General features: G+C 73.2%; 43 protein-coding genes and 1 riboswitch. Of the genes, 13 read left to right on the top strand and 30 right to left on the bottom strand.

Going from position 1 to position 57,671, the window contains the following annotated elements; all coding sequences use genetic code 11:
- Positions 1–204 precede the first annotated feature (204 nt).
- From IEY69_RS15145 to cydB, 4 genes are read left to right on the top strand one after another with little or no spacing between them, the layout of a single operon-like run.
- Complete coding sequence (locus IEY69_RS15145) at positions 205–1,854, top strand: ABC transporter ATP-binding protein/permease (RefSeq protein ID WP_229784011.1); 1,650 nt, start codon at positions 205–207, stop codon at positions 1,852–1,854.
- Positions 1,851–3,485, top strand: coding sequence for an amino acid ABC transporter ATP-binding/permease protein (locus IEY69_RS15140; RefSeq protein WP_229784009.1), 1,635 nt, complete (start codon positions 1,851–1,853; stop codon positions 3,483–3,485). The genes IEY69_RS15145 and IEY69_RS15140 overlap by 4 nt, the downstream gene beginning before the upstream one ends.
- On the top strand, positions 3,482–4,897 hold the full coding sequence (locus IEY69_RS15135) for a cytochrome ubiquinol oxidase subunit I (RefSeq protein ID WP_189073979.1): 1,416 nt from the start codon (positions 3,482–3,484) through the stop codon (positions 4,895–4,897). Before IEY69_RS15140 ends, IEY69_RS15135 begins: the two co-directional genes overlap by 4 nt.
- A complete protein-coding gene (gene cydB / locus IEY69_RS15130; RefSeq protein WP_189073978.1) occupies positions 4,894–5,928 on the top strand; it encodes a cytochrome d ubiquinol oxidase subunit II in 1,035 nt (344 codons plus the stop codon). Before IEY69_RS15135 ends, cydB begins: the two co-directional genes overlap by 4 nt.
- Positions 5,929–6,116: 188 nt before the next feature.
- On the opposite strand, the gene IEY69_RS15125 is transcribed toward cydB, so the two are convergent.
- The 18 genes from IEY69_RS15125 to IEY69_RS15040 all read right to left on the bottom strand — a co-directional run bounded on the left by IEY69_RS15125 (position 6,117) and on the right by IEY69_RS15040 (position 31,483).
- Entirely contained in the window at positions 6,117–6,680 is a 564-nt protein-coding gene (locus IEY69_RS15125; protein WP_189073977.1) for a class I SAM-dependent methyltransferase, read from the bottom strand.
- A 46-nt stretch (positions 6,681–6,726) separates the two neighbouring features.
- Entirely contained in the window at positions 6,727–7,095 is a 369-nt protein-coding gene (locus IEY69_RS15120; protein WP_189073976.1) for a rhodanese-like domain-containing protein, read from the bottom strand.
- 76 nt (positions 7,096–7,171) lie between these two features.
- Positions 7,172–7,678, bottom strand: coding sequence for a bifunctional adenosylcobinamide kinase/adenosylcobinamide-phosphate guanylyltransferase (gene cobU, locus IEY69_RS15115; RefSeq protein ID WP_189073975.1), 507 nt, complete (start codon positions 7,676–7,678; stop codon positions 7,172–7,174).
- On the bottom strand, positions 7,675–9,084 hold the full coding sequence (locus tag IEY69_RS15110; protein ID WP_229784007.1) for a cobyric acid synthase: 1,410 nt from the start codon (positions 9,082–9,084) through the stop codon (positions 7,675–7,677). The genes cobU and IEY69_RS15110 overlap by 4 nt, the downstream gene beginning before the upstream one ends.
- Positions 9,077–10,087: a pyridoxal phosphate-dependent aminotransferase gene (locus IEY69_RS15105; RefSeq protein ID WP_189073974.1), complete on the bottom strand. Its 1,011-nt coding sequence runs from the start codon at positions 10,085–10,087 to the stop codon at positions 9,077–9,079. The genes IEY69_RS15110 and IEY69_RS15105 overlap by 8 nt, the downstream gene beginning before the upstream one ends.
- Positions 10,084–10,986 carry a CobD/CbiB family cobalamin biosynthesis protein gene (locus IEY69_RS15100; RefSeq protein ID WP_189073973.1) on the bottom strand — a complete coding sequence of 301 codons (903 nt, stop codon included), beginning with the start codon at positions 10,984–10,986 and terminating at the stop codon, positions 10,084–10,086. Before IEY69_RS15100 ends, IEY69_RS15105 begins: the two co-directional genes overlap by 4 nt.
- Positions 10,983–12,353, bottom strand: coding sequence for a cobyrinic acid a,c-diamide synthase CobB (locus IEY69_RS15095; RefSeq protein ID WP_189073972.1), 1,371 nt, complete (start codon positions 12,351–12,353; stop codon positions 10,983–10,985). The genes IEY69_RS15100 and IEY69_RS15095 overlap by 4 nt, the downstream gene beginning before the upstream one ends.
- Before the next feature lie 54 nt (positions 12,354–12,407).
- On the bottom strand, positions 12,408–13,616 hold the full coding sequence (locus IEY69_RS15090) for an MFS transporter (RefSeq protein WP_189073971.1): 1,209 nt from the start codon (positions 13,614–13,616) through the stop codon (positions 12,408–12,410).
- Complete coding sequence (locus IEY69_RS15085) at positions 13,613–14,815, bottom strand: ATP-grasp domain-containing protein (RefSeq protein WP_189073970.1); 1,203 nt, start codon at positions 14,813–14,815, stop codon at positions 13,613–13,615. The genes IEY69_RS15090 and IEY69_RS15085 overlap by 4 nt, the downstream gene beginning before the upstream one ends.
- Before the next feature lie 206 nt (positions 14,816–15,021).
- Complete coding sequence (locus IEY69_RS15080) at positions 15,022–16,866, bottom strand: VWA domain-containing protein (RefSeq protein ID WP_229784006.1); 1,845 nt, start codon at positions 16,864–16,866, stop codon at positions 15,022–15,024.
- A complete protein-coding gene (locus IEY69_RS15075; protein ID WP_229784005.1) occupies positions 16,863–17,690 on the bottom strand; it encodes a class I SAM-dependent methyltransferase in 828 nt (275 codons plus the stop codon). The genes IEY69_RS15080 and IEY69_RS15075 overlap by 4 nt, the downstream gene beginning before the upstream one ends.
- Positions 17,687–22,024 (bottom strand): cobaltochelatase subunit CobN, encoded by a 4,338-nt coding sequence (cobN, locus tag IEY69_RS15070; protein ID WP_189073969.1) that lies wholly within the window; start codon positions 22,022–22,024, stop codon positions 17,687–17,689. Before cobN ends, IEY69_RS15075 begins: the two co-directional genes overlap by 4 nt.
- Positions 22,021–22,746 (bottom strand): HoxN/HupN/NixA family nickel/cobalt transporter, encoded by a 726-nt coding sequence (locus tag IEY69_RS15065; RefSeq protein ID WP_189073968.1) that lies wholly within the window; start codon positions 22,744–22,746, stop codon positions 22,021–22,023. Before IEY69_RS15065 ends, cobN begins: the two co-directional genes overlap by 4 nt.
- Before the next feature lie 337 nt (positions 22,747–23,083).
- Positions 23,084–23,222, bottom strand: a riboswitch (cobalamin riboswitch).
- A gap of 313 nt (positions 23,223–23,535) precedes the next feature.
- The gene (locus IEY69_RS15060) at positions 23,536–26,964 is read right to left on the bottom strand and encodes an efflux RND transporter permease subunit (RefSeq protein WP_189073967.1); all 3,429 of its coding nucleotides are present in this window, start codon (positions 26,962–26,964) and stop codon (positions 23,536–23,538) included.
- Entirely contained in the window at positions 26,961–28,199 is a 1,239-nt protein-coding gene (locus IEY69_RS15055; RefSeq protein WP_229784004.1) for an efflux RND transporter periplasmic adaptor subunit, read from the bottom strand. The genes IEY69_RS15060 and IEY69_RS15055 overlap by 4 nt, the downstream gene beginning before the upstream one ends.
- Before the next feature lies 1 nt (position 28,200).
- The gene (locus IEY69_RS15050; RefSeq protein WP_189073966.1) at positions 28,201–29,244 is read right to left on the bottom strand and encodes a TolC family protein; all 1,044 of its coding nucleotides are present in this window, start codon (positions 29,242–29,244) and stop codon (positions 28,201–28,203) included.
- On the bottom strand, positions 29,241–30,710 hold the full coding sequence (locus tag IEY69_RS15045) for a TolC family protein (protein WP_189073965.1): 1,470 nt from the start codon (positions 30,708–30,710) through the stop codon (positions 29,241–29,243). Before IEY69_RS15045 ends, IEY69_RS15050 begins: the two co-directional genes overlap by 4 nt.
- 182 nt (positions 30,711–30,892) lie before the next feature.
- The gene (locus IEY69_RS15040) at positions 30,893–31,483 is read right to left on the bottom strand and encodes a TetR/AcrR family transcriptional regulator (protein ID WP_189073964.1); all 591 of its coding nucleotides are present in this window, start codon (positions 31,481–31,483) and stop codon (positions 30,893–30,895) included.
- 231 nt (positions 31,484–31,714) lie between these two features.
- On the opposite strand from IEY69_RS15040, the gene IEY69_RS15035 reads away from it, so the two are divergent.
- Positions 31,715–33,973: a putative bifunctional diguanylate cyclase/phosphodiesterase gene (locus IEY69_RS15035; protein WP_189073963.1), complete on the top strand. Its 2,259-nt coding sequence runs from the start codon at positions 31,715–31,717 to the stop codon at positions 33,971–33,973.
- 60 nt (positions 33,974–34,033) lie between these two features.
- Here IEY69_RS15035 and IEY69_RS15030 read toward each other — a convergent pair whose 3' ends face one another.
- The 9 genes from IEY69_RS15030 to aceB all read right to left on the bottom strand — a co-directional run bounded on the left by IEY69_RS15030 (position 34,034) and on the right by aceB (position 44,289).
- Positions 34,034–34,471 (bottom strand): hypothetical protein, encoded by a 438-nt coding sequence (locus tag IEY69_RS15030; RefSeq protein ID WP_189073962.1) that lies wholly within the window; start codon positions 34,469–34,471, stop codon positions 34,034–34,036.
- A gap of 69 nt (positions 34,472–34,540) precedes the next feature.
- On the bottom strand, positions 34,541–35,338 hold the full coding sequence (locus tag IEY69_RS15025; RefSeq protein WP_189073961.1) for an HD-GYP domain-containing protein: 798 nt from the start codon (positions 35,336–35,338) through the stop codon (positions 34,541–34,543).
- A 45-nt stretch (positions 35,339–35,383) separates the two neighbouring features.
- On the bottom strand, positions 35,384–37,126 hold the full coding sequence (locus IEY69_RS15020) for an NAD-dependent malic enzyme (protein ID WP_229784003.1): 1,743 nt from the start codon (positions 37,124–37,126) through the stop codon (positions 35,384–35,386).
- Entirely contained in the window at positions 37,123–37,887 is a 765-nt protein-coding gene (gene allE / locus IEY69_RS15015; protein ID WP_189073960.1) for a (S)-ureidoglycine aminohydrolase, read from the bottom strand. The genes IEY69_RS15020 and allE overlap by 4 nt, the downstream gene beginning before the upstream one ends.
- Positions 37,884–39,248 carry an allantoinase gene (locus IEY69_RS15010; RefSeq protein ID WP_189073959.1) on the bottom strand — a complete coding sequence of 455 codons (1,365 nt, stop codon included), beginning with the start codon at positions 39,246–39,248 and terminating at the stop codon, positions 37,884–37,886. The genes allE and IEY69_RS15010 overlap by 4 nt, the downstream gene beginning before the upstream one ends.
- Positions 39,248–40,483 carry an allantoate amidohydrolase gene (locus tag IEY69_RS15005; protein WP_189073958.1) on the bottom strand — a complete coding sequence of 412 codons (1,236 nt, stop codon included), beginning with the start codon at positions 40,481–40,483 and terminating at the stop codon, positions 39,248–39,250. The genes IEY69_RS15010 and IEY69_RS15005 overlap by 1 nt, the downstream gene beginning before the upstream one ends.
- Positions 40,476–41,876, bottom strand: a complete 1,401-nt coding sequence (locus IEY69_RS15000) for an aldolase/citrate lyase/malate synthase family protein (RefSeq protein WP_229784002.1) — start codon at positions 41,874–41,876, stop codon at positions 40,476–40,478. The genes IEY69_RS15005 and IEY69_RS15000 overlap by 8 nt, the downstream gene beginning before the upstream one ends.
- A gap of 29 nt (positions 41,877–41,905) precedes the next feature.
- Positions 41,906–42,724, bottom strand: coding sequence for an IclR family transcriptional regulator (locus IEY69_RS14995; RefSeq protein WP_189073956.1), 819 nt, complete (start codon positions 42,722–42,724; stop codon positions 41,906–41,908).
- 2 nt (positions 42,725–42,726) lie between these two features.
- A complete protein-coding gene (gene aceB, locus IEY69_RS14990; protein WP_189073955.1) occupies positions 42,727–44,289 on the bottom strand; it encodes a malate synthase A in 1,563 nt (520 codons plus the stop codon).
- Positions 44,290–44,464: 175 nt separating this feature from the next.
- Between aceB and IEY69_RS14985 the strand changes: the two genes are divergently transcribed.
- On the top strand, positions 44,465–45,202 hold the full coding sequence (locus IEY69_RS14985) for a hypothetical protein (RefSeq protein ID WP_189073954.1): 738 nt from the start codon (positions 44,465–44,467) through the stop codon (positions 45,200–45,202).
- Between the two features lie 42 nt (positions 45,203–45,244).
- Complete coding sequence (locus tag IEY69_RS14980) at positions 45,245–46,213, top strand: PIG-L deacetylase family protein (RefSeq protein WP_189073953.1); 969 nt, start codon at positions 45,245–45,247, stop codon at positions 46,211–46,213.
- A 24-nt stretch (positions 46,214–46,237) separates the two neighbouring features.
- On the opposite strand, the gene IEY69_RS14975 is transcribed toward IEY69_RS14980, so the two are convergent.
- The gene (locus IEY69_RS14975) at positions 46,238–46,510 is read right to left on the bottom strand and encodes a metal-sensitive transcriptional regulator (RefSeq protein ID WP_189073952.1); all 273 of its coding nucleotides are present in this window, start codon (positions 46,508–46,510) and stop codon (positions 46,238–46,240) included.
- A 106-nt stretch (positions 46,511–46,616) separates the two neighbouring features.
- On the opposite strand from IEY69_RS14975, the gene IEY69_RS14970 reads away from it, so the two are divergent.
- Genes IEY69_RS14970 through IEY69_RS14960 form a run of 3 tightly spaced genes read left to right on the top strand, consistent with a single transcriptional unit; the run spans position 46,617 to position 49,488 of the window.
- Positions 46,617–46,922, top strand: coding sequence for a GNAT family N-acetyltransferase (locus tag IEY69_RS14970; protein ID WP_229784001.1), 306 nt, complete (start codon positions 46,617–46,619; stop codon positions 46,920–46,922).
- Between the two features lie 56 nt (positions 46,923–46,978).
- On the top strand, positions 46,979–49,114 hold the full coding sequence (locus IEY69_RS14965; RefSeq protein WP_189073950.1) for a heavy metal translocating P-type ATPase: 2,136 nt from the start codon (positions 46,979–46,981) through the stop codon (positions 49,112–49,114).
- Positions 49,111–49,488 (top strand): ArsR/SmtB family transcription factor, encoded by a 378-nt coding sequence (locus IEY69_RS14960; RefSeq protein ID WP_229784000.1) that lies wholly within the window; start codon positions 49,111–49,113, stop codon positions 49,486–49,488. Before IEY69_RS14965 ends, IEY69_RS14960 begins: the two co-directional genes overlap by 4 nt.
- A 216-nt stretch (positions 49,489–49,704) precedes the next feature.
- Here IEY69_RS14960 and IEY69_RS14955 read toward each other — a convergent pair whose 3' ends face one another.
- Together IEY69_RS14955 and IEY69_RS14950 are read right to left on the bottom strand one after the other, a co-directional pair.
- The gene (locus tag IEY69_RS14955) at positions 49,705–50,928 is read right to left on the bottom strand and encodes an MFS transporter (RefSeq protein ID WP_189073949.1); all 1,224 of its coding nucleotides are present in this window, start codon (positions 50,926–50,928) and stop codon (positions 49,705–49,707) included.
- Positions 50,929–51,085: 157 nt separating this feature from the next.
- Entirely contained in the window at positions 51,086–53,185 is a 2,100-nt protein-coding gene (locus tag IEY69_RS14950) for a molybdopterin oxidoreductase family protein (protein WP_189073948.1), read from the bottom strand.
- 230 nt (positions 53,186–53,415) lie between these two features.
- Between IEY69_RS14950 and nirB the strand changes: the two genes are divergently transcribed.
- The 3 genes from nirB (at position 53,416) to IEY69_RS14935 (ending at position 57,223) form a co-directional block, all read left to right on the top strand.
- Complete coding sequence (gene nirB, locus IEY69_RS14945) at positions 53,416–55,953, top strand: nitrite reductase large subunit NirB (protein ID WP_268243873.1); 2,538 nt, start codon at positions 53,416–53,418, stop codon at positions 55,951–55,953.
- A gap of 89 nt (positions 55,954–56,042) precedes the next feature.
- The gene (nirD, locus tag IEY69_RS14940; protein WP_189073947.1) at positions 56,043–56,411 is read left to right on the top strand and encodes a nitrite reductase small subunit NirD; all 369 of its coding nucleotides are present in this window, start codon (positions 56,043–56,045) and stop codon (positions 56,409–56,411) included.
- Positions 56,390–57,223, top strand: coding sequence for a uroporphyrinogen-III synthase (locus IEY69_RS14935; protein ID WP_189073946.1), 834 nt, complete (start codon positions 56,390–56,392; stop codon positions 57,221–57,223). Before nirD ends, IEY69_RS14935 begins: the two co-directional genes overlap by 22 nt.
- The last annotated feature ends 448 nt before the right edge of the window (positions 57,224–57,671 follow it).

Here is a 57,671-nt window from a genome sequence, read left to right as displayed (position 1 = left end):
GCTGACGGCAGCACCCGCAGGGGTGGCAGAGCGGAGTCCTGGGGCGTGCGGTCGGCCCCGGAGGACCGCTGAACACCGCGGCAAGGGCGGGGCAGCGGTCCCGCCAGACCCGGGACAGGGGAGACGCCGGGCCACAGCCGACCTTGTGAAATTCAGGACGTGCGCCCCTCGCGTTCCCCCACACCCGAGGCGCAGGCTGGGCGCATGGTGTCCATCACCCCCCGGATGACCCGCCCCCGCCCGCCGGACCCGGCGCGGCGCGCCCTGAGTGCCCCGCCCGGCCTGGGGCGCCCCCTCGCCCTGAGCGCCGCGCTGAGCCTGCTGGGCGCGCTGGGGACGGCGCTGGCTTTCGTGCTGGCCGCGCGGATCATCGCCGGGGTGCTCACGCCGCCCGCCCGACTGCCGGATATCGGCGAGGTGCTGGGCGCCGCGCTCGGCCTGGGCGTGCGGGCCCTGACGGGCGCGGCGCGCGAGGCGCTGTCGGCACGTCTGGCCACCCACGCGACCGCGTGGCAGCGGGATCGCCTCACGGCGCGGCTGCTGGCCCTGGGCCCGGTGGCGCTGGCGGGACGGCGCGCGGCGGACCTCGTCACGCTGAGCAGCGACCTGGGGCCGCGCCTCGCGCCGTACTACGCGCGCTTCCTGCCGGGCCGGGCGCACGCCGCGATCTGCGCGCTGGTCGCGCTGGGCGTCACCGCGTTGCTGGACCCGGCGACCGCCGCGCTGCTCGTCGTGACCGGACCGCTGACCGTGGTGTTCCTGTACCTCGTGGGGCTCGCCACGCACGCGGCCACGCAGGCGCAGTGGACGCGGCACACCCGGCTCGCGGGGCGGCTGCTGACCCTGACGCGGCACCTGCCGACCCTGCACGCCTTCGGGGCGGTGCCCACCTACCGGGACGTGCTCGTCCGCTCGGCGGGCGCGCACCGCGAGGCGACGCTGCGGGTGCTGCGCGTGGCGTTCCTGTCGGGCTTCGTGATGGAGTTCGCCGCGACCCTCGCCACCGCGCTGGTGGCCGTGTGGATCGGCGTGCGCCTCTTCGGTGGCGAGGCGACCTTGGCCCCCACGCTGGCGGCGCTGATGCTCGTCCCGGAGTTCTTCGGGCCGCTGCGGCAGCTCGGCGCGGACCGTCACGCAGCGCTGGACGCCGAACCGCTGGCGCGCGATCTGGCGGCCCTGGACGCAGTGCCCGGCGGGCCCGACGGGACGCGGGGCGCACCGCCCGACGCCCCTGAACTGACCTTCCGGGGCGCGCGGGCCGACCTGCCGGGCGTGACCGCCACCCTGACCGGCACGGTCGCCAGCGGCGAGCACGTCGCCCTGCGCGGCCCGAGCGGCGTCGGCAAGAGCGCTCTGCTGCACGCACTGGGAAAATACGTGGCCCATACCGGGCAGGTGAGCGTGGGCGGCGTCCCGCTGGATGACCTGAACGCGGACCGCTGGGCGCGCCGGGTGGCCCTGGTGCCGCAGGCCCCACGCCTGCTGGCGGCCAGCGTGCGCGACAACCTGCGCCTCGCCGCGCCCGACGCGGACGACGGGACGCTGTGGACCGCGCTGCGCGAGGTGGGACTGGACGGCGTGATCGCCGCGCTGCCCGGCACGCTGGACGCCCCGCTGGGCGAGGGCGGCACGCGCCTGTCCGGCGGGGAGACGGCCCGGCTGGCCCTGGCCCGCGCACTGCTGTCCGGCGCGGACCTGCTGCTCCTCGACGAGGTCACCGCCCACCTGGACGGGGACACCGCGCGCGACCTGCACGCGCTGATCGGCCGGGCCGCGCGCGGGCGGACCGCGCTGCTCGTCACGCACCGCGACCCCCCACCCGGCTGGCGCACCCTGACCCTGGAGGCCCCATGACCCACCCCATGAACCGGGCCGGAGGCTGGCGGCCCTTCGTCCTCCCGGCGCTGCTGGGCGTCGCGGCCACCCTGGCGGGGGTCACGCTGGCGGGCGCGTCGGGACGCCTGATCGCCCGCGCGGCGCTGCGGCCCGAGGTGTTCCTGAGCCTGACGCTGCTCGTGACGCTGGTGCGCGGGCTGGGCGTGGGCCGCGCGGGCCTGCGCTACGCCGAACGCCTGACCGGGCACGCCGCCGCCCTGCGGGCCGGAGAGGCGGGGCGCGCGGCGCTGTTCGACCGCGTCTCGCGGTTCGGGCGGGACCTGCTAGCCCGCGAACGCAGTGGCGACCTGCTCGCCCGCAGCGGCGCGGACCTAGACGCGCGGCAGTTCGCGGCGCTGCGCGTGACCCTGCCGCTGCTGGGCTTCGCGGGCGGGGCGCTGCTGGCCGGTGGGTGGCTGCTGAGCCTGGACGCCCGGCTGGGCCTGAGCGTCCTGGGGCCGCTGCTGCTGGCGGCGGCGCTGCCCTGGCTGGCCCGCGTGCGGGCGGCGGAACTGGCCCGCGAGGAAGCGAGGGTGGCCCGTGAGCACGGCGCGGCGCTGCTGGACGCGCTGAGTGCCAGCGCGGACGGCGCGGCCCGGCTGTGGGCGCCCCGCCTGGACGCCCTGAACGGGCAGCTGCGCCGCGTGACACTGGCGCAGGGTCGCCTCCAGACCGGCCTGACGCTGGGCCGCGAGGCGCTGTTCGCCCTGTGCTTCACGCTGGTGCTCACGCGCGGCCTGACCCTGGTCGAGGTGGGCACTCTGGGCGGCGCGTGGCTGGCGGCGGTCGTGTTGCTGGCCGCCGCGAGTTTCGACGCGCTGATCCCGCTCGCGCTGGTGCCCGGCGCGCACGCGGCGGCCCGGGCGGCGCAGGAGCGGGACGAGGCGCTGGCGGCCGTGCAGCCCGCCGTGACCGACCCGGTGGCACCCTCTCCCCTGCCGCCCGGACCCCTGCCCCTGACCCTGGACGGAGTGGGGCTCACGCGCGGCGGGCGCGACCTGCTGCGCGGCGTCACCCTGCACCTCCCGCCGGGCGCGCGGGTGGCGGTCACTGGCCCCAGCGGCGCGGGCAAGAGCACCCTGCTGGGCCTGATCAGCCGCGACCTCGACCCCACCGCCGGTCGGGTGACGCTGGGCGGGACGGACCTGCGCGCCCTGGCGCTGGCGGACCTGCGCGCCCGCCTGAGCCTGCACGAGCAGGACGCGCCGCTGCTGGACGGCACCGTCGAGGAGAACCTGCGCCTGGGCGACCCGCACGCGCCCCCCGAGCGGCTGCGCGCCCTGCTGGACGACCTGGGCCTGGAAGACCTGCCGCTGGACACCTGGGTCGGCGAGGGCGGCACGCGCCTGTCCGGCGGGCAGCGCGCCCGCGTGAGTCTGGCCCGCGCGCTGCTGAAACGCTCGGACGTGCTGCTGCTGGACGAACCCACCGCGCACCTCGACCCGGACACCGAGGCCCGCGTGCTGCGCGTCCTGGGCCGCGAGTGCGCCGGGCGGACCCTGCTGCTCGTCACGCACCGGCCCGCACCGCTGATCCTGGCCGATCAGGTCTACCGGCTTCAGGACGGCCACCTCCACCCGCTGCCCGCCACCCGAAAGAAGGTCATATGAACGAGATCCTGGGCTTCTCCACGCTGGACCTGTCACGCTTCCAGTTCGCCACGACCAGCATCTTCCACTACTTCTTCGTGCCGTTCACCGTCGGCTTCGCGCTCATCATCGCCATCCTGCAGACGCTGGCGTACCGCAGCGGCGACCCGAAACTGGAGAACCTCACCCGCTTCTTCGGGCACCTCTTCTTCATCAACTTCGCGGTGGGCGTCGTGACCGGCATCGTGCAGGAATTCCAGTTCGGCATGAACTGGCAGGGCTTCTCGAACTTCGTCGGGAACATCTTCGGCATCCCGCTGGCGCTGGAAGTCCTGATGGCCTTCTTCCTGGAAAGCACCTTCCTGGGCCTGTGGTGGTTCGGCAAGGACCGCCTCCCCGCCTGGGCCAGCCTCGCGAGCATCTGGATCGTCGCCGCCGGGACGACCATCAGCGCGTTCTGGATCATCATCGCCAACGCCTGGATGCAGCACCCCGTCGGCTTCGAGATCAAGGACGGACGCGCCGTGATGACCGACGCGTGGGCGATCGTCACCAACCCCAAGGGCCTGGAGTGGTTCGCGCACATCTGGGCGGGCAGCCTGACCGTCGCGGCGTTCTTCGTGCTGGCCGTCAGCGCGTACCACCTGCGCCGCCGCGCGAACGTCGAGGCGTTCCGCGTCAGCTTCCGCGTGGCGCTGATCACCGCCCTGATCGGCTCGGGCGGCGTGATCCTCGCCGGGCACGAACAGGGCCAGAGCGCCGTGCGCGACCAGCCCATGAAGTACGCCGCGTTCAGCGCCCTGTGGGACACCCCCGAAGGCAACCAGATGCCCGAGAGCCTCGTGGCCCTGCCCAGCAACGCCGCGCGCGAGAACCGCTTCGAACTCAGCGTGCCATACGTCGGATCGTTCCTGGCGTTCAACAACTTCACCGAGAAAGCCAAAGGCATCAACGACCTGCAGAAGGAGTATGAAGCCAAGTACGGCCCCGGCAACTACACGCCGTGGGTGTGGCCGGTGTACTGGTCGTTCCGCGTGATGGTCGGCCTGGGCTTCCTGATGCTGCTCGTGACCCTCGTCTACGTGTGGCGCTGGCGGCAGGGCAAACTGGACGACCCGGGACGGCTGTACCCGCTGCTGCTGGCCATGCCGCTCGCCCCGCACCTGGCGAACTTCAGCGGGTGGATCGCCACCGAGATGGGCCGCCAGCCGTGGATCGTGCAGGGCCTCCTGCGCACCGGGGACGCCGTCAGTCAGCTCAACCCGCTGTGGGTGCTGCTGTCGCTCGCGGCGTTCTGGGTGGTGTACCTCACGCTGATCGGGCTGGACGTGTTCCTGCTGACCCGCACCGCCCGCGCCGGGATGCACGAACCGGACGTCGAGACGCCCTCGGTCCCCGCCCCTGACTACGTTCCCGAAGGAGCGCGCGCATGACCGACCTCCCCACCCTGTGGTTCATCCTGACCGCCGCCATCTTCGCGATCTACTTCTTCCTGGACGGCTTCGACTTCGGCGTGGGCGCCCTGCAGCCCTTCCTGGCCCGCAGCGAGGCCGAGCGGCGCGCCATGATCCGCACCGTCGGCCCCTTCTGGGCCGCGAACGAGGTCTGGGTGATCCTGGCCGCCGGGGTGATCTTCGCGGCGTTCCCCCACTGGTACGGCACGCTGATGACCGCCCTGTACCCCGAATTCGCGCTGATCCTGCTCGCACTGATCGGGCGCGGCGTGGCCTTCGAGTACCGCGCGGAGATCAACCACCGCCGCTGGCGGACCTTCTGGGACGTGACCAGCTTCGTCACGAACCTCCTGCCCGCCTTCCTGTGGGGCGCGATCATGGCGAACATGGTGCGCGGCCTGCCCATCGACGCCACAGGCCGCTTCGACGGCAGCCTGCTGTACTCCGTGAACACCTTCAGCGTCCTGGGGGGACTGGCCACCCTGAGCCTGTTCATCCTGCACGGCGCGACCTACCTGCTGCTGCGCCTCGACGACAACGACGTCCTGCACGGCCGCGCCCGCCGCGCCGCGCTGATCTGGGGCGCCGTCGCCTCCGCGCTGGTCCTCGCCTTCGTGTACCAGGGCTTCATCCGCACCGGCCTGTTCGGCACCTTCGGCTTCCAGGAATGGCTGTTCCCCCTGGCGGCCGCCGTGAACCTCGGCCTGATCTGGCTGGCCCTCACCCTCAAGCGCGACGCACTGGCGTTCGCCGCCACCGGTCTCACCATCGTCTTCTCCACCGCCACCATCTTCGGTAGCCTCTACCCGAACGTCCTGCCCAGCACCCTGGGCGACGCGTACAACCTCACCGTGCAGAACACCGCGTCCGAACCGTACACCCTGCGGCTCCTGACCTGGGTGGGCGCCGCGTTCCTGCCACTGATCATCGGGTACCAGGCATGGAACTTCTACGTGTTCCGCCAGCGCATCCGCGCGCACGACGAGAAGATCCCCGGCGGGCACGACTGATATGGACTCCGGTTGAAAGGTTTGCGAAAACTTTCAACCCGAGCGGATGCGACTCGCAGAGCTGCGGAGCAGAGAAGGAGCGGAGCGCCCCTCCGGACCTGGAGCTGGCAATCCGGTGAAGTTCCGGATTGTCAGCGAAACAAACGGAATCCGTATGAGTCAGGCCCCAGCCCCGGCAGGACGCGGCTTCAGTCTGGGGTCCCGCCGGGTTTCCGGGCGTCCAGAATCAGGGAGACGAAGCCCAGGTGTCCGTCGCGGTTGCGGTGGTCGAGCAGCAGCGAGCGGTACACCGGGCCGGTCGAGACGTCCCACCCGTGGTAGTGGAAGCGGCCCGTGTCGTCGCAGTACTCCAGCAGGTCCACCTCGAAGCCCGCGTTCTCGAAGACTGCGCGGAAGGTGGGGGCGTCGTACACGATCTGATGGTCGGCGGCCGGGTGGTCGGCCGGGCCGGGGCCGCCCACCTGCACGAGCTGCTGGTACGCCTCGTCGGGGAAGTTCGCGTCGGGGACGGCGCAGCGCAGCCACCCGCCGGGTTTCAGGTAGTCCAGGCACAGGCGCGCGGCTTCCCGGCTCTGCTCCGGCGTGAGGTGCTCCCAGACGTGTTCGCATAGCAGCGCGTCGGCGCGGCGGTTCCCGAAGTACCGCTCAAAGCTGGCGCGGTCGGTCAGGTCGAGCTGGTCACGCTGGGTGGGGATCCAGCCGGGCCACGTCTGGGTGCCGGCGCCGATGATGACCCTGAGGGGTTCGGACATGCGCGCAGTCTGGCATGGGACGGGGCGGGTTCAGTGCCCAGCGTGCTCAGCGTTCGACGGGGTATCCGGCTGACGTCCAGGCGTTCATGCCGCCGTCCACGTTGAACACGCGGGTGTATCCGGCCTTCACGAGTTGCGCGCTGGCCTGGGCGCTGCGGTTGCCGCTGCGGCAGATGACGTACACCGGGCGGTCCTTCGGGACCTCGTTCATGCGAGTGCCCAGGTCCGCCAGGGGCAGCAGCGCCGCGCCGGGGACGTGCCCCTCCCTGTATTCGGCGTCGGTGCGGACGTCCAGGACGTACTCGCCCTTCTCCTGAGCGGCGCGCAGGTCCTGGACGGGGATGGTGGTGTACGTGGCGGCGCGGGGCGCGCAGGCGCTCAGGGTGAGCAGGCCGATCAGCAGGGTGGGTCGCATGGGGGCACTCCTGGGGGCGAGGGGCGAGGAAACCGGTCCCCGCGAGTATACCAGCCCGGGGTATGCGCCCGCCGGGTCAGGGCAGGCGCAGGGGCCGACCGCTGACGATCAGCCACGCCTCGTCCGACGCGGCGGCGGCGCGCTGGTTCACCCAGCCCAGCAGGTCCCGGAAGCGGCGCGCCAGCGCGTTGTCCGGCACGATCCCGAAGCCCACCTCGTTCGTGACCATGACGGTCACGCCGCCCCGGTCCCGCGCGGCGCGCAGCAGGTCGTCCGCGGCGGCCAGCACGGCGTCGTCCGTCCAGTCCGCGAGCATCAGGTTGCTCACCCACAGGCTCAGGCAGTCGAGCAGCACCGTGCCCTGCACCTCTCCCACGACCGCCGGGATGTGCAGGGGTTCCTCGCGCGTCACCCACCCGGCGGGACGGTCGGCGCGGTGTCGTCCGATGCGGACGCGCATCTCGTCGTCGAAGGCCTGCGCGGTCGCCACGTACGTGACGGGGGCGCCCACCTGCGCCGCGCGGGCCTCCGCGAAGGTGCTCTTGCCGCTGCGCGCCCCGCCCGTGACGAACACCAGAGTCACAGGAGTTCCTCCAGCACGCGCGGGTCGAGGGCCGCGCCGACCCGCGCGGCGATGGCGTCCAGCCGGGCGTCCAGCGAGTCCAGGCCCGCCGGGGGGCGCAGACCCGCCCAGCCCAGGAAGCGCTCGAGGTACGCGGGGTTCTCCAGCAGGCCGTGCAGGTACGTGCCGCGCACGTTGCCCTGCCGCCACAGCCGCCCCGGCGCGAGGGTCTGCACGCCCGCCCCCGCCCCGGTCTGCCCGTGGTGGATCTCGTAGCCCTGCACGGTCAGGCCCGTCTCGGCGTCCGTGAAGGATGTGAGGGTGGTGGTCTTGTCCGGCGCGAAGGTCGTATCCAGGTCCAGGAGGCCCAGGCCCGGCACTTCCGGCGCACCCTCCACGCCGTGCGGGTCGCGGATCACCCGGCCGAGCATCTGCAGGCCCCCGCACACGCCGAGCACGGGAACGCCCGCGTGCGCGGCGCGGGTCACGGCGCCCGCCAGTCCGGTGGCGCGCAGCCACGCGAGGTCGGCGGCGGTGCTCTTGCTGCCGGGCAGGATCACCGCCCGCGCGCCCGTCAGGTCCGCCGGGGTCGCCACCCAGCGGGCCAGCGGCCCGAGGGGCGCGAACTCGTCGAGGTTCGACACGCGCGGCAGGCGCGCGATCGCCACGAAGCCGTCGTCCTGATCCCCGCCGCGCGCCGCTCCCGTTTCGGCCCACACGCCGTCCTCCTCGGGCAGCGGGATGTCCAGCATGGGCACGACGCCCACGGTCGGCACGCCGGTCTGCTCCTGCAGCCACTCGGGCGCAGGGGACAGCAGCCGCGCGTCGCCCCGGAAGCGGTTCAGGATGAAGCCGCGCAGCAGCGCGCGTTCCTCGGGCGTCAGGCAGTGCCAGGTGCCGAGCAGGTGCGCGAACGACCCGCCCCGGTCGATGTCGCTGGCGAGCAGCACCGCGGCCCGGGCCTCCAGTGCCACGCGCATGTTCACGATGTCCGAGGCGCGCAGGTTCACCTCGGCGGGACTGCCCGCGCCCTCGATGACGACCACGTCGAACTCGTCCATCAGGCTGTGCAGCGCGCCCTGCACGTGCGGCCACAGGTGCGCCTTGCGCTCCCGCCAGGGCAAATCGGTGATCTCGCGGTTGACCTGGCCCAGCAGCACGACCTGAGAGCGGGTGTCGGCTTCCGGTTTCAGCAGCACGGGGTTCATCCGCACGTCCGGCGTGACGCGCGCGGCGGCGGCCTGCACGAGCTGCGCGCGGCCCATCTCCAGGCCCGCCGGGGTGACGCCCGCGTTGTTGCTCATGTTCTGCGCCTTGAACGGCGCGACCCGCGCGCCCGCGTTCGACAGCGCGCGGCACAGCGCCGCCGTGAGGTAACTCTTGCCCGCGCTGCTCGTGCAGCCCTGCACCATGATCGCCTTACCCATGTCGTCCTCCCATCCCCAGCCGTGAGTGCAGCTCGCGCACGAGCACGCGGTTCTCGCCCGGCAGGCGCGTGCTCACGCGGATGAGGTGCGGCTCGCCGTAACTCGCGCAGTCCCGCACCCGCACGCCCGCCGCGAGCAGGTCTGCACTCAGGGCGCGGGCGTCCCCGACCCGCAGCGTCAGGAACGGTGTGCCGTGGTGCTCCACCCGGCCCAGCGGGCGCAGGTCGTCCGCGAGCGCGGCGGCGTGCGCGGCGACCCTGGGCAGCGTCTCGGCCAGGAAGCGCGCGGCGTGCGGCAGGGCCGCGAGCACCCCGGCGGTCCCGGCGGGCACGTGCCACGCGGGGGCGAGGTTGTCGAGCGCGGCGATCACGTCCGGCGCGGCCAGCGCGTACGCGGGGCGCGCGCCGACCAGCCCGTGCGCCTTGCCGGGCGAGAGCAGGCGCAGCAGCGCGGGGTGGCGCGGCGGGGCGGGCAGCGTGACGAAGGGTGCGTACGCCTCGTCCACGATCAGCAGCGCGCCGACCTCGTGGCATCGCCCCGCCAGGGTCAGCAGCGTCTCGGGTGTGGGGACGAGGCCGGTCGGGTTGTGCGGGTACCCCACGTACACGAGGCGCGTCCCGGCCGGGAGGACGTCCGGCACCGCCTGCACGGTCGTGACGGGCGCGCCGAGCAGCGCGGCGGCGCGGGCGAGTTCCCCGAAGGGCGCGTGCAGGCTCAGCAGCGAGCCCCCGTCACTCAGGCACAGCCGGGCGAGGCGGTGCAGCAGGTCGGACGCGCCCACCGCCGGGGTGACCTCGGCCGGGCTCAGGCCGTGCCACGCGGCCAGCCGCTCCCGCACCCAGGCGTAGGTCGGGTCGGGGTAGTGGGCGTGGTCGGCGTCCCGCACCGCCTGGATCAGGCGCGGGCTGGGGCCGTACGGGTTGGCGTTCACGCTGAAATCCAGCCCGGCGAAGGGCTGCGCGCCCGGGCCGCCGTGTGGCACGCGGGGGATCAGGGGAATCACGCCCGCGCCCCCGTCAGCCGCCGGGGCAGGGGGAGCAGGCAGACCAGGGCTGCCAGCAGCGCCGCGCGGTTCACCAGGGTCAGGGCGGCGCGCAGGTCGGCCGCGTCGGGGTCGCGCCCGGCGGCGTTCAGGGTGTACACGCCGCGCTTCTCCAGCCGCACACCGAGAGCCCCGGCGGCGGCACTCATGGGGTGCCCGCCGTTCGGGCTGGGGGTGCGCCGGGCGTCCGCCCGCCATTCCCGCCAGCCTCGCCCTCCGGCGGCGAGCAGCAGGCACGCGGCGCTCAGGCGGGCCGGGGCGAGGTTCAGCAGGTCGTCCGCGCGGGCCGCGACCTTGCCCGGCCACTCCAGGGCCGGGGTCCGGTAACCCCAGCTGGCATCGGCGGTGTTCGTGAAGCGGTACGCGGCGGCCCAGCCCAGGCCGCCCACCCGCGCGTGCAGCAGCGGCGCCACGACGCTGTCGCTGAGGTTCTCCGCGAGGCTGGCGATGGCCGCGCCCGCCACCTCGGAGGCCGTCAGGTCCGCGGTACCCCGGCTCACGAGGTGCCAGGACAGCAGTCGCCGCGCCTCGGGGAGGTTCCCGGCCTCCAGCGCCCCAGCGACCTCCGCGCCCGCACGCAGCAGCGCCGTGCGGGCCAGCAGCGGTTTGAGGGCCACGCCCTGCCCCCACCAGGGCAGCCGCCCGCAGGCCACGCCCAGGGCGGCACTCAGCGTCACCCCGGCGGCCCAGCCCAGGCCCCCCTCGACCAGTTGCGCGCGCGGCGTCTGTCCCCGCCACGCGGCGCGCGCGCGCCGCAGCAGGTGCCCCATCCACACGACCGGGTGCGCGGGGGCCGGCGGTTCACCCAGCGTGTCCAGCGCGAGGGCCAGCAGCAGCGCCCGGCGCGGGGCGCCCCTCAAGTGCTCACCGCGCGGCAGGCGTCCAGGAAGCGGGCGGCGAGGGTCGGGTCGGCGCCCAGGTGCAGGTGCAGGTAGCTGGCGAGGATGTTCCCGTGCGCGTAGCCTTCCTCGGTGATGGTGCCGTCGTGCGCCGTCCAGCGCCACGCGGGCCGGGTGGGCGCGTGCGTGAGGACCGAGTGGTGGAACTCGTGCCCGCGCACCGCCGCGCCCGCCGGGGCGACCAGGGTGCCCCGCAGCGCGGTCGCGTCGCGGTACCCGAGGGTCAGGCGGGGCGTCATGCGGGTGCGGTAGGGAATCACGCCGCACATGGGCACCTCGTGCCCGTCCACGTCCAGTGATTCCCCGAGGTACATCAGGCCGCCGCACTCGGCCAGGACCGCCCCGCCCGACGCGGCGAAGGCACGGATGGACTCGCGCATGGACGCGTTGCCGCTCAGGTCGTGCGCGTGGGCCTCCGGGTACCCGCCGGGCAGCAGCACGCCCCCCACGCCCGCCGGGAGGGCCGCGTCCCGCAGCGGACTGAAGCGGATCAGTTCGGCGCCCTGCGCGCGCAGTTCGTCCAGCGCGTCCGGGTACGAGAAGTGGAACGCCTCGTCGTGCGCCAGCGCCACCCGCACCGGCGTGCCCGCCTGCGCGGGGGCGGGCGCGTCCGGCAGGGCCGGGGCGTGGATGGCGTCCAGCAGGGCGTCCAGCCGCAATCCGGCGGCCGCGCGGTCGGCGGCGTCCTCGTCCCAGGCGGCCTGCTCGGCGCTCAGGAGCCCCAGGTGCCGTTCGGGCAGGTGCAGCCCGGCGTCGCGCGCCACCCAGCCCAGCACGGGCAGGCCGACCTGATCCAGGGCCGCCTCGCACAGCGCCGCGTGCCGCTCGCCGCCCACGCGGTTCAGGATCACGCCCGCCACCCGCAACTCCGGCCGGAAGTCCCGCAGGCCGCACGCGACCGCCGCGACCGTCCGCGCCGACCCGCCCGCATCCAGCACGAGCACGACCGGGGCGTCCAGCAGCAGCGCCAGGTCCGCCGTGGAATGTTCGTCGGTGGTCGGGTCGCGCCCGTCGAACAGGCCCATCACGCCCTCCAGGACGCTCACGTCCGCCTGCACTGCCGCCCGCGCGAACAGCTCACGCAGCCGCTCTCGGCCCAGCAGGAACGAGTCGAGGTTCCGCGCCTCGCGGCCCGCCGCGCGGGTCAGGTGCGTCGGGTCCAGGTAATCCGGACCCAGCTTGAACGGCTGCACGCGCAGGCCCCGGGCGCGCAGCGCGCGGCACAGCAGCGCCGCCACGGTCGTCTTGCCGCTGCCCGAGGACGCAGCGGCCAGCACCACGCGGCGCGGCCCTGCACGAACGGTGGGGGGGGGAAGCGGGATCGTCATGCGCGGCCCCACCTTATCCGACAGACGGCCCGAGGTGACGGCGGGTCAGGCGGCTCAGCCCAGCGGCGCGGGCGTGGCCTGCGGAGCGGGCGTCACGCGGCCCAGCAGCAGCGGCGCGGCGAACACCAGCGTGGCCGCGATCAGCAGGGCGGGCCGCACGCCGCACGCGCCGCCCAGCGCGCCCCCCAGCGCCGCGCCCAGCGGCAGGCTGCCCCACAGCAGCGTGCGCGACGCGGTCGCCACGCGCGCCTCCATCCCGGCCGGGGACAGCGCCTGCCGGAGCGTGTCCTGCCGGATGTTGTACGTGACCGTGCACGCGGTGCCCAGCGCCCGCCCCAGCAGGATCAGGGCCAGCGTCCACCCACCGTCGCCCAGTGGCACGAGCAGTCCGGCAACGGCCAGCGCCGTCAACGCGCGGCGCAGCAGCGTCTCGTCCGGCACGGCGGCCGTGCGGCGGCTCAGCCACGCGCCGCCCAGTCCGCCCAGACCGCTGACCGTCAGGACGACGCCCAGCACCAGCGGCTCCACGCCCACCTCGCGCAGCAGGTAGTACGACAGCAGCGTGAACGTCATGGCGCGCGACAGGTTCACGAACGCCGCCGTCAGCGCCAGCCGCCGCAGCGTGCCGTGCCCCCACACGAACCGCAGCCCGTCGGCCGCGTCGCGTAGCAGCGGACCCGTTCCGCGCGACAGCACGACCGGGGCGGGAACACGTGAGAGCCGCGCTCCCGCCCCGAGGAAACTCAGGGCCTCGGCCAGCAGCGCGGCGGCCGCGCCCAGCGATCCGATCAGCAGCCCGCTCAGGCCCGGCGCGACCGTCAGGGCCACCTGCTCGCCGGTCTGCACGGCGCGGTTCGCGTCCGCCCGGTCAGGCAGCCCCGCCAGCCAGCGCTGCAGCGCCGCGTCGTGCAGCGCCCCGAGTGCTCCCAGCGTCAGCGCGATGCCCGCGAGCACGCCCGCGCCCAGCACCCCGGCGTGTGCCAGGGCCGCCGCGAGCAGCAGCGTCCCCGCCCGCGCGGCGTGCATGAGCAGCATCACGCCGCGCGGCGCGAGCCGGTCCGCCAGCGCCCCCAGGAACAGGCCCAGCAGCAGATGCGGCAGGAAAGCCGCCGCCGTGATCAGCCCCAGCGTCAGCGGCGTGCTGCCCGGCAGGCCCGCGGCGATCACCGGCAGGCTCAGCGCGCCCAGCTGCTGCCCCGCCGCGCCCAGCGCTCCCGCCTGTCCCAGCTGCGCCGCCACCCGTGCGGGCGTGCGGGCCGTCACGACCCGCCGTCCAGCCGCGCGCGCAGCCACGCGTCCTGACCGTCCAGTTCGGCGTCCGTGCGGCCCAGCAGCAGGGCCGCCACCCGGTTGACGCCGCCCCACCGCGCGCCGTCCCAGACCATCACCGGCAGCAGACGGCCCTCCTCCCAGCCCTCGCCCACCCGGGCACACAGGTCGTCCAGGGTGCGGGCGGACGGGTGAATCACCAGCCGCGCCTGCAGGCCCAGCAGGCCCAGCTGCGGGGTCAGCAGACCCGCGAGGCTGCCGCCGGTCAGGCGCGGATTGACCTCGGCGACCAGCACCTCCGCGCCGGTGTCGAGCAGGTCCACGCCCAGCACGCCCCGGTATCCCTGCGCCGCGCACGCCTGCGCGACCTCCTGCGCGAGTTGCGCGTACCGCGCCGCGCGCGCCAGGGGCTTCAGGTCCACCCCCGCGAAGCGTGGTCCCGCGAGGCGCTGCGTGGTCAGGCCCAGCAGGCGCACCTCACCGGACGGCAGGACCGCCAGCTGCGCGCTGGGGCTCAGGTCGACGCTCAGGCGCGGCTCGAGCAGCAGCGGCGTGCCCGCCGGGTAGCGCGCCGCTGCGGCGGCCAGCGCCGCCTCGTCCGGGCAGAAGTGCACGTCCGCACCGCCCCCCGTGGGCGCGTGACTGGCCTTGAGCACCCAGCCGTGCGGCGCGTTGCGCAGCGCCCGGGCCGCCGCCCGCAGCGCTGACGGCGCGTTCCGCAGCGTGCGGCGCGGCGCGAGGCAGCCGGTCAGGGCGTCCAGCTGCCCCTTGTCCGCCAGGCGGGTCAGCAGCGCCGGGTCAAGCGCCGCCTGGGTGGGCGGCAGGTCGTCCGGATGCTGCGGGAACATCGTCACGATCGGCCCGCAGCGGCGCCAGAGGTCCCCCAGCGCGGCCCGGTACTCGCCTCGCGAGGCGTAGAGCGTCACGCGGGGCAGCTCGAACCCCGCGCGGGCGAGCAGCGCGGCGACCTGCGGGGTCCACGCGGCCGGATGCGCGGCCAGCTCCAGCCCGCCGAACAGGCCGTTCATGCCGCCCAGGCCCACGTCGGTCTCCAGGTCGCTGCGGCCGAACAGCGGATTGCCGTACGGCAGGCGGGCCGTGGCGGCCCGGCCGGGCAGCACCTGCGCGGGCGGGAACGGAAAGGACGGACTCAGGCGGGGACGGGACTCGGGCACGGAAACGGTGAGGGTCATGGGGCTCCAGGGCAGCGGAAGAGAACGGGGGAGACCGGGGGCATGTGCCGTCAGCATGCGCCGTTCCGGCTCCCTCTGCACGCCAGATTGACCGGCATCCCGCACCCCCCGGTGTCCACTGCCCGCCCTGCCGCTCCACGGTCATCCCCTCCGGAATGACGGACGCCCGCACGGCTCGGTTCGGGACTCCCGAGGCGCTCCTCCGGTCAGGCCGGTTCGAGCGTCTGACACCGCGCGCCCAGGGCCTGCGCGAGCTGCGCGGCGCGCCCCAGGCGGACGTGTCCGATTTCGGTATCCACGACCAGCGAGGGGATGCCGCGCAGCGCGGCGGCGGCGTGCAGGGCGTCCGTCCAGGGGTCCGCGCCGGGCGTCAGGGGCACGTTGCAGCGGCCGTCGGTGAGCAGCACGAGTTCCCCGCCTCGCTGCCCGCCCAGCACCTGCGCGGCCAGCGTCAGGGCGTGCGCCAGGGGCGTGCGGCCCCCGGTGGGCGCGCCCCGGACGGCCGCCTCGGCCGCGGCGCGGTCAGCGGTCCAGTCCAGTGTGAGGTCCGCGCCCGTCGCGCGGAACGTGATGAGGGCCACGCGGTCGCCCCGCCCCTGCGCGCCGAGCACGTCGAGCAGCGCGCCCTTCACGGTCCCCATGCGGCCGCTCGCGCCGACGCTGCCGCTGGCGTCCGCCACGAACAGCACCTGCCGTCCCGCCGGACCGGGCCGCACGACGCGCAGGTCCTCTGGCGTGATGCGGGTGTCGCCGCGCGTCAGGGTGGCGCGCAGCGTGGCCGGAACGTGCAGCCGCGCGGTCGGCCCGGCCGGGCCGCTGGTGGGGCCGGCGACTGCCCCGCTCAGAGGTCCCTGCCGTCCACGTGCGCGCTGCCCATGCCGGTCCCCGTGCAGCTCGAGGGGAGTGGCGCTGGCCGTCGGGCCGCTGACCGTGACCGGTCCGTCCTCCGGGGCTGGGGCCGGGTGACCACTGGTGGACCCGGGACCCTGCGGGTCGGGCGGCGCAGCGCCGTCCGGGGTCGGGTCGCCCGGGGTCGGTTCGTCCGGCGTCAGGTCATTCGGGCGCAGGTCGTCCGGTGCGGGGTGGTCCGGCGACGGGGCGTCCGTGGGCGGCGATGACGGAGGGGGGTGCGGTGCGGGAGTGGGCGGCCGGGGCGGCGGTGGGGCGGCGCTCTGCGGGTCGCGCGGACGGTGGCGCAGGACGAGCGGCGCGACGCGGTGCAGCTCCGCGCTGGTCACGTGCTCCCGGCCGTCCAGGGCGCAGCAGGCGCGCGCGGCGCGGTACAGCACGAGGTCCGCGCGCAGGCTGCGCACGCCCGCCCCGGCACTCAGGGCCGTGATCTCGTCCAGCAGGGCGTCGGGGACCTGCACGGCCGGCAGGAGGGCGCGGGCGCGGTGCAGCTGCGCGGCCAGGTCCGCCCCGGCCGGGGCCCAGCGGGCCGTGAAGGCGGCCGGGTCGGCCTCGAAGGCCATGCGGCGGCGGATGATCTCGGCCCGCTCGGTGCCCGCGTGCGGGGCGTGCACGTCCACGCACAGGCCGAAGCGGTCCAGGAACTGCGGGCGCAGCGGGCCCTCCTCGGGGTTCATGCTGCCGATCAGTGCGAAACGGGCGGGCTGCTCGGCGCTGAGCGTGTCGCGCTGCACGCGCACGACGCCCGTCGCGGCCGCGTCGAGCAGCAGGTCCACGAGGTGATCGGGCAGGAGGTTCACCTCGTCGATGTACAGCAGGCCCCCGTCCGCCTGGGCGAGCAGGCCGCTGCGCAGCCGCACCTCGCCGCGCAGGGCCGCCGGGAGGTCCAGCGTGCCGATCACGCGGTCCTCGGTGGCGCCCAGCGGGAGGTTCACGAACGGCGCGGGGCCGTCCGGACCGGGGGGCAGCAGGGCCGCGAGGCCGCGCGCGGCGGTACTCTTGGCCGCGCCGCGGTCCCCGCGGATCAGCAGGCCGCCGATGGCGGGCGCGACGGCCAGCAGCGACAGCGCCAGCAGCAGGTCCGGCTGGTGCGCCACGGCGGCCAGGGGGTACTGCGGGGGCAGGGCGCCGGGGGCGCTCACGGGCGCGCCCCCATGCGGACGTGCAGGACGTGCACGTCGAAGGTCCAGCGGTAGCGCCACCCGGCCCCGTCGTGCGTCAGGTGGGGGCGCAGCGCGGCGAGCGCCTCGGCATCGGGCAGGGGCAGCCGCGCCTGCGCGAGCAGCGCCGGGAGGTCCGGGAAGGTCAGCTCGCGCGCCTCCTGGACGCGGTGGTGGTCGGGCGGGTGGCCCAGCGCGCTCAGCGCAGCGTTCAGCTGCGACGCCCGCTGCGGGCGCGGCTGGCCGCTCAGGTGGCGGCGCAGGTTCACGTGCGGGCTGCCCACGCCGTCGTCCTCCAGGATCAGCAGGTCCCGGCCGCTCAGGCGCAACAGGCCGCTCAGCGCGGCGCGCAGGTCGGGCAGGTACGCCAGGGACCACGCGCTCAGCACCGCGTCGTGCGGCGGCAGGGTCGGGTCGCGCAGCGCGTCCTGCAGGCCCTGGCAGCGGGCGCTCAGGTGCGCGGGGGGGCCCTTGGCGCGCAGGACGGCCAGCATGTCCGGCGAGTGGTCCAGTGCCGTGACGAGCGGCACCGCCGGCGCGAGCGGCAGCGTGAGCCGCCCGGTCCCGGCCCCGACGTCCAGCAGGGACCGCGCGCCGCGCAGCCGCCCGCGCAGCCACGCCACGGTGTTCGGCAGGGCAGGCTGGCCCGCGTCGTAGTGCGCCGCCTGCCGCGCCCAGAACGCCACGTCCCGCGCCGGGTCCGCCCGGCCCGACGGCGCGGCGCGCACCTGCGCCGCCCACGCTGCGAACACGTCCGCGTGGGCGACCGGCGCGGCGGTCAGTCCGGGGATCGGCGCGCCGGTCACGAGCCCACCCGCGCGGACTCCCCGCGTTCCTCGAGCAGCCCCTCGCTCTCGACGAGCAGGTCCCGCAGGGCCTCCAGGGTGGTCGGCTCGGCGGTCCACAGGCCGCGCCCCTGGGCCTCGAGCAGCCGCCCGGCGATGGCGTGCAGCGCCCAGGGGTTGCTGGCCCGCAGGAACGCCTGATTCACCGGGTCGAGCGCGTACGCCTGCGCCACGCCCTCGTACATGAAGTCGTGCGCGACCCCGGCGGTCGCATCGAAGCCGAACAGGTAGTCCACGGTCGCCGTCTGTTCCAGCCCGCCCTTGTACCCGTGGCGGCGGATGCCGTCCAGCCACTTGGGGTTCACGACCCGCGAGCGGTACACCCGCAGCGCTTCTTCCTTCAGGTCCCGCACGCGCGCCCGCTCGGGGTTGGAGGTGTCCCCGAAGTACCCGCGCGCAGGGCCGCCCGCCAGGTGCCGCACCGACGCGAGCATCCCGCCGAAGAACTGCAGGTAGTCGTCACTGTCGAAGAGGTCGTGTTCGCGGTTGTCCTGGTTGTGCAGCACGAGCTGCGTGCCGCGCAGGCGCGCGCGGAAGTCCTCACGGGCGTCCGCGCCGTCCTCGGCGGCGGAGTAGGCGTACCCGCCCCAGTTCACGAACGCCCGCGCGAAGTCCGCCTCGTCCGTCCAGTTCCCCTCGTGGATCAGGTCCAGGATGCCCGCGCCGTACGTGCCGGGTTTGCTGCCGAACACCCGGTACGCGGCGCGCGCCTCGGCCTCCTCCTGCGGCACCTCCGCGAGGCGGCCGCGCAGCGCCTCCAGGTAGTGGCGGCGCGGGTAGTTCAGGTCCTCGGGCTCGTCCGCGTGGATGGCCAGCTGCGCGGCGCCGTCCAGCAGCGTCACGAGGTGCGGGAACGCGTCCCGGAAGAAGCCGCTGATGCGGACCGTCACGTCGATGCGCGGGCGGCCCAGCTCCGCCAGGGGAATCAGTTCGGTGCCCTCCAGGCGGCGGCTCTGCGGGTGCCACACCGGGCGAGCGCCGAGCAGGGCCAGCACCTCGGCCACGTCGTCGCCCTGGGTGCGCATGTTGCTGGTGCCCCACACGCTGATCGCCACGGACGCCGGGTACCCGCCCGTCTCCCGCCGGTGGCGGTCGAGCGCCTCGCGCGCGAGGTTCCCGCCGACCGTCCAGGCCGCCTGGGACGGCAGGGCGCGCGGGTCCACCGCGTAGAAGTTCTTCCCGGTGGGCAGGATGTGCGCCTGCCCGCGCGACGGCGCGCCGCTCGGACCGGGCGGCACGAAGCGCCCCGACAGGCCCGCGAGCAGGTTCGCGATCTCGTCCCCGGTGGCGTCCAGCGCCGGGTTCAGAACCTCGCAGGCGTACGAGAGGGTCTGCGGCAGCGTCCCGTACGAGGCGCGCGCGCCCAGCGTCCGGGCCAGCACCTCCGGAATCGCGTCCGGCGCGAACGCGCGCCCGTGCAGCTCCTGGTACAGGTGCAGGCCCAGCTCGTCGAGCAGCTCCAGCGCGTCCCCGTGCGTGAGGACCGGCCGGGCGGCCAGTGCCGCGAGGTCCGCGCCGGGCGCGGTGGCCGCCGGCGGGTCGAACCGCGCGCCGGGCCGGTCGAGCAGCGCGTCCAGGTCCAGCCCCAGCACGCCCGCCAGGCCCGCGTGCAGGCCCGGCGCGCCGGTGTTCGCCAGTCGCGTCAGGGCGCGCAGCATCTCCGCGCGGGCCTCGCCGCGCGGGACCTCGCCCAGGGTGTGCAGCCCGTCGCGGATCTGCGCGGCGCCCAGTTCGCACAGGTACCCGTCGATGTCCTCGAGCAGGTGCGCGACGTCCGCGCCGTTCATCTCGCTCAGCGTGACCGGCAGGCCGTCCTCGGTGAACGCGTCGTCCCACTCGTGCGTGTGGTCCCCGTGGTCGCGCCGCAGCATCACGCCCAGGTCCGCGCCCAGGTCCGCCTGCTGCACCAGCGCCCAGATCTGCCCCTGCAGCAGCGGCAGCTTGCCGGGGTCGAGCAGTTCCAGCTGGTAGTACTCGTCCACCAGCGCCGCGAGTTCCGCCAGCGGCCCGTACGTGTCCGCGCGGGTCAGGGGCGGCGGCAGGTGACTGATCATCGTCGCGTGCGCGCGCCGCTTGGCCTGCGTGCCCTCACCGGGATCGTTGATCACGAACGGATACAGCAGCGGCAGGTCCCCCAGCAGGCTGTCCGGGAAGCACGCCGCACTCAGGCCGACACCCTTGCCGGGCAGCCACTCCAGCGTTCCGTGCTTCCCGACGTGCACGGCGGCGTCCGCGCCGAAGCCGCCCAGCGCGACCGGTTCGCGCAGCCAGCGGTACAGCGCGTGGTAGTGGTGCGTGGGCGGCAGGTCCGGCGTGTGGTAGATCGCGTCGGGGTCCATGCCGTACCCGCGCGGGGGTTGCAGCGCCACGAACACCTTCCCGAAGGTCAGGCCCGCGAGGCACAGCTCGCCGCCATGCACGAACGCCTCGCCGGGCGGCGGCCCCCACTGCGCGCTCATGCGGCGCCGCTGAGGTTCGGGCAGGTCCGCGAACCACGACTCGTACCGCGCCGCCGGGACGCGCGCCGCCGCCCACGCGAGCTCCTGCGCGGTCATGACCGTCCGGTCGTAATTGCCGCGAGCGATCAGGGCGTGCATCAGTTCGTCAGGCGTGCCGGGCAGCGTCCCGACGTCGTACCCGTCGCCCTGCAGGGCACGCAGCACGCGCAGCAGCGACGCCGCCGAGTCCAGCCCCACGGCGTTCCCCACCTGCGACGCCTTCGCGGTGGAATTCGTGAAGATGAACGCCAGGCGCTTGTCCGCGTTCGGCCGGTGGCGCAGCCGCGCCAGGCGCACGGTCAGCCCCGCCAGGCGCGCGCTGCGTTCCGGGTCAGCCTCCAGCCGCCGGGCCTTCCCGGCTTGCTGCGTCTTGAACGCGAACGGCACGCCGATCACCCGCCCGTCGAATTCCGGCAGGGCGACGTTCATCGCGGTGTCCAGCGGGTTCAGGCCGCGCGGACTGGTCTCCCAGGGGCCGCGCGCGCCGCCCGCCGTGAGGCCCTGCACGACCGGCACGCCCAGCCGTTCGAACGCCGACGCCAGCCCCTCGTGCTCGCCGGTGTGCGTGCGGGCCTCGCCCAGCGCAAAACTCAGGGTGGTGATCACGGCGTCCACCTGACCGCGCAGCAGCGCGAACACCTGCGGGTCCCCGTCCGGCCCCGCGTCGCGCAGGCTGGTCGTGAACACCGGCAGGGCGTCCGCCCCGGCGTCGTCGAGCGCCGCGACGAGCGTGTCGATGAACGCCGTGTTGCCGCTCAGGGCGTGCGCGCGGTAGAACACCACGCCCACCGCCGGACGCTGCGGGTCGCGCCGCGCCTGCCAGTCCGCCAGGGTCGCGTCCTGCGGGAGGTCCGGGTGGTACACGCCGTGCGGGGGGGCCGCGGCGGGCGGCTGCGCGCCGAACGCCGTCAGGCGCAGCGTGTCGGACAGCGCCAGCAGCAGCTCGCGCATGTTCACCCAGCCGCTCGCGGCGAGGTACGCGAGCGCCGCGTCCAGCGCCCGCAGCGGCGCGGTACTCAGGCGCGCCAGTTCCGGGTCGGGGTCGTTCGTGCCGCTGACGAGCAGCAGGTGCTGCCCGCGCGCCCGCGCGTGCGCCAGCAGCCGCTGCCCCCCTGGCAGCGCCTCGAACCGCCCGTGCAGCCGCACCAGGACCACCTCGGCCGACCCCACGGCCCCGGCCAGCAGCGCGTCCATCTGCGCCTCGCTGCGCACGCCGCCCAGCGCCGCGCCCGTCACCGGGCCAAAGCCCCCGGGCAGCGACTCCCGCGCCGACTCCAGGTTCAGCAGGTCCGTGTCCGCATGGCTGAGCACCGCGAAGCCCGCCAGCACCCCAGCCTCGGGCAGCGCGGCCCCGGGCGGCGCGGTGTCCAGCGGCAGGCCCGGCGTCTGGGCGTCCCACGCGTAGTAGTTGAACGTGAACTCCACGAGTTCCGGCGGGACCGGCAGGAACCGGTCGGCGGCCAGCATGGTGCTCAGGTGATCGAAGATCGCCCGGACCAGCCACGCGTCGTTCACCGAATGGAACCACACGTCGTGCCCGTCGAACACCAGGTGCGCCACGTTCGCCAGCTGGCACGGCCCCAGGCACCCGGAACGCGTCAGGTGCACCTGGTTCCGCATGCCGCGCCGCTGCCACTCCTCGCGGTAGGCGTCCACCGGCGCGGGCGCGAAGCCCCGGTCGGTGCGGCCGCAGCAGCAGCCGTGCGAGCAGTAGCTCAGGTGTCCGCGCTTGCGGACCACGTTGATCGTGCGCCCGTCGGCCCGCACGACCCGCTGCCTGGGCGCGCCGCGCGTCACGCGCGCCCCAGTGGCGTGCCCATCCGGCTCCAGACCCGCAGGGTCAGCAGGCCCGCAAACGTCGCGGCGCCCAGCGGCCCGGCCACCTCGCCCAGGTCCACGTCCGCGAAGCCCGCCAGCGCGAAGGCCAGCGACAGGAACACGACCACCCAGCCCATCACCTGCGACGCCACGCGCGCCCGGCCCGGCCGGGCCGCCCCGCCACGCTGCACGGCGGACGCCAGCAGGCCGTCCAGCCCGTCGGTCAGCACCATTCCCAGCGTGAACACCAGCCCCAGCAGCAGCGGGTCCACCCGGCCGCCCAGCGCCAGCGCCGACAACTGCGAACTGGTCTCCATGCCCACCGCCAGCAGCAGGCCCATCAGGAACGGACTGGCCAGCAGCGCGCGCGGCGTGCCGTGCCGGTGCCCGGCCGCCCCCTGCTCAGCCGCGCTGTCCCTGGAGGTGCCGGGCCGCAACCGCCACGCGTTCAGCGCCGCCACACCCAGGAACAGGTACGGCGAGAGCCAGCCCAGCCCGAAGCCCTCACCCAGGCGGTCCACCAGCAGCGCCAGGGCCGTCACGACCAGCCCGTGCCCCAGGCCGAACAGCACGCCCGTCCAGCGGCTCGGCCGCAGCCGCGAGAACCCATCAATGGCGGCCAGGTGATCAGCGTCCATCCCGTGCCGCGCGCCCAGCGCGAACACCAGCGCCACGGTCGCCCACAGACCCTCCCCACTCATGCGGACTCCGACCGGACGAGTGGCGCACGCCGGTCAGCCCGCGCGCATGTGACCCGCAGGGCTGCCCCGCAGAGGAGGAGCGCAGCGGATTCCGGGCGTGCCGGTGGCCACCCGGCGGAATTCGGGGTAGCGAACGAAACAGAGGGTGTCCGTATCATAGGACCCTCCCGGCGGGAACGGTCCTGTTACTCCGGTTCAGCACGCACATCGGAACTCCAGCAGGCAGCGGCATTCCGGAGGCGGGCCAGCCTGAGTACGCCCACTCCGGTCAGGACCGCAGGCGACTGGACGCAGACCAGCCGGAACCGGGCCCTCTTGACGACGAGAGGTGCCCACCGCGCGGTGGGCGTCCCTGGCAGGCATTCGGGCTCGCGTTCCATGAACGCCTACCGCTGCGCGACAGCGCCGGACTGGACTTACGTCTTCACCGGACTTCCCCTGACCCAGGTGCAGGCACCCTAGCAGACGTCCGTCCGCTTCGGGCCACCTGACCCGGCCCCTGCTGCCGGACCGTGGAACGCACCGCCGACGAGCCGGCCTCCGGATCAGGCCGGCCGGAGGCCCGGAGCATGGCTCTCCCACCTGAAACGGGCGGAGTGCTGAGCCCTCCACACCAGCGGTTGGACGTGGAGCCCAGAGGCGTGTCGGTATCCCTTCAACGCCCCGCCCAGCCGCTGTCACGGCAGAATTTAGAGGTCCTGAGGGAGCCCCTCAGGACCTCTGAATTGAGCGAGCCGCAGAGAAGGTCGGCGGTGGGACGTGTTGCCCTGGGGCGTCTGGAGGCTGCGGTCAGTCTCCGGCGCCCAGCGGGGCCTGCGGGCCGCTGGGGGCGGGCTGCACGTCCGGCTGGAGGCGGCGCCGTTCGAACACCCAGAACACGCTGGGCACCACGTAGAAGGTCAGGAGGGTGGACGTGATGACCCCGCCGAGGATCACGATGCCCAGGCCGCGGCGGAACTCGGCGCCCTCGCCCTGGCCGAGAACCAGCGGGATGCTGATGACGAGCACCGTCAGGGTGGTCATGATGATCGGGCGGAAGCGCAGCTCGGCGGCCTCCAGCAGCGCCTCGCGCAGCGGGAGCGACCGGGCGCGTTCCGTGACGAACTCCAGGTACAGGATGGAGTTCTTGGTGCTCAGGCCCAGCAGGATGACCATGCCCAGCACCGTGATGACGTCCAGGTTCACGCCGAAGAAGTTCAGGGTCCAGATCGCGCCGACCACCGCGATGGGGATGGGCAGCTGCAGGTAGATGGGGTACCGGAACGAGTTGAACTGGCTGCCCAGCACGAGGTACGTCAGGATGATCGCCAGGAGCATCAGGATCGGGCCGTAGAACACGAGGTCCCCGGTCAGGCCCGCGCTGCCGAACGAGCTGGCGTTTCCGAGCGTCACGCCGCCCGCGAGCAGTCCGGCCTTCTCGACGCGGCTGATGATCTCCCGCTGGTACGCGAAGGGGTTCGGGCCGCCCTTGACGAGGTTGATGTTCAGCGTGGCGGTGTAGGCCTTGTTCAGGCGCAGCAGCGTGGCGGGCGCCTGTGCCAGCTGGAACGCGCCCAGCTGCGACAGGGGCAGGTTGGCGCTCAGGGCGGGTGCGAACACGGTCTGGGTCAGGAGGCTCTGTTCGCTGCTGATCAGGGCGGGGTCGAGCCGCACGACGATGTCCACGCTGCGGTCCCCGTCGCGGACGCTGCCCGCGACCGAGCCGTCGTTGTACGTGCGCAGGGCCTGCGCCACGTCGTTGGCGCTCAGGCCGGTGCCGGTCAGGCGCGTTGCGTCGGGCGTGAAGGTGCGCTCCTGGCGGGTGGCGCTGAGGCTGCTCTCGACCGTGCGGAGGTTCGGGTCCTGTCCGAGCAGCCGCATGACCTCGCGGTTGCGCGCCTCCAGCAGCGTCTGGTTCGGCGCGGTGAGGGCCAGGGTGATGTCGGCGCTGCCGCCGGGACCGGTCTGCTGCGTCCCGACCCGCAGTTCACTGCCGGGCGTGCGGGTCCCGATGGGCGTGAGGAGGCGGGTGTAGTCCTCGACCAGCGCGTCAATGCCGGGCCGTTCGGTCTTCTCGACCAGGGTGACGGTCAGGCTGGCCTCGTTGGCGCTGGCGCCGCTGACGCCGTTTCCGGCGCCGACGCTGGTCTCGACGAGTTTCACCTCGGGGCGTTTCAGCAGGGCGTCCTCGAGTTGCGCGGTCACGCGGTTGGTGGTGTTCAGGTCGGTCCCGACCGGCAGGCTGAGGTCCACGGCGACGATCCCGCCGTCGGATTTGGGCGTGAATGCGAAACCCACTCCGCGCATGGCCAGGGGCGCGCTGAGCAGGAACAGTCCGGCGATCAGCATGACCAGCCAGGGGCGGCGCAGCGCGGTGTCCAGGCTGCGGGCGTACGCGCGGGCGGTGCGCTGCACGCCGCCGTTCGTCAGGCCATGCAGCGTGCCGGTCACGGCTTCCAGCAGGGCGAACAGCAGGCCCAGCACGTAGCGCGTCACGGTCAGCGTCAGCGGGGCGAGCAGGGACGCCACGCCGATCGCGACCGGGAGGGGCAGTCCGGCCTGTTTCAGTAGGAAGGACACGGCGGCGCCCGCCAGGATCAGCCCGGTCCAGCCGCCGACGGACCGCACGGCCCGCAGGCTGGACTGCAGCAGCGCCGGGAAGCGGGCCAGCACGCCGGGCAGCTGCGCCCAGCCGACGGGCTGCGGGTCGTTGGTGTACGCCATGCGCACCGTGAGGAACAGCAGGCTCTCCAGCCACGACAGCACGATGGCGGCGGCGATGCCCAGGCCGAACTGGCTGAAGAACTGCCCCAGGATGCCGGGCATCAGGCTCAGGGGGATCAGCACGGCGAGCAGCGCGAAGCTGGCGGCGGTCACGGCGCTGAAGACCTCGCTGCCGCCCAGCAGGACGCTGCGCAGGCGGCTGTAGCCCAGGTCGCGGTAACGCTGCACGTTCTCCGCGACGACGATCGAGTCGTCCACGACGATGCCGATCGCGACGATGATCGCCAGCAGCGAGATGATGTTGAACGTGAAGCCCAGCGTGGCGTACAGCAGCGGCGCGGCGCTGATCGAGATGGGAATGGCCAGCACGACCGACAGCACGGTGTTCAGGCGGCCCAGGAACAGCAGGCAGATCACGGCGACCGCGCCGATGGCGAGCAGGAATTCCTTGAAGGTGTCCTTGACGCTGCCCAGCGTGGCGCGGGTGGTGTCGCTGGCGATCTTCAGGTTGTATCCAGCCGGGAGCGGCTGGGCCTGCATGGCGGCGCGCACGGCGTCGGCCACCGCGACGGAGTTCGTGCCGCTGGCCTTGCGGACGCTGAGCAGCACGGCGGGCTGCCCGTTGAACCGCGCGAGGCTGCTGGCGTCCTCGGCGGCGTCGCGCACGCGGGCCACGTCCCCGACCTGCACGCCGCTGGCGCTGTCCAGGGTGATGGTGGCCACGTCGGCGGCGCTGCGGGGCGTGTTGCGGGTCGCGTACTGCGTCTGCGTGCCGCCCTGCGAGACCGTCCCGGCGGGGAGGTCCAGGGCGCTGGCGCCGATCGCCTGCGTGACCCGCGCGGGGCTGAGGTTGTAGGCCTGCAGCCGGGCCGGGTCGAGCAGCACCTGCACCTGCCGGGCGGGGCCGCCGGTGACGTTCACGTCCGCGACGCCGTCCACGCGCTCGAGGCGCGGCACGAGGACGTCCTCGGCGAAGGTGGTGACCTGCGCGGGGGGATTGCTGCCGCCCAGCAGCGCCAGGGTCAGGATCGGGGTGGCGTTCGGGTCGAACTTCTGCACGACCGGGGCGCGGGCGCCGTCGGGCAGCGTGCCGCGGATTGCGGCGACCGCCTGCGACACGCTGTTGGCTGCTGCGTCCACGTCGGTGTCGTCGCTGAAGGTGATCACGACCGCCGACTGGTTGCTGACCGAGGTGGTGTTGATGTCCTCCACGCCCGCCAGGGTGCTGACGGCGTCCTCGATGCGGCGGCTGACCTCGCGGTCCACCTGGTCGGGGTTCGCGCCGGGGTACGCGGTGGACACCGCGAGGACCGGCACCTCGAAGTTCGGCAGCAGTTCCACGCCCAGGCGGAACGTCGCGGCCAGACCCGCCAGGACCAGCAGCACGAAGATCCCCACCGAGAACACGTAGTTCTTCACGCTGAAGGCCACCAGCGGGTGCACCTTCGGTTCCGGCGTGCCGTCGGGCAGCGTGCCCTGCGGCAGGTTGAATTCCGGAGATTCGTGCGTGCTCACGGGGTGGCTCCGGTCTGGGGGGCGGTCTGCACGCGCGCGCCGTCCTGCAGGCTGGCGGGAATGGGACTGACGACAGCGGCGCCCGCATCCAAGCCGCGCACGGCGACGAGCGCGCCGCTCTCGGCGACCACGCTGACCGGGGTGCGGCGGGCGACGCCGCCGCTGACGGTGTACACGACGTTCTCGCCCGCGTCGGCCTGCACGGCGCCGCTGGGAATCAGGATGCCCTGACCCAGCCGCACGCGGTAGCGGACCTGCGCCGCGGCGCCCACCGGGAGGTTCGCGCCGCCCTGCACGCGGGCCGAGACCGGCACGAGCCGGTTCGTTCCGGCCACGCCGGGCGCGCCGGTCACGGTGCCGACGTAGTTCACGCCGCCGTACCCGACGTTCAGCGCGGTGCCGTCCACCAGGGTCGCGGCGTCGGCGGCGGGCACGTTGAACTTCACGCGCAGGCTGCCGGGGTCCACCAGCCGGGCCACGGCGCTGCCCTGCTGCGCGAACTCGCCCACCTCGACGTTCAGCGCGGCGACGGTCCCCGCGAACGGCGCGCGCACGCTGGTGCGCGCCAGGTTCTCCTCGGCCTGCTGCACGCTGACGCGCGCCTGCGCCAGCTGCGCCTCCTGCAGGGGCACGCTGCCCTGGGCACTCTGGCCGTTCTGCGACAGGTTCGCGCGGGCCTGCGACAGCGCGCTCTGCGCCTGCGCCAGCTGCGCGCGGGCGGCCTGCACGTCCGACAGGCTGATGCCGCCCAGCCGGTAGAGGTTCTCGGCGCTCTGCGCGCCCGCCTGCGCCTGCGCCAGGCTGGCCTGCGCGGCCGCGACGGCGGCGTTCAGGCTGCCGGCGTTGTTCTGCGTGGTGCGGCGCGTCTGCGCGAGGCTGATCTCGGCCTGCTGCACCTGCAGGCGGGCGTTCTGCAGCGCCTGACGGGGCGTGGTGTCGTCCAGCTGCGCGATGACCTGCCCGCGCGCGACCAGCTCACCCTCCTGCACCAGCAGGCGCTGCACGACGCCGCCCGCCTGCGCGGCCACCTGACTGTCCCGCTGCGCCTCGATGGTGCCGCTGACGCTGCGCTGGGTGTCCAGCGTGCCGCTGCGCGCGGGCGTGGTGGCGACCTGCAGGGTGGTCGTCTTGGCGGGCGCGGCGTCCAAGTCGTTCTTCACGTCGGCGTCCCTGTTGCCCGCGCAGGCGCCCAGCATCACGGTCAGGGCCAGCAGGAGGGGGGTGGTGCGCCGCACGTCAGTTCACCAGCCCGGTCACGTCCTGCCCGGCGGCCACGCCCAGCGCCGCCAGGGCGCGCCACACGCTGCCCGAAGCCTGCTGCACGCCCAGCTCGGCCTGCTGCGCCTGAAGCTGCGCCTGCTGCACCTCGACCGCGGCGGCCGTCCCGGCCTTCAGGCGGGCCTGGGCGTTGCGCAGCGCCGACTGGGCGTTCGCGGCGGCCTCGCGCGCCACGCTCACGCGGGCCTGCGCGTCCTGCGCGGCCCGGTACGCGTCCCGCACGCCGGTCTGCGCGCCGCGCGTGCCGTCCTCCAGGCCGCGGGCCGCGTTCTGAAGCGCGGTGCGGGCGTCTTCCAGCGTGCGCGCCGGGGTGTAGTCGTTGTCGGCCAGGTTGACCTGCAGCGTGGCGAACGCCACGCCGTTCGCGGCCTGCACCAGCGCCGGCAGGCGTTTGTCCAGCCCGCTCTGCAGCGCGGCGAGCGTCACGCTGAGTTTCGGCGCGTCGCCGGGCGCGCCCAGCCGCAGGTCGGTCCCGGCAGGGAGGTTCAGCGTGCGGGCCAGCGCGGCCTCCAGCACCGGCAGGCTCGCCTGGGCGTTGGCGAGGTCCTGGCGGTCGCCACTCAGGGCGTTCTGCGCGCGGCTGACGTCCAGGGTGGTCGCCACGCGCGCGGCGAGGCGCGCCTGCGCGATCTTCAGCTGCCGGTCGGAGAGGTTCACCTGCGCCTGCGCCAGCGCGGTCCGCTGCGCGGCCTCGAAGGCCTGCACGTAGCCGTTGACGGCCGCCTGCGCCGCGCCGAGTTTGGCGGCGTTCAGCGCGGCCGTCTGCGCGGCGACGTCCTGTTCGGCCTGCGTGAGTGTCGTGATGAGGCTGGTGGGATCGGCCCGCACGGCCCGCAGGTTCGCCTGCGCCTTCTGCAGGTTCGCGCGGGCGGTGGTCACGTCTACGCCCTGCGTGACGGCGCGGGTGACGGCGCTGCTGAGGGTCAGGGTGGCGGTGGTCTGGGCGTGGGCCAGGGGGCTGGCGGCACTCAGGGCGAGGATCAGGGTCAGGGTGCGCTTCATGGGCGGCCTCCGGTGGGCAGGGGGGCGGGAAGGGTCAGGAGCAGTGGGTCGAGATCGGCGGTGGCCTGCGCGAGCGCGGCGCCCGCGACCCCCACGCGGTCCAGCTGGGCGCTGAGCGCCTGCTCGGCCTGCGTGAGGTTCAGCGTGGCCTGCGCCACGTCGAGTCGCGTGGCGAGCCCGGCGTCCAGGCGCGCCTGCGCGGCCTGCACGTTCAGCGCGGCGGCCCTCACCCGGGTGCGGGCGGCGACCAGCGCGCCGCGTTCGTCCTGCACGGCCTGGACGCGGGTCCGGACGTCGAGTTCGACGCTCTGGCGCGCGGCGTCCACGGCCAGCGCGGCCTGTTGCACGCCCAGTTCCGCCTGCCGCAGGACGGTGCCGTCGGTGCTGCCCAGGATCGGAATCGAAGCCGTCAGCGAGAGGTTCACGCCACTGACGGGGGACCGGGGTTCACGCAGCGGCACGCTGACCTGCGCGCCCAGCACGCCGGTCGTGAAGTTCAGGCTGCCGCTGACCGTGCGCCCCGCCGCTCCGGAGGCACTCGCCAGCTGCCCCGCGGCCACGCTCGCGGTCAGGTCCGGCAGGCGGGCGCCCAGGGCGGCCGCGTCCCGCCCGGCCAGCGCGTCGGCCAGGGTGGCCTGGGCGCGGCGCACCTCGGGGCGTGCGGCCAGCGCGCGGGCGACCAGGGTCGCCTCGTCCCCGGCGGGGGTCAGGTCGGGCAGGGGACGGCTGAGGTCGGGCGTGGCGGGCAGCGGATCGGTGCCCAGCAGGCGCGTGAGGCCCAGCCGGGCCTGCGTGACGGCGCGCGCGGCGCGGTCCCGGCCGGCCTGCGCGGCCTCCAGGGTCGCCTGACGGTCCAGCAGGACGCTCTCGGTCAGCAGACCCTGGGTGCGCTGGGCGCGGGCGACCTCCAGCAGCTGAGCGCTCAGGGTGACCTGCGCGTCCGCGAGGGTCAGGGCGTCCGCTGCGGCGCGCAGGCCCGCGTACGCCTGCCACAGCTGCGCGGTCAGGGTGCCGCGCGCGGCGCGCAGGTCCAGCGCGGCCGTCTGCACGCCGCGTTCGGCGCTGCGCACACCTTCGAGCAGCGGCGACCACGGCAGCACGGGGAGGCTGGCGCTCAGGGTGACGGTGCCGTTCCCGGTCCAGTCGCCGCCGTCCCAGGGGACCTTCGAGAGGCTGCCGCTCGCGCCGGCTGTCAGGTTCAGTCCGGCCCGCAGGCGGGCGCTGTCGAGCTGCAGCTGCGCCGAGCGGTAGGTCAGGTCCGCCGCGCGCCAGCCCGGGGCGGCGCGCAGCGCGAGCAGCAGCGCGTCCAGCGAACCTGCGGCCGGGGTGGGCGTGGTGACGGGCGCGGGCAGGCCGGGTGGGGGAGGGGCGGTCTGCGCGGCAGCCGGGCCGGACAGTCCGGGGGCGGTCAGCAGGGCTGCGGTCAGCACGGCGCGGACCAGCAGGGTGGGGGAGGCGTCGGTCATATCAGTCCTCGGGATGGGGTGGTGGTCGGCTGGTCCGCACAGCATGGGCCGGTGGACCTGAAGGGGTGTCGGCTTGTGCGTCGGGAGGGGGGCGCCCGGCTGCCATCATTAACGAGTGTAGACTCAGCTACGTCTGTCACGCGGCGTTCACTCCAGAACTGCTTCATAACTCGCGGCGCGTCTCACGGGGCCATGCCGGGCCACAGCAGGTCCATCAGCCCGCGCACGAACCGCCCTGCCTCCAGGCCGCTGCCCTGCCCCGGCATCATCTGCTCGCGGTGCACGAAGTGAGACAGGCTGCCCACGACCGTCAGGGCCGCGACCTCGGCGTCCAGGGGGCGCAGGCGACCCAGGTGAACCTCGGCCTCCAGATACGTGGCGATATTGCGCGCAGCGAGCTGCATCGGGTCACCCAGGCGCATCAGGATCGGGTTGTGCGACGTATCGTGTCCCCGGGAGAACATCACCATGAGTTTCGGTACGAGCTGCTCGGCCTCGCGCAGCATGCTCAGCAGGGCGCGTTCGAGGTTGCGGCGCACGTCGCCCTGCCCGGCGGCGCCGAGCAGTTCGGCCTGCCAGCGGGCCTGGACGTGCAGACCGATGGCCGCCACGAACAGGTCCTCCTTGCTGGCGAAGCGGTTGAACAGCGTGCCCTCCGACACGCCGGCGCGCCGGGCGATGGCGGCGGTGGTGGCACTGAAGCCCTGCTCCAGGAACACGTCCTGGGCGGCGGCGATGATCACCTCGTCACTGATCTGTCTCGGTCTCGCCATAATTGAGGATATCCTCAGGAATGAGGTGCGGGACTTGCGTCCCCGGCGGGGGGGGTGAGCCCCCCACCAGCAGACTCGCTCTGAAAAGCATGGAGCTGTTCTCATAAACAGCCCGTCACCTCTTCTCAGAATGGAGGGCGGCCTCACCCTGACCTCCCGCTTTCCATTCCGTCCAGAAGGAGCCACCCCGAGTATGTCCGCCCACCGGTACGTCCCGCAGGTCCAGTCCCCGTGACCCACCGCACCGGATGGTTCCGGGACCGCGTGGCCCTGTCCCTGCGCGTTCAGCTGCTCGGGCTGCTCGCGGCCCTGCTCGTCCCGCTGAGCGTCATCCTGCTGATCCTGCTGCCCGCGTTCATGAACGACAAGTTCACCGCCATCGAACGAACCCAGGTCCAGCAGTTCAGTGACATCGCCCGCGCAAACCTGCGCACCGAGGAAACCCGCGTGGGCCTGTTCGTCCTGAACTTCAGTCTCTGGACCGAAACCTACGAGTACGCCGCCGGCCGCAACCCCCGCTACCTCGGCGCCAACCTCGTGCCCGGGACGTTCATCGGCGGCAAGGTCGACTACTGGGGCGTCGCGGCCGCCGACGGCCGACTCCTGTCGGCAGCGGCCCTCGACGGCGACCGCATCGTGGACGCCACCGCACCCGTGCAGGACTTCATGGCCGCCCTGCCCGACCCGCTGCCCCAGGACGGCGCGGCCGGCGTGCTGCGGCGCGGCGCGGCGTCCTACATCGTCGCGGCCCGCCCCATCACCCGCGACGACGGCCAGGGCCGCGGCGGCGTCATGCTGCTGGCCCGCACCCTCACGCCCGCCGTTCTCAACGAGATCACCTACCAGGGCCGGATCTTCAGCGCCGTCCTCACCCAGCATCCAGTTCCGGACACGCAGGTCGTCTTCCTCGACGACCGCGTGCGGGCCACTTCACCCCTCGCCGCTCCGGGCGGCCCGCCGCAACTCGGCCTGGAACTCAGCATCCCGCGGGCCGTGCACGCCGCCGGACTGATCGGCGCGCGGCAGCTGCGCCTGACCATGCTGATCGCCACCCTGATTGGCATCGCCAGCTTCCTGCTGTTCCTCAACCGCCGGGTCCTGCGCGTCCTCGAAGGGTACAAGCGCGACACGCAGCTGATCGCGCACGACCCCAGCCACCGCCTCGACGCCCGCAACCGCACGGAACTGGGCGTGCTGGCCCGCACGATCAACGACCTGCTCGACCACCTCAACCTGCGCGAACAGCAGCTGCGCGACCGGTCGCAACGGGACGAACTGACCGGCGCGTTCACCCGCACCGGACTCCTCGAACGCCTCGCGCACACCCCCGTCCGCAGCGCCCTGGTGATCGAGGTCCCCAGACTCCAGGAACTCAGCGGTCTGTACGGCACCACGCGCGTCGACACGCTGCTGCGCGAACTGGCCGGCCGACTCAACGAACTCGGCCGGGAGCACGTGGTGGCGCGCCTCACCTCGAACGGCCTGGTGCTCGTCACCACCGGCCAGGACAGCCCGGACCCGGACGCCATCCTGCGTGACCTCGAACGGCCCTTCCACCTGAACGAGAACGAGGTCTCCGTGAAACTCACCGGCGGTTACGCCGAATCCCCGTACGCCCTGCCGGTCACGACCCTGCTGCGCCAGGCCAATATCGCGCTGCAGCATGCCATGGACGAACGCCAGCACTGCGGCCTGTTCAACGAGGACATGCTGCGCCAGAGCCAGTACGGCCACCTGCTCGAATCCGCCCTGCAAGGCGCCGATCAGCGCGGCGAACTGACGCTGCTGTACCAGCCGATCCGTGACCTGAGCAGCGGCCGGTGGGTGGCGATGGAATCCCTGATGCGCTGGCACCACCCGACCCTGGGCGACGTGCCTCCGGGGACCTTCATCCCGATCGCCGAGCGCGCCGGCCTGATCACCCGCCTGGGCGACTGGGCCCTGCGGCGCGCGCTGCTTGACGCGCAGGCCGCGCAGCAGATCGCGCCGGTCCGCGTGAATGTCAACGTCAGCCCCCTGCAGCTGCTCAGCCAGGATTTCGCGCAGAGCGTCCTGAACATCCTCCGTGAACTTCAGGTCGACCCGGCCGTGCTGACCCTCGAGGTCACGGAAAGCAGCGTCATGCAGAACGTCACGCTCGCCTGCCGTCACCTCGAACAGCTGCGGGCCGTGGGCGTTCAGGTCGCGCTGGACGACTTCGGCAGTGGCCACTCCAGCCTGGCGCTGCTGGCCGACCTGCCGCTGGACACCGTCAAACTCGACCGGGCGTTCCTGCGGGACGGCACGCGCGGCGGCACCCGCGGCGCGCTGCTGGGCAGCACCATCCGCCTCGCCCGCGATCTGGGACTGCGCACGGTCGCCGAAGGCGTGGAGGACGAGGCCATGCTGGACCTCCTATGGTCCCTGGACTGCGGCGCGGCGCAGGGCTACCACATCGCCCGGCCCGAACCGCTGCCCGAGATCCTGGAACGCCTGCGCCTGCGCCGCTGAAGGGCCGTCGACTCCTGCCGGCCGGCCCCGCCGGTCAGGACAGACCGCCGGACGACCGGATCAGTCGGGCAGGAACGGCCCGACCGCCTGCCGGACGGCCAGCACGTCCGGCAGCGCCCCGGGATTGAGGTGCAGGACCGTCACGATGGTGATGCCGGGGGGCACGTCACTGACGGTCGGCGTGGGCGTGCGCCGCCGATCCCGCCCGTACGTCCGCGACGACAGCACGATACCGGCCACCGGTGCCTGCGCGCGCGGATCGAACAGTTCGTAATCCAGCCGCAACGAGGGCATCTTCCGCAGCGTGCCCTGCGTGCCCCCCGCGGGGACATCCAGTGCCAGCACGTCATGCAGGATCACGGCGCCCCGCACCTCGATCTGCCGGTCGCGCAGGGCAAGTTTCAGGTGCCGTTCGAACCGGTCGTCCACCCGCGACCGTTCCACCCGTGGGTCCTCGGTCTTCGGCGCCTCAGTCCTTTTCAGAAAGTTCAGCGGCATACGTCATCGTACCGAGCGGGCCGACGATCACAACGTCTCAGCACACCATGACGGGCAGCGCCGACCCGGTCACGCGCCACCCAGCGTGCTGAGCTCAGCCGGGTCCGGGGCGGCGTCGGCTGCGGCGGCCGGGGCAGCCTTGTCCGGCAGCTGGTACAGGTCCAGCGCGCCGGACCGCAGAAACGCCTCGACCAGATCCGGGTCGAACTGGGAACCCATGCCCGCCCTCAGTTCCTGCATGACGTGGTCGAGGGGCAGCGGCGGCCGGTAGGGCCGGCTGGTCAGCATGGCGTCCACCGCGTCCGCCACCGCCAGCAGGCGGCCCTGGATGGGAATGTCCTGCCCCCGCAGGCCCTCCGGGTAGCCCCGACCGTCGAAGCGTTCATGGTGGTACAGCACGTAGGGCCGCGCAGGCGCCAGGGCAGGAAAGCCGCTGATCATGTGCGCGCCGATGACCGGGTGCCGCTGAATGTCACGGTACTCTGACGCGTCGAGTCGCCCCGGCTTGCACAGCACCGTGTCGGAAATCGACGTCTTGCCGATGTCGTGCAGGACCGCGCCCAGCCGCACCTCCTCCAGCTGTGCGGCCGACCATCCGAGCGTCTGCGCGATCAGCAGCGCGCTGCGCTGCACGCGCTGGGTGTGCTCGCGGGTGTACGCGTCGTGCGCGCCCAGCGCGACCACGAAGGCGTTCACGACCGCCAGGGTGGCGGCCTCCAGTTCGGCCTCGCGCAGTTTGTAGCGGTGGAACAGCGTGCCGAATTCCTCGGCGTACCGCTCCAGCTGCGCGGCGTACAGCTGGAGCTCCTGCAGCCGGGCGTCCTCACCGGGCGCCGGCCCAGCGGACAGAGGCAGCACGTCGCTCATGCGTCCAGCGTACGCAGCCCCGTCGTGCACGATTCTTTCAGCGGGTCACATGGAGGGGTGTCCACCCGACGGGCGGAACGGTAGGTACGTCGGCTGCCAGAACTTGCGCCGGACGGTGTCCAGCAGCCCCGCGTCGCTCTGGCCGCGCAGCGTGAACTCGGTGGCGACGCCGTCCGCGAGCGCCTGCCGGATCACGGCCACCGCCACGTGAATGCTCGCGTGACTCAGTTCGTCCACCGGCGGGTACGTGCGGCCCGGGTGGTTCGCCTGCGTGTACTCCGCCAGAGCGTACGCGGCGGCCGTGACCATCTCGTCCGTGACCTCGCGCACGCGGGCCAGGATCGCGCCGAAGCCCAGCCCGGGGAAGATGAACGCGTTGTTCCCCTGCCCGATCTCGTGCATCTCGCCGTGCAGGCTGACCGGGTCGAAGGGACTGCCGGTCGCCACGATCGCCTGCCCGCCGGTCCAGGCCAGGATGTCCGCCGGGAGGGCCTCCGCGAACGCGGTGGGGTTGCTCAGCGGGAACACCAGCGGGCGGGGCGTGTTGGCGTGCGTGGCCCGCACCACGCCCTCGCTGAAGATGCCCGGCTGCCCGCTGAGGCCCAGCAGCACCGTTGCCCGCGCCTCGCGGATCACGCTTTCGAGGTCGGTGCCCGCCCAGCCGTCCGTCAGGGCCTTCGGCGTGGCCAGCGCCCGCTTGTAGTCCTCCATGCGCCGGTCGTCGGTGAGCAGCCCACGCGAGTCGAGCACAAACACCCGCGCCGCTATCTCGGCTTCACTCAGGCCCTCGCGGCGCATGCCCTCGCGGATCGCCAGGGCCACCCCGGCCCCACCCGCGCCCGCGCCGTGCACGACGACCACCTGATCGCGCAGCGCCTCGCCCTTCATCCGGCAGGCGTTCAGCACCCCGGCCAGCACCACCGCGCCCGTGCCCTGAATGTCGTCGTTGAAGCTCGGCACGACCCGGCGGTAGCGGCTCAGCACCTCGAACGCCGCGTCCTTGCTGAAGTCCTCCCACTGGATGATCGCCTTCGGGTACCGCTGCAGCGTCGCCTCCACGAAGCGGTCCACGAACCGCAGGTACTCGTCGCCGGTCAGGCGCTCGTGCTTCACGCCCAGGTACGCCGGGTCGTCCCGCAGGTCCGCGCGCCCGGTCCCGACATCCAGTTCCACGGGGAGGGTCTTGTCCGGCCCCACGCCGCCCGCCACGGTGTACAGCGACAGTTTCCCGATGCTGATCGCCATGCCCCCGAAGCCCTGGTCCCCGATGCCCAGGATCGCGCTGCTGTCGGTCGCCACGATGATCCGCACGTCGTTCAGCGGCACGTTCGCCAGCGCCGCCCCGGCCCGGTCGATGTTGCGGGTGCTCAGCGTCAGGCCGCGCGGATAACGGTAGATCTGGCTGAACCGCTGCACCGCCAGGCCCACCGTCGGCGTGTACACCACGGGCAGCATCTCCTCCACGTGCGCGGAGAGCAGCGCGTAGAACAGCACTTCGTTGCGGTCCTGCAGGTTGCGCAGGAACACGTGCCGGTCCAGCGGCTCGGTGATCTGCGCGTACTCCGCGTACTGCCGCTCGACCAGCGCGTCCAGCGTGTCCACCTGCGGGGCCAGCAGGCCGTCCAGACCCAGCGCCTCCCGCTCAGCCTCCGTGAACGCCGTGCCCTTGTTCAGCAGCGGGAAGCGCAGCAGCGGAAACCCACGCACCAGCGGGTGCAGGTAACGGTGGCCGTCCTCGCCGCGGCGGACGTCGTAGTGGTCGGTCAGGGGCAGGGTGCGTCTGGTCACGGCTGGCCTCCGGTCAGGGTGAGGGGATGGCGGTTCATGTCCTTGAACAGCAGGTACTTGCTCCAGTCGCGGCCCAGCGCCCCATACCACTGCGGGCAGTGCGCGCCCATCCAGATCACGTCCCCCGTGGAAACGGGGTAATACGCCTCCTGCAGCTTGTACAGGCCCTCGCCCGAGAGCATCAGCAGACCGTGCTCCATGTAATGCACCTCCGTGTACGGCAGGGTCGCGCCCGGCGCGAAACTCATGGTGCTCATCATGAAATCGAAACGCGGATCGTCCGGCAGCAACTTGCGCGCGATCAGCCGCTCGTCGCCCTCGAACGGCGCACCCGGATTCTCCCGCTCGTTCCCCCAACACACCGGCGGAGCGTCCACGCCCGGCGCGCCCTGGTACGGCTTCTCGAACACCGCCACCCTCGCCGCGCCCCGCGCCTCCAGCGTGTGCGCGACCCCCGCCGGGAAGAACACGTGATCCGACTCGCGCAGCGTCCGCGACTCGCCGTCCACCTCCACCTGCACCTCGCCGTCCAGCACGAACACGAACCGCTGGTAGCCCAGCGCCGACTCGCGCGCCCGCGCCCCGGCCGTCATCTCAGCCGTGAACTGCACGAACCTCGCCCCCAGCCCGATCACCGGCGCGATGTGCAGCACGACCGCGCTGCCGGGCCACTCGGCCAGCGCCGTGCGGACGAACGTATCGGGCGTGATTACCGCGTGCGCCTCACGCAACGCGGAACGGGTGACTCCCAGGTGTTTCATGCAGTCTCCTTAGTCGGGCGCAGCAGCTGCCCCCGCACGGACTCGTCGAATAGGGCCCCGCCGGGCGTCTGCGCGAACACGCGCTGCCCGCGCAGGTACGTGGCCTGCACCCGTCCCCGGAAGCTCTGCCCCCGGTACGGGTTGCCGTGGTGGCGGTCGTGCAGTTCGGTCAGCGTGAACGTCTCGTCCAGCCGCACCAGGGCAAGGTCGGCGTCCGCGCCCAGCCGCAGCGCGCCCTTGCTGCCCAGCCGGAAGCGCCGCGCGGGATTCAGCGAGGCGACTGCCGCGACCAGTTCCAGCGGCACGTCCCGCTGCCAGTACCCGCCGTCCAGCAGGACGTTCAGGGTGGACTGCGCGCCGCTGATCCCGCCCCAGATGGCGAAGAAGTCCTCCCCGGTCTTCAGTTCGGGCGGGGCGGGGGAGTGGTCGCTGCCGACCGTGTCGATCCGCCCGGCCTTCAGCGCCGCCCACAGCGCCTCGCGGGCGCCCGCGTCCCGGATGGGCGGCGCGCACTTCAGCAGCGCACCGACCCGCTCGACGTCCTCCCCGGTCCAGTGGAGGTAGTGCGGGCAGGTCTCGGCGGTGACGTCCACGCCGCGCGCGCGGGCCTCGGCGGCCAGGGTGACGCCACGCGCGGTGCTGAGGTGCACGAGGTGCAGGGCCGCGCCGGTCTCCTCGGCAAAGCAGATCGCGCGGCCCACCGCCTCGGCCTCCGTGACTGGCGGGCGCGACGCGAGGTAATCCCGCACGCCCGCCCGGCCCTGCTCGCGCGCCACCTGCGACAGCGTGCGGGTGAACGCGTCGCTCTCGGCGTGCGTGGCGACGACCAGCCCGGCCCGCCGCGCGGCGCGCATCCCCTCGAACAGCGTCACGTCGTCCACGGCGGGGAACTCGTCCAGGCCACTGTGGCTCATGAACGCCTTGAAGCCGATCACGCCGCACGCCGCCAGCTCATCCAGTTCCGTCAGGTTCAGCGGCGTCAGGCCGCCCCACAGGCCGAAATCCAGCCGGGACTTCGCCTCGCCCAGCGCCCGTTTCTCCGCGAAGGCCCGCGCGTCCAGCAGCGGCGGCGAGGAATTCAGCGGCATGTCCAGGAAGCTCGTCGCGCCGCCCGCCGCCAGCGCGCGCGTGCCGGTGTCGAAGCCCTCCCAGTGCGTGCGGCCCGGTTCGTTCAGGTGCACGTGGGCGTCCACCACGCCGGGGAAGACGTGCAGCCCGGTCGCGTCGATCTCCTCACGGGCGGGCGCGAACACGTCCAGCGCGAGACTCACGATCCGCCCGTCCTCCACCCCCAGATCCGCGAGGATCGGGCCGTGCGGCGTGACCAGCGTCCCCCCCCGGACGATCAGGTCCAGCGCCATCAGCGCGTCCCCTCACGCCCGGCCAGCGCGCGGACGAACGCCACGCCCACCCGCAGCGCGGCGTCCACGTCCCCTGCGTTCACGGTCTCGTCCGGGTGGTGACTCAGCGCGTTCGGCGAGCGCAGGAACAGCATCGCGGCGGGCATCCTCTCTGCGAGGATCATCGCGTCGTGCCCGGCCCCGCTGACCAGATCGGGCGCACCCAGGCCCTCCTGCGCGGCCGCCGCGCGCAGCAGGTCACGGAAGGAGGCGTCCATCGGGATGGCGGGCTGCGCCATCTTGTGCGTGACGTCCAGAGAGACGCCGCGTTCCTCCGCGAAGGTCCGCGCCGCGTTCAGCAACGCCTCCAGCGCCCCGGCCCGCACCGCGTCGTCCTCATGCCGGAGGTCCAGCGTGCAGTGCGCCGCGCCGGGAATCACGTTGATCGCCCCGGGCCGCGCGGTCATCACACCCACCGTCGCCACCAGCCCCGGCGTGGCGCGCGCCCGGTCCTCGGCGGCCACTGCGAAGCGCGCCGCCGCCGCCAGGGCGTCCCGGCGGTGCCCCATCGGCGTGGTGCCCGCGTGCGCCGCCTGCCCCGTGAAGTCCAGCAACACGCGGTCCTGGCCCACGATGGCACTCACCACACCCACCGCCGCGCCCGCCGCCTGCAGCACCGGCCCCTGCTCGATGTGGAATTCCAGGAAGCCCAGCGCCCCGCCCTGCACCACGGCGTCCGGCAGGGCCGCGTCGTCCAGGCCGTACGCGCGGATGGCGTCCAGCACGCTCGCCCCCTGCGCGTCCCGCAGGGTCAGCAGCGGCTCCAGCGTGCCGGTCAGGGCGCGGCTTCCGATGAACGGCACGCCGAACCGCACGCCCTCCTCCTCGCTGAAGGCCAGCAGTTCCAGCGCGAACGGCAGCGCCTCGTCCCGCAGCGCCTCCGCGACCGCGAAGGCCAGCGTGACGCCCAGGACCCCGTCGAAGGCCCCGGCGTTCGGCACGGTGTCCACGTGCGAGCCCAGGAACAGCGTGGGCGCGTCCGGCGTCGGTCCGGCCCGCCGCGCGCGGAGGTTCCCAGCGGCGTCCACGCGCACCTCCAGGTCCAGCTCGTGCGCCCAGGCGGTCAGGAAGGCGGTCACGTCGCGGCTGGGCGCGCTGAGGAACGTGCGGGTGATCTCGCCCGGCACCTCGGTGTGGGCGGCCAGGGTCGCGCAGGCGTCCAGCGCGCGGCGCGACAGCAGAGTCAGGTCAGTCATGGAAGGTCCTTTCGTTGAGGGTCAGGCGGTGGGCTTCCAGGGGAACATACGCCGGGGCCGCGTCGGCCAGGACGACATGATCAAGCAGGCGAGCTTCGGGCGTGTCGTCGGGGCGCAGGGCGCGGCGCAGCGTGCGGTACGCGGCCCGGTCGAAGACGCTGCCGTCGTCCAGCGGCGCCCCCACGCGCACCCACTGCCACAGCAGCGCGCGGGCGAGTTCCGCCGTGGCGGTGTCCTCGATCCGCCCGTTCCGGGTGATCACGCCCCGCCCGGCGAACCACGCGCCGAACACGTCCAGCGCGAGGCCCAGCGTGTCCCGCACCTCGGCCGCGGGGAGCGGGCCGGGGTCCGGGAGGGCCAGCAGCCGCTCACGCGTCACGGGGGCGGTCGGGGCAGGGGTGGGCGTGGGGGTTGCCAGTCCCTCCCGCACCGCGTCCAGCAGTTCCGGCAGGCCCGCCCACGCGCCCTGGAAGCCCTGCGCGGCCTCACGCGCCTTGTCGGCCCGGACGGCGTCCAGCGCCAGGGTGGGGTTGAGTGGGTCTGGGCTGACCGCTGCCGTCCCGCCGACCGCCTGCGCGCCGCGGGCGCGGCACACGTCCACGAGCGCCTGCGCGTAGGCATGCATGGCGTCCACGTCCATCCCCAGCCCGGCGCGTGGGGGGACGGGGACCGTCCGGGTGGCCCCGGTGGTCTTCACGAGGCTGAACACGTAGTCCCAGCGGCCCGCGTTCAGCCCGAACGCCCACTCGCGCAGTTCGGACAGCAGGGCGTCCATGTGCAGAAGGCCCGGCAGCGTCTCGATCTGCAGGCACACGCGCAGCGTGCCGGGATTCAGGCCCAGGTGCCCTTCTGCGACGCGCAGCGCGGTCGCCCAGGCACGGGCCTGCACGACAGATTCCAGTTTCGGCAGGTACAGGTGCGGCACGCGGCCCGGCCGCGCGGTCAGCAGCGCCGCCAGATCGCACAGCGCCCCGCGCGCGGGCTGTCCAGCGAAGGTCAGGCCCGGCTGTGGCGCGTACAGCGCGCGGGGCCGCGCCAGCAGCGGCACGTCCGCCGCGAGCCACTCGGGCAGGGCCGCCCAGGCCGCCGCGACATTCGCCGGGGTGGGGGCGAAGGTGTCGTCGAAGTCGATCACGACGGCGTCCGCGCCGCTGCTCAGGGCGGCGCGCAGCGCGGGGAGGTCGCTGGCCTCCACGATCAGTTCCGCGCGGCCCGCGCTCAGGTCGTCCGGGACGGGAGCGGCGCGGTAGTCCGTGACGGGCGGCGCGGCGTCCAGCGGGCCGGGTGCGTCCACGGCCGTCCACGCGTCCGCCAGCGCGGCGTGCAGCGCCTCGGCCAGCGCGCGGGCGGCGGAGGAGGGGAGATCAGGCGGGTTCACGGACACCACCGGCACGGATTGAGCATGCGGCAGCATAGTGCCGCTCAGGCGTCCCGATGGCCCAGGCGCACGGCGATCCGTGAGGCGGCCGCCTGCGCCGCCCCCAGGAAGCGCGGCACCTCGTCCGGCGTGAGGCGCGACGTGGGGGCCGAGACGCTCAGTGCCGCCGCGACCCGCCCGTCCGCACCCGGCACCGGGACGGCCACGCAGCGCACGCCCAGTTCACGTTCCTGGTCGTCCAGCGCGAACCCGTCCTCGCGCACTCGGGCCACGGCGGCCAGCGCCGCGTCCACGGTTGTCAGGGTGTGCGGCGTGTACGGGGTCAGGGTGGTGGCCTCCAGCGCCCGTCGCGCCTCCGCCTCGGGCCGCGCGGCCAGGAGCACCTTGCCCACCCCGGACGCGTGCAGGGGCGCGCTCGCGCCGGTCTGCGTGAACATCCGCACCAGTTGCGGACCCTCGACCTGATGCACGTACGCGGCCTCCAGTCCCGCCCCGTGCGGGCGCAGCACCGCGAGGTTCGCACTCTCGCCCAGCTCGGCGACCAGGGCGCGCATCTCCGGCGCGGCGGCGGCGGTCAGGGCGTGCGCCGCGTCGAACGCCGCCCCCACCTGATACGCCCGCAGGCCCACCCGGAAGAGTCCGGAGGCCTCCTCCCATTCCACGAAGCCCTGCTGCCGCAGCGTCTCCAGCAGGCGGTACGCGGTGCTGGCCGACAGCCCGGCGGCGCGCGCCACCTGCGAGAGGGGCGCCTCGCGCAGCGTGGCGAGCGCCCACAGGACGCTCAGGCCGCGTTCCAGGGTGCGCACGCCGCCCGGTGCGTCCGCGCCGCGCGGGCGGCCCCCACGGCCATTGGGTTCGCTCACGCTCAGGCCAGGGCCTCGTAGCCGGGCAGCGTCAGGAAGTCCATCAGGGGCGTGCCGGTCGCGGTGGTGCGGAACAGCCGCGCGGCGTCCGCGTACCCCTCGCCCAGTTTGGCGGCCTCGTCGTCGAACAGCTCGTCCCACAGTTCCGGCGTCAGGGGGCGGCCGTCCTCCAGGGTCACGCCGTGGTGCCGCCACTGCCACAGCTGCGCGCGGCTGATCTCGGCGGTCGCGGCGTCCTCCATCAGGTTGTGGATGGGCACGGCGCCCGAGCCGCGCAGCCACGCCGCGAGGTACTGGATGCCGACGTTCACGTTCATCCGCACGCCGGCCTCGGTCACGGTCCCTTCGGGCGGGATGAGGAGGTCGGCGGCGGTGACGGTCAGGTCGGCCTGCTTGCCGCTGCCGATCTGGTTGGGTTCGGGCATCAGCCGGTCGAAGACCTCGGTGGCGAGGGCCACCATGCCGGGGTGCGCGACCCAGGTGCCGTCGTGCCCGTTCGTCGCCTCGCGTTCCTTGTCGAGGCGCACCTGCTCGAACGCGGCGGCGTTCTTCGCCTCGTCGCCCTTGACGGGAATGAAGGCGCTCATGCCGCCGATGGCGGGCGCGCCGCGTTTGTGGCAGGTCTGGATGGCGAGTTTGCTGTACGCCTGCATCATCGGGACGGCCATGCTGACCTTCGCGCGGTCGGGCAGGATCCGGTCCGGCTGGGTGCGGAGTTTCTTGATGTAGCTGAAGATGTAGTCCCAGCGGCCGCAGTTCAGGCCCGCCGAGTGCTCGCGCAGCTCATACAGGATCTCGTCCATCTCGAACGCGGCGAGGATCGTCTCGATCAGCACCGTGCCCTTGATCGTGCCGCGCGTCAGGCCCAGCGTCTCCTCGGCGTGGTTGAACACGTCGTTCCACAGCCGCGCCTCGAGGTGCGATTCCATCTTCGGCAGGTAGAAGTACGGCCCCGAGCCGCGCTTCAGGAGTTCCTGCGCGTTGTGCCACACGTACAGCCCGAAGTCGAACAGCGCCCCGTACATGGTCTCGCCGTCCACCTGCACGTGCTTTTCCGGGAGGTGCCAGCCGCGGGGGCGCACGAGCAGCACGGCCGTCGTCTCGTTCAGCTGGTAGGTCTTGCCGTTCGTGTCCAGGCGGATGGTGCGGCGCACCGCGTCGCGGAGGTTGATCTGCCCGTCCACGCAGTTCTCCCAGGTGGGGCTGCTCGCGTCCTCGAAGTCGGCCATGAACACCCGCGCGCCGCTGTTCAGCGCGTTGATGATCATCTTGCGGTCCACGGGGCCGGTGATCTCCACCCGGCGGTCCTGCAGGTCGTCCGGCAGGGGGTTGATGCGCCAGTCGCCGTCCCGCACGGCCTGGGTCTCGGGCAGGAAGTCCGGCAGCGCCCCGGCGTCCAGCGCCGCCTGACGGGACTCGCGGGCGGCCATCAGGTCGCGGCGGCGCCCCTCGAAGCGGCGGTGCAGGTCGGCGACGAAGGCCAGCGCCTCGGGCGTGAGGATCTCACGCTGCGCGTCCGTGATGGGGGCGGTGATGGTCAGGCCGGCGGGCAGGGTCTGGGTCATGCGGGCACTCCTTGGGGGGACAGACAGCTCGGGGTTTTTCACTGGATGAACTTGAATTTCATTTTACGGAAAAGCGCTGGGCCTGACCAGCCGGTGTTGTCTCCGCCTGGGGGACAACCGATGGGTTTACCGAGCTTTATCAAAACTTTATGGAGATTCGCTACTGTCCGCGGCGATGAGCACCCCCGCCCCCACCTCCGTCCGCCGCCACCTGCTGCTGCCGTTCCTCGCCTACTTCCTGATGCTGGCCTCCACCAGCTTCATCGCGGGCGGCATCGTCCACCTGGGCCTGGGCGAACACGTCCCCTACTACCTCGGACTGGCCGTGCTGGGCGTCGTGTGCTTCACCGCCGGGAACTACCTCCAGGAATTCGTGCTGCGCCGCGCCGCGCGCCCCGCGAACCTCCCGCGTTTCCTGCTGGTGTCCTTCGTCCTGTCGGTCGGCATCGGCATGGTCACCGGGGGCGTGCAGCACTTCCTGGACAACCCGGCGTACTCCGCCGTCCTGATCCCCGCCGGACTGGTCCTGTCGCTGCTGGCCTTCCTGGCGCGCGAGGGCGTGCAGCTGAGCAGCAAGCTTCCGCGTGTCGTGGGCGGCACGGTCGCCGCCGCCGCGCTGCTGTTCGCCGGACTGACCACCGCCGCCCGCGCCATCGGCCAGACCACCCAGACCGGACACGCCCATGGATCCAGCGCCGGGTCCGCCGACCACTCCGCCGCGCCAGCCGCCACACCTGCCGCCACGCCGGAGACGGTCCCGGCCTCGCCCGTCACCAGTCCCACTCCGGACTCCACGACCTCCGAAGCGGCCTCCCAGCCGGTCGCCACGCCCGTGACGGCGCCCGCCCACGACGAGTCTCACGGCGATACCCACTCGGGCGGTCACACGGACGGCAGCCACGACGAGCACTGACCGCCCGAGCAGGCGAGCCGCTGACCGGTACACTTCCCGGTGATGACCCGCCTGCGCCGCGCGCTCCCCCGCCCCATGCCCCGCTGGACCCTGCCCGCGACGCTGCTGGTCCTGCTGGGGCTGGCCGCGTGGATCAACGAGCCGATCCCGGGTGTGTCGGGCCGTGAGGCGCGCGCCGTGGCGGCCCTGCCCGTCGCGCCCGCCTTCCGGGCGGGGCAGCGGGTGCTGCTGCTGTCCCCGCATCCGGACGACGAGACCCTGTGCTGCGCGGGCATGCTGAACCGGGCGCGCGCGGCGGGTGCGCAGGTGTCCGTGACCTGGATCACCGCTGGGGACGGATTCGAGTTCGACGCGGCCCTGACCGAACGGACCCTGCACCCACGTGGGCGGGCGCTGCGGGACCTGGGCGAGCGGCGCGTCGGCGAGGCCCGCGCGGCCGCCGTCGTGCTGGGCATCCCCCTGGACCGTCAGGCCGTGCTGGGGTACCCGGACGGGGGCCTGCGCTTCCTGAACGGCGTGAACTTTGACCGGCCGTACACGTCCCCCCGGACCGGGGCGTCGGCGGTGTACCTGCGGGAGGCGCAGACGCCCGGCGCGCCGTTCACGGGTGAGGCTCTGGAGGCGGACCTGGAGCGGGTGCTGCGCCGCGTGAACCCGGACGTGATCCTGATTCCCGCCCATGATGACTTCCATCCGGATCATCACACCCTGACGCTGTTCGCGCAGCGGGTCGCGGCGCGGCTGGGCCTGCAGGATCGCCTGCGCTACTGGGTGGTTCACGGCGGGCTGGAGTGGCCGCTGCCCAAGGGCACGCACCCGGGCCTGCCGCTGGTCCCGCCGCCGCTGGCGCGTCACCTGCCGTGGCAGCGGGTGCCGCTGGATGCGGAGGATCTGGCGGTCAAGACGCGTGCCGTGGCGGCCTACCGCACGCAGACGGAGGTGCTGGGCCGCTTCATGCGGGCCTTCGAGCGGCGCAACGAGCTGCTGAGTCCCTCGGACACCGCGCGCTGATCGGCGCGGTCGAGTGACGCGCGGTCAGCGGCGCAGGAGTTTCACGGCGCGCACGACGTCCTGCGGGGTGATCGGCTCGCCTGGGCGGGCGCGGCAGCCGGAGGCGTACTGCTCGAGGATCTGCTCCCCGGCGGCGTCGAGGGCGCTGCGCACGCCGGACAGCTGGGTCAGGATGTCGTGGCAGTCGCGGCCGTCCTCGATCATGCGCTGCAGGCCGCGCACCTGACCCTCGATGCGGCGCAGGCGCAGCAGGACGCGGGTGTCGGTGTCGGTCAGGGCGGGTGGGGCGTCGGGCATGGGGGTACCTGAGGCGCAGCATACCGCCCGGGCGTATCGGACAGGGGGGTGGCGCATGAAGGTCCGCTCAAGGCGGCGTGGTCCTGAGCGGTGCAGGATGACCGTCATGACCGCACAGGTGCGCCGCAACGACGACACGCAACGCTACGAACTGGTGGACGGGGACCGCGTGCTGGGCTTCGCGGAGTTCCGCCCGGTGGGGAACGCGATCATGCTGCCCCACACCGAGGTGGATGAGGGGCACGAGGGCGAGGGGCTGGGCAGTCAGCTGGCCCGCGCGGCGCTGGACGACGTGCGCGCGCAGGGCAAGCTGGTGCTGCCGATGTGTCCGTTCATCGCGGCCTACATCCGCCGCCACCCGGAGTACAACGACCTGATCCACCCGCAGCAGCGCGCGGTGTTCGGGCTGTAAATCCTGAACCGGACAACTAGCGAATATCTGAGCAGGTTTTCAGATATCATTCGGGCATGAGCGCGCCCCGCACCGCCCCAGCGTCACTTCAGGGCGCACCCTCCGAACTCGACTACTTCGTCGAGGGCATGGACTGCCCCTCCTGCGTCCGCAAGATCGAGGGCGCCCTGACCCGCCTGCCCGGCGCCACGCAGGCCCGCACCAACCTCACCCGGCAGAGCCTCACCCTGACCCTCGACGAGACCCGCACCTCCCGCGCCACGCTGGAACACACTCTGCGCGGCCTGGGCCACGAACCACGCCTCCTGACGCCCGACGCGCCCATCCGCCCGCGCCCCTGGTGGCAGACCGGCCAGGGCCGCCTCGTGCTGAGTTCAGGTGCGCTGCTCGCCCTCGCCTGGGCCTTCTCCTGGGCGGAACCCGCCCTGGCCGCCTGGGGTTACGCCGCCGCCACCGTCCTGGGCGCCGCGCCCCTGGCCCGCAAGGCGCTGGCCGCCACGCGCGCCGGGGACCCGTTCAGCATCAACACCCTCGTCACGCTGGCCGCGCTGGGCGCGCTGGTCATCGGGGAGGCCGCCGAGGCCGCCGTCGTCGTGTTCCTCTTCGCGATCGGCGAACTCCTCGAGGGGGTCGCCGTGGGCCGGGCCCGCAGCGGTATCCAGGCCCTCACGCGCCTCACGCCCAGGACGGCGCTGCTGCTGAAGAAGGGGCAGGTGTTCGAGGTGCCCGCCGACACCCTGCACGTCGGGCAGCTCATCCAGGTGCAGCCCGGCGCGCGCGTGCCCGCCGACGGCACGATCACGGACGGGATGTCCAGCCTCGACGACTCCCCCGTCACGGGCGAGAGCGTCCCCGTGCACAAGGCGCCGGGCGACCGCGTCTACGCCGGCAGCATCAACACCGACGGCGTCCTGACCGTCCGCGTGGACGCCGAGGCGCGCGACAACACCATTTCGCGGATCATTCACCTCGTCGAGCAGGCCGAAGCGCACCGCGCCCCGGTGGCGCGCTTCATCGACCGGTTCTCCCGCGTGTACACGCCTGTCGTGCTGCTCATCGCCGTGCTGACCGCCACCGTGCCCGTCCTGCTGGGCGGCGAGTGGCAGGCGTGGCTGTACAAGGGCGTCGCACTGCTCCTGATCGGCTGCCCCTGCGCGCTGGTCCTCAGCGTCCCGGCGGCCATCACCAGCGCCGTCAGTGCCGGAACCCGCCGCGGCCTGCTCATCAAGGGCGGCGCGGCCCTCGAGGCGATCGGGTCGGTGCGGACCGTCGCGTTCGACAAGACCGGCACCCTCACCGAGGGCCGCCCCACCGTCACCGACGTCGTGCCCGTGAACCTCGACGCGCCCGGCGTGGCGCGGCTCGCGGCGGCCGTCGAGCAGGGATCGGGTCACCCGCTGGCCCGCGCGATCCTCGCGCACGCCCCGGCGGACCTCCCGGCCGCGCAGGGCGGCCTCGCGCTGCCGGGCCGCGCCGCCCTGGCCACCGTCGAGGGCCGCGCGCTGGCGGTCGGTTCCCCCCGCTACGCGCGGGAACAGGGCGCCCTGACACCCACGGTCGAGGCGACCGTGACCACCCTGGAAGACCAGGGCAAGACGGTCGTCCTGCTGCTGGACGGCACTCAGGTGCTGGGCCTGATCGCCCTGCGGGACGAACCGCGCCCCGACGCGCGCGAGGCCATCGAACGCCTGCGGGCCCTGGGGGTGCAGCCGGTCATGCTCACCGGCGACAACGCCCGCACCGCGCGGGCCATCGGTCAGGCACTCAACGTCGACGTGCACGCCGAACTGCTCCCCGAGGACAAACTGCGCCTCATCGAGACGATGAAGGCGCGGGGCGGCGTCGCGATGGTCGGCGACGGCATCAACGACGCCCCGGCCCTGGCGGCCGCCACGGTCGGCGTCGCAATGGGCGGCGGCACCGACGTGGCCCTCGAAACGGCCGACGCCGCGCTGCTGGGGCACGAGGTGCGGGGCGTGCCGGACCTCGTGCAGCTGTCCCGCGCCGCCCTGCGCAACATCCGGCAGAACGTGGCGTTCGCGGTGGGCCTCAAGGCCGTGTTCCTCGTGACGACCCTGCTGGGCGTGACCGGCCTGTGGCCCGCGATCCTGTCCGACACCGGCGCGACCGCGCTGGTCACCGCGAACGCGCTGCGCCTGCTGCGCTTCCGCCCGCAGCGGGGGACCGCGTGACCACCCTGACGGACGCGCCCCTGCCCGCCTGCGACACCGACTGCCGCCACCCGGACGCCGTCGCCCGAGCCCAGGCGGCGCTGCCGTCCTCCGCGGCGGTCGAGGCGGCCAGCGCCCTCCTGAAGGCCGTGGCGGACCCCACGCGACTGCGCCTGCTGGCCGCGCTGGCCGCCGAGGAACTCTGCGTGCACGACCTGGCGCTGGTCGCCGGGATCAGCGAGAGTGCCGCCAGCCACCAGCTGCGGCTGCTGCGCGCCCACCGGCTTGTCGGGTACCGCAAGGCGGGCCGCACGGTGTACTACCACCTGGCCGACCAGCACGTGACGCTGCTCCTGCAGAACGCACTCGACCACGCGCAGGAACGGGAGCGCTGACCGCAGAATTCAGGCGTATTGAAGGGCTGCTTCAATACGCCTGAACGAGCGGACTCGAAGAGCTGCGCCCCAGAGCGAGCACCTGACAACACCAGCGGTTGGAAGTGGAATTGAAGGGCGTGGTGTTGGCCCCAGGGTGGAACTGGAAACCGTTGTGAATGGGGGAGGCGCGGAGGTGACCGTCCCCTCCGCGCCTCCTGTGGTGGGTGACCCGGGTCAGGCGAAGTTCGGCTGGCGGCCCAGCACCTTCAGGCGGACCATGTTCGCCACGAAGATCACGGTGGTCAGGGCGGTCAGCGCGAACAGCACCACGAACGCGGTCTGGCCGCCCAGGCTGGGTTTCAGCGCCGCGAACGCGAGCGGGAGGATGAAGCCGCCCAGGCCGCCGAGCAGGCCCACGAGGCCGCCGACGACGCCCATCTGGCCGGGGTTCCACTGGGCGACCAGGGTGTAGGTGCTGGCCTTGCCGACGCCCATGCCGATGCCGACGATGGTGGTCAGCAGCATGAACGGCGTGACGCTCATGTCGCGCAGCAGGGGCAGCAGCCCGGCCAGCATGACGGCGAACGCGGCGACGGTCACGGCGCGCGGCCCGAAGCGGTCGGACAGGTAGCCGCCCAGGGGGCGCAGCAGGCTGGCGGGGAAGATAAACAGGGCAGTCAGCAGCCCGGCCTGTGCCAGCGGGACGCCGTAGTGGTCGACGTAGTACTTGGGCAGGTAGAGGCTGTAGGCGACGTACGCGCCGAAGAAGATCACGTAGTACAGTCCGAAGCGCCATACCTGCGCGCGGGCCAGCGGGCGCAGCCAGTCGCCCAGGGTGCGGCCCGACGGCTGGGCGCGGTCGGCGGGCGTGAGGCGGGAGGTGAGCGCGGCGCACACCAGCAGGGCGAGGCCGAACACGAAGGGCACGAAGTGCCACCCGCCGGGAATCAGCAGGCCCGCCGGGACCAGCGTGATCATCAGTGGCGCGAGGAGCTTGGTGATGCTCGCCCCGGCGTTCCCGGCGCCGAAGGTGCCGAGTGCGAGGCCCTGTCGGCTGACCGGGACCCACTGCGCGATCCAGGCGTTCCCGACGGCGAAGCTGACGCCCGCGAGGCCCACGCCGAGCGCGAGGGCCAGCAGCGTGGTGTACCCGTCCGCCCAGGCGAGGGCCAGGGCGAACAGGGCGGTCACGACGGTGTTGATCAGGAACACGGTCTTCCCGCCGTAGCGGTCGGCCCAGATGCCCGCCGGGAGGCGCAGCAGCGAGCCGGTCAGGACGGGAATGGCGGTCAGCAGCGTGAACTGCGCGTCGGTCAAGCCCAGCTGTTTGCGGATGGGCAGTCCGACGATGGCGAACATGACCCACACGGCGAACATCAGCGTGAAGCCGAGGGTGGCGGCGGTGACGACCCGGCGGGCGTCGGCGGTCAGGGGCGGAGCGGCGGGGGTCGTGGTCATGCGGGGCCTCCTGTGGGCAGTGGGGGGCAGGCAATAGGCGGGCGTGGACCGGCGCGGAGCGCGGGTCTGGGGGGCCGGATGGGACGGTGGGTGCGGGGGACCTGGGGTGGGCTCAGGGGTCGGGTGGGGGCATGGCGGGCTCCTCTGGTGGGTGGGGTCAGGACACCGGGCTGAGGGTCGGGCGGGTGGGCAGCGGCAGGCTCAGGTGCGCGGGGTGCAGCGTGACGGGCGTGGCCTTGAAGCCGGGCATCCGCGAGTGCGGGTCCAGGGCGTGCGGGTCGGTCAGGAGGTTGGCGCTCTCGGGCCAGTGGAACGAGATGAACACCGTGTCGCGCCTCAGGCCGGGCGTGAGGGCGACGGGCGCGGTGGCCTGCCCGTGCGCGGTGCGCAGCGTGACTAGGTCCCCGGCGCCCAGGCCGTGCTCGCGGGCGGTGTCAGGGTGGATCTGCACGGTCTGCTCGGCTTTCAGGGCGGGGTTGCGGCGGGTCTGGGTGCCGCTCTGGTACTGGTTGCCCAGGCGGCCGGTGGTGAGGTGCAGCGCGCGCGGGGCCAGGGTGGGGGCGCGCAGCTGCGGGACGTGCAGGGTGGCCAGCCCGTCGGGCGTGAAGAACGGTGGGGCGTAGGCGTACGGGGTGTCGGGACCGGTGGCGCTCTTGACGGGCCACTGGGCGGTCGCGCGGTCGAGGCGGTCGGCGCTCAGGCCGCTGTAGTCGGCCTTGCCGCCGCGCGTGGCGCGGAAGAATTCGTCCTGCAGCGCGCGGAAGTCGGGGTACTCGAAGCCGTGGGGGCGGCCCAGCGCGGCGGCAAGGTCGCACAGGATGCGCCAGTCCTCGCGGGCGGCGCCGGGGGGCGTGACGGCGCGGCGCCGGCGCTGCACGCGGCCCTCGAGATTGGTGGTGGTGCCGTCCTCCTCGCACCACATGCTGCCCGGCAGGACCAGCGTGGCGAGCTGCGCGGTTTCGCTGGGCAGGAAGTCGATCACGATCAGGTGCTTCAATGCCTTCAAGTTCTGCGTGACCTGTCCGGCGCCGGCGGCGCTGACGACCGGGTTGCTGCCGATGACGATCAGGGCGTCCAGGCCGCCCTCGGCGGGGTTGCCGCAGGCGTTCAGGAGTTCCTGGGCGCTGTGGCCGGGCTGCGGCAGCGCCTCAGCGGGCACGTCCCACAGGGCGGCGATCTCGGCGCGGTGGCGGGGGTCGCGCAGGCTGCGCGCGCCGGGCAGCTGGTCGTTCTTCTGCCCGTGTTCGCGGCCGCCCTGGCCATTGCCCTGCCCGGTCAGGGGAGCGTAACCGCCGCCGACCTTCCCGAAGTGCCCGGTCAGGAAGGCGAGGTTCAGCCAGGCCTGGACGGTGTCGGTGCCCTGGGTGTGCTGTTCGGGGCCGCGTCCGGTGAGGATCAGTGGGGTGCGGGCCTCGGCGTAGGCGCGGCCCAGCGTGAAGATGTCTTCCTCGGTCAGGCCGCAGTCGTGCGCGACGCGGGCGGGGTGGTAGTCGTCGGCGTGCGCGAGCACCTGCGCCATGCCGTGCGCGGGCGCGGTGGGGCGGATGCGGCCCCACTGTTTCATGAGGTGCAGCAGGCCCAGGGCGAGGATGCCGTCCGTGCCGGGGCGCGGCGCGAGGTGCCGCCCGGCGACCTTGCTGGTCGTGGTGGCGCGCGGGTCGATGGCGTAGATGGTCCCGCCGCGGTCCTTGATGCCCTTGAGGTACTGCATCAGGGGCGGGAGGGTCTCGGCGACGTTGGCCCCGACCAGCAGGAGCAGGTCGCTGCGGATCAGGTCGTCCGCCGGGAAGCCCAGCCCGCGGTCGTAGCCGACGGTGCGGTTCAGGGCGGTGCTGGCACTCGCCATGCAGTAGCGGCCGTTGTAGTCGATGTGGGGGGTGCGCAGGGCGACGCGGGCGAACTTGCCGAGCAGGTACGTCTTCTCGTTGGTGAGGCTGCCGCTGCCGAACACGCCGATCCGTTCGGGGGGCAGGTTGCCCAGGGCGTCCCGGACGTACGCGAGGGCCTCGTCCCAGCCGACCGGGGTGAGTTCGCCGCCTTTGCGCAGCAGCGGCGTGGTGAGGCGCTCGGGGTGGCGCAGGTCGTTCAGCGCGGCGAGTCCCTTCTTGCAGACGGTGCCGTGCGCGACCGGACAGTCCTTGGTGGGCGTGACCTTGACGGGCAGGCCGCGTTCCAGGTGCAGGTCGAAGGTGCACTGCACGGCGCAGTAGGGACAGGTGGTCCGGACGGTGGGGGCGTGCAGGGTCGCCTGACTCATGCGGCCAGGGTGGCGGTCGCGGCGCGGGAAGTCAAGGCCAATTTTTGCAGACCAATCAGATTTTTCTGGACAATCTGCAAATTATCTCCGATTTATGCGATTTGTCTGGGCGAATCCGCGCATGCGTTTCAATTTTTCTTGACAAAGCGCAGAAAGCCCCGTTAACTGTGGCGCAGCAGCCCCACCCGCCCCATCCCGGCGGCTGCCCAGTCCCTGACGGAGGCTTCACCGTGTCCACCCCCACCCCCCACCTCGTGATCGTCGGCAACGGCATGGTCGGCCACCGCCTGACCGAACAGCTGCGCCAGCACGCCGCCCCCGACGCCCTGCACCTGACCGTGATCAGCGAGGAAAGCCGCCTCGCGTATGACCGCGTGCACCTGTCGAGCCACTTCGACGACCCCCGCCCCGACCTGTCCCTGGCCACCGACGCCGGGTACCGCGACTCGGGCGTGAGCGTCGTGACGGGCCGCGCCGACGCCGTGAACCTGAGCGCAAAGACCGTGCAGGTCGCCGGGCGGACCCTCGCGTACGACGCGCTGGTGTTCGCCACCGGCTCCTTCCCCTTCGTGCCGCCCTTCCCCGGCAAGGACGCCCGCGGGTGCTTCGTGTACCGCACGCTGGACGACTTGGACGCCATCCGCGAGGCCGCCCGTGGGGCGCGCAGCGGCGCCGTGATCGGCGGCGGGCTGCTGGGCCTGGAGGCTGCCGGGGCGCTGCGCAAGCTGGGCCTCACGACGCACGTCGTGGAGTTCGCGCCGCACCTGATGCCCGCCCAGCTCGACGCCGAGGGCGGCTCGGCGCTGCGCCGCACCATCGAGGCCATGGGCATCGGCGTGCACCTGGGCAGGAACACGCGGCAGGTCAGCGTGGACGCACAGGGGCGCGTGACCGGCCTGGACTTCGAAGGTGGCAGTCGCCTGGACGCGGACCTCGTGGTGTTCAGCGCGGGAATCCGCCCCCGCGACGATCTGGCCCGCGCCGCCGGGCTGAGCGTCGGCGAGCGCGGCGGCATCCTGATCGACGACGCGTGCCGCACCAGCGACCCCCACACGTACGCGGTCGGCGAGTGCGCCCTGCACGACGGCCGCGTGTACGGTCTGGTCGCGCCCGGCTACCAGATGGCGAAGGTGACGGCCGTGAACGTCCTGCGGGACCTGGGCGTGCTGGACGCCTCGCCCGCGCACTTCCGCGGCGCGGACCTCAGCACCAAGCTGAAGCTGCTGGGGGTGGAGGTCGGGTCCTTCGGCGACGCCAGGGGGGTGACGCCCGGCGCGCGCAGCGTGTCCCTGAGCGACAACGTGCGCGGCACGTACAGCAAAGTCGTCGTGTCCGAGGACGGGCGGGTGCTGGGCGGCCTGCTGGTGGGCGACACCGCCCGATACGCGGACCTGCTCGACCTGACCATGACGGGCACGCCCCTGAGCGTCCCGCCCGAGACGCTGATCGTGCCCCCGCTGCCCGGCGGCGCGGTGACGACGTCCTCCGACGCGCTGCTGTGCTCCTGCGAGAACGTCCGCCAGAGCGCCCTGTGCGCCGCGATAGGTGAGGGCGCGCGGGACGTCGCCAGCCTGAAGAAGTGCACCGGCGCGGGCACCGGCTGCGGCGGGTGCGTGCCCAGCCTGCACGGGCTGCTGCAGACCGAACTGCGCCGCCTGGGCGAGACGGTCACGAACCACCTGTGCGAGCACTACCCGTACTCCCGGCAGGAACTGTTCGACCTGATCCGCGTCCGGGGGCACGTCACCTGGGACGAGGTGCTCGCCGCGCACGGCTCGGGGCTGGGCTGCGAGATCTGCAAACCCGCCGTGGGCAGCATCCTGGCCAGCCTGCACAACGAACTGGTCGTCGCGCCGCAGCACGCGCCGCTGCAGGACACGAACGACGCGTTCCTGGCGAACATCCAGAAGAACGGCACGTACTCCGTCATGCCGCGCGTGCCCGGCGGCGAGATCACCGCCGAGGGCCTGATCGCCATCGGCGCGGTCGCCAAACGCTACGGGCTGTACTGCAAGATCACCGGCGGGCAGCGCATCGACCTGCTCGGCGCGCACCGCGACGACCTCCCGGCCATCTGGGAGGAACTGATCGCCGCCGGGTTCGAGAGCGGCCACGCGTACGGCAAGAGCCTGCGCACCGTCAAGAGCTGCGTGGGGAGCACGTGGTGCCGCTACGGCGTGCAGGACTCCACCAGCCTCGCCGTGCGCCTGGAACTGCGCTACCGCGGCCTGCGCAGCCCCCACAAACTCAAGAGCGGCGTGTCCGGCTGCACCCGCGAGTGCGCCGAGGCCCGCAGTAAGGACTTCGGGATCATCGCCACCGAGAAGGGCTGGAACGTGTACGTCGGCGGGAACGGCGGCGTGACGCCCAAACACGCGGTGCTGCTTGCCAGCGACCTCAGCGAGGACGAGGTCATCACCCTGCTCGACCGCTACCTGATGTTCTACGTCCGCACCGCCGACCGCCTGCAGCGCACCAGCACCTGGCTGGAGAACCTGGAGGGTGGCCTGGACTACCTGCGGAGCGTGATCATCGACGACCGCCTGGGAATCTGCGCCGACCTGGACGCCGAGATGGCCCGGCACGTCGGCACCTACCGGGACGAGTGGGCGGCCGCCGTGAATGACCCCGCGATCCGCGCCCGCTTCCGCACCTTCGTGAACAGCGACGCCCGCGACGAGGGCGTGCAGTGGGTCGACGAACGCGGCCAGATCCGCCCGGCCGACGCGCCGCACCTCTACCCCCTGCCGATGCTCGGCGGCGACTGACCCCCGGCCCCCGCGCAACCCGTGACCTGACACGCCACTGAACTCCGCCCCGCACCCTGAACCCCGCAGCCCCCGCAAGGAGACGCGCCATGACCCTCACCGCCCCCACCACCCACCCCCCGATTCCCTGGACGCGCGTGTGCGCCCTGGAGGACATCCTGCCCGGCACCGGCGTGTGCGCCCTGATTCAAGGTCAGCAGGTCGCGGTGTTCCGCGTCGGCGGGCGCGTCTACGCCACCGGCAACCGCGACCCGTACACCGGCGCGAACGTCCTGTCGCGCGGCCTGACCGGCAGCTACACCGTAAGCGGTGAGACGCGCGTGAAGGTCGCCTCACCCCTCCTCAAGCACGCCTTCGACCTCGAAAGCGGCCTGAGCCTCGACGACCCCAGCGTGAGCGTCCCCGTGTACGCCACGCGCACCGAAGGAGGTGACGTATGGACTGGTTCGCTGGCCTGAATGTCCTGAGTCTGGAATCCCGCCGCAGCGAGGAGATGGAAACCCTGATTCGCAAGTACGGCGGCGTGCCCCACGTCGCGCCGAGCATGCGCGAGATGAAACTCGACCTGACCGGCCCCCTCGCGCAGTTCGAACGCGACCTGCTGGCCGGGGACATCCACGCCGTCGCGTGCCTGACCGGCGTCGGCACCCGCATGTTCCTCAAGGAACTCGCCGCCCGTGACCCCCGTCACCTCGAAACCCTGCAGGGCGTGCCGTTCGTGTCGCGCGGCAACAAGCCCGCCCAGGCGCTGAAGACCTTCGGCCTGAGCAGCGTGCAGGTGCCCAAACCCAGCACCTGGCACGAGGTCACCGAGCACCTCATGGCGACCCTCACGCGCGGGCAGCACGCCGTGATCCTCGAGTACGGCGAGGCGATCCCCGGCGCGATGCTGCGCGAACTCGGCTACGCCGGGATCCGCGTGACCAGCGTCCCGGTGTACCGCTGCGCCTTCCCGCAGGACCCCACCCTGCTGGCGAAGGCCGTGCGCGACGTGGTCCTGGGCGGGCCGGACATCCTGCTGCTGTCCAGCGGCACGCAGATCCTGCACTTCCTGAAGTACGCCGAGAAACTCGGCCTGCTGGAAGAAGCCCGCGCGGGCCTGAACCGCCTGGTCGTCGTCAGCATCGGCCCGGCGTGCAGCGAGGCCGCCGCCGACCTGGGCCTGAGAATCGACCTGGAAGCCAACCCGCACAAGATGGGCATCCTGGTCCGCATGGCCGCCGAGCACGCGCCGGGCATTATCGCGGGTCGACTGGGCCGGGCTGGATAAGAAGTCCTACTGGAAGCGGGAGGGGCCGGGTGCTCCTCCCGCTCGCATGTTTCGGATGCCATCCTGTAAAGTCTCGCGCCAGCCCTTGACAGCCTGTCAGGGAAGGGATAAGGTCTGAGGCCTGCCTTGCTGGCGGTTAGCGTCCCCTGGGACGTGAACTGCGGGTGGCAGGTGTATCCAGGGAAGGGGAAGGCCGACGTTGCAGAACGGAGGAGCGGACCCGTACCTGAGTCACCGAAGCTCAAGTTGAATGAGCAGATGGTTGACAGATTTGAAAAGAATCGGTACACTTCATAAGTCGCTGAACGGAGTTCGCTCCGGGAAAGCGCACCGGAACCTCCAAGTTCCGCGAAGCATGACAACGGAAGATGCTTGAGAAGCAAAGGCCGATCCGACAGGGTCGGGTGAGCGGCACGCCCCCCGGTGTGCTCCAGACTCACGAAACAGA

It is taken from the genome of Deinococcus sedimenti, from assembly GCF_014648135.1.
Taxonomy (GTDB): Bacteria; Deinococcota; Deinococci; order Deinococcales; family Deinococcaceae; genus Deinococcus; species Deinococcus sedimenti.
This window is presented reverse-complemented; position numbering and strand designations above follow the sequence as displayed.

Excerpts from the sequence above, each read along its gene's own strand:
- IEY69_RS15135 (WP_189073979.1), top strand. The coding sequence starts at position 3,482 with ATGAACGAGATCCTGGGCTTCTCCACGCTGGACCTGTCACGCTTCCAG.
- IEY69_RS15120 (WP_189073976.1), bottom strand. The coding sequence starts at position 7,095 with ATGCGACCCACCCTGCTGATCGGCCTGCTCACCCTGAGCGCCTGCGCG.
- IEY69_RS15025 (WP_189073961.1), bottom strand. The coding sequence starts at position 35,338 with ATGAGCGACGTGCTGCCTCTGTCCGCTGGGCCGGCGCCCGGTGAGGAC.
- IEY69_RS14965 (WP_189073950.1), top strand. The coding sequence starts at position 46,979 with ATGAGCGCGCCCCGCACCGCCCCAGCGTCACTTCAGGGCGCACCCTCC.
- IEY69_RS14935 (WP_189073946.1), top strand. The coding sequence starts at position 56,390 with ATGGACTGGTTCGCTGGCCTGAATGTCCTGAGTCTGGAATCCCGCCGC.
- IEY69_RS14975 (WP_189073952.1), bottom strand. The coding sequence starts at position 46,510 with ATGCCCGACGCCCCACCCGCCCTGACCGACACCGACACCCGCGTCCTG.
- IEY69_RS15040 (WP_189073964.1), bottom strand. The coding sequence starts at position 31,483 with ATGGCGAGACCGAGACAGATCAGTGACGAGGTGATCATCGCCGCCGCC.
- IEY69_RS15095 (WP_189073972.1), bottom strand. The coding sequence starts at position 12,353 with ATGACGATCCCGCTTCCCCCCCCCACCGTTCGTGCAGGGCCGCGCCGC.
- IEY69_RS15005 (WP_189073958.1), bottom strand. The coding sequence starts at position 40,483 with ATGACTGACCTGACTCTGCTGTCGCGCCGCGCGCTGGACGCCTGCGCG.
- IEY69_RS15140 (WP_229784009.1), top strand. The coding sequence starts at position 1,851 with ATGACCCACCCCATGAACCGGGCCGGAGGCTGGCGGCCCTTCGTCCTC.
- IEY69_RS15125 (WP_189073977.1), bottom strand. The coding sequence starts at position 6,680 with ATGTCCGAACCCCTCAGGGTCATCATCGGCGCCGGCACCCAGACGTGG.
- IEY69_RS14955 (WP_189073949.1), bottom strand. The coding sequence starts at position 50,928 with ATGACCACGACCCCCGCCGCTCCGCCCCTGACCGCCGACGCCCGCCGG.
- allE (WP_189073960.1), bottom strand. The coding sequence starts at position 37,887 with ATGAAACACCTGGGAGTCACCCGTTCCGCGTTGCGTGAGGCGCACGCG.
- IEY69_RS15050 (WP_189073966.1), bottom strand. The coding sequence starts at position 29,244 with ATGAAGCGCACCCTGACCCTGATCCTCGCCCTGAGTGCCGCCAGCCCC.
- IEY69_RS15030 (WP_189073962.1), bottom strand. The coding sequence starts at position 34,471 with ATGCCGCTGAACTTTCTGAAAAGGACTGAGGCGCCGAAGACCGAGGAC.
- IEY69_RS15110 (WP_229784007.1), bottom strand. The coding sequence starts at position 9,084 with ATGGGTAAGGCGATCATGGTGCAGGGCTGCACGAGCAGCGCGGGCAAG.
- aceB (WP_189073955.1), bottom strand. The coding sequence starts at position 44,289 with ATGACCCAGACCCTGCCCGCCGGCCTGACCATCACCGCCCCCATCACG.
- IEY69_RS15145 (WP_229784011.1), top strand. The coding sequence starts at position 205 with ATGGTGTCCATCACCCCCCGGATGACCCGCCCCCGCCCGCCGGACCCG.
- IEY69_RS14950 (WP_189073948.1), bottom strand. The coding sequence starts at position 53,185 with ATGAGTCAGGCGACCCTGCACGCCCCCACCGTCCGGACCACCTGTCCC.
- IEY69_RS15045 (WP_189073965.1), bottom strand. The coding sequence starts at position 30,710 with ATGACCGACGCCTCCCCCACCCTGCTGGTCCGCGCCGTGCTGACCGCA.
- IEY69_RS15085 (WP_189073970.1), bottom strand. The coding sequence starts at position 14,815 with ATGACCCTCACCGTTTCCGTGCCCGAGTCCCGTCCCCGCCTGAGTCCG.
- IEY69_RS15010 (WP_189073959.1), bottom strand. The coding sequence starts at position 39,248 with ATGGCGCTGGACCTGATCGTCCGGGGGGGGACGCTGGTCACGCCGCAC.
- IEY69_RS14970 (WP_229784001.1), top strand. The coding sequence starts at position 46,617 with ATGACCGCACAGGTGCGCCGCAACGACGACACGCAACGCTACGAACTG.
- IEY69_RS14985 (WP_189073954.1), top strand. The coding sequence starts at position 44,465 with ATGAGCACCCCCGCCCCCACCTCCGTCCGCCGCCACCTGCTGCTGCCG.
- cydB (WP_189073978.1), top strand. The coding sequence starts at position 4,894 with ATGACCGACCTCCCCACCCTGTGGTTCATCCTGACCGCCGCCATCTTC.
- nirD (WP_189073947.1), top strand. The coding sequence starts at position 56,043 with ATGACCCTCACCGCCCCCACCACCCACCCCCCGATTCCCTGGACGCGC.
- IEY69_RS15065 (WP_189073968.1), bottom strand. The coding sequence starts at position 22,746 with ATGAGTGGGGAGGGTCTGTGGGCGACCGTGGCGCTGGTGTTCGCGCTG.
- IEY69_RS14980 (WP_189073953.1), top strand. The coding sequence starts at position 45,245 with ATGACCCGCCTGCGCCGCGCGCTCCCCCGCCCCATGCCCCGCTGGACC.